Below are 49,814 nucleotides of genomic sequence, written 5' to 3' on the forward strand. Positions count from 1 at the left end.
CACCGAAGTCGAGGCCGTCTACTACCGTCAACACCAGCCAACCCCGGCTGGAGCAGTCAACTGATCGAGTCTCCACCGAACCCGGGGCGGTTCAACCCGTCACTCGTCCGACTTCTGCGGGCGCACCTGGACAACCACGTCCACCCGCACGTCTTCACCACCCCCGAAGGTGCACTCCAGCGCCGCAGCAACTTCAGCAAACGCGCCATGCGCCCCGCCGCAGACGGCAACCTCAACCAGCCCCGCGCAGTCCTGCGCCTCCAACCGGTCAAGCCCGGCCTGACCTTCCACGGACTGCGCCACAGCCACAAGACCTGGATGATCGCCGACACCATCCCCGAGATCGCCCAGTCACTCCGACTCGGCCACATCCTCAAAGACCCCGTCCAACGCACCTACTCCCACGTCGCCCCCGAAGTCACCAGCCGCCTGCTCCAATGCCTGCAGGACCGCTGGGACAAGGCCGTCGTCGAGGTCGGTGACAGCTCCTGGCGCAGGATGGCGTAGCCGATGCGTGGTCTCCTCATCTATCACTTCAACGGCGGCAACCACGCCGACGAGCCGGTCGTCATGCACTCCGAGGCCACCCTCGACGACGTCCTGATCGACATTCTGGCCACCCGTAGCCGCACCCGACCATGTTGTACGCCCAAACCCACCAACGGTCGGCCCGGCTGAGCTGCCCGCCCCTCAATCCATATGGCGCAGGCGAAAGCGACATCCTCCCAGCTCACCATCACGGCAAGCCAACTCAGATGTCACCAATCCGTGCAGCAGACCCCGACGCCCTCGACCAAGCGGCAGTGGACGCCCTCGCCTCCTTACTACGGCAAGCGCCGGATTCAGCATCAGCAGGGCCACCACGCACACCGCTACCACGACGAGACCGTCACCGTGCTCGCCGACCAGATCTCGGACCCGCACGACGCCCTGCGACGCGCCGAGGACGAGGGACTGGGCCACGTGGTCCTCGACGGGAAGGTCTTCTCCGCCGACCGCCTTCGTGAGAAGACCACCAGCGTGAAGAGATCCTCAGTGACCGAGCAACGTTCGTGCGTGTCTTTCGAGCGGTTCGACGAGGTCGAGGAACTCTCCGCCGCCGATGCGACGCGACAGCCGGGCGATGGTGTAGAGCTGCGCGAACCGACCCGCGTCCGTCTCCAGGACGTCGGCGTAGACGTCGTGTACTCGCTGCGCGATCGTGGGCGTCAGGAGGCTGTAGCACAGCAGGGTCGCCGCGTCGGTGCCCGCGGGTCCGCGTCCCCACCATTCCCAGTCGAGCAGGCCGAACCGTGGACGCAGCAGGTTCGCCCAGTGGACATCGCCGTGGACGGTCTCCCATTCGGGCACGGTGGGGTCGACGGCGTCGCCGAAGCGTTGCATGATCCGGTCGGTGATCTTGTCCTGGCTGCTGTTGACGCGTGCGGTCGGTGTCGCCGCGACGGTGTTGGTGGTGCGGCGCAGCTCGGCCCACCACTCGTCGGGCAGTTCGACCGCGGTGCGCAGTGCGTCGGTGGGTGAGCAAGGTTGGCCAGGCATGCGGGTCATGAGTTCGGCGCGTTGCTGTCGCCATTCCTCCCACTCGACCACGTCCAGGACGCGCGGTTTGGCGAGGTCGGCAAGGACGTTCGCGTCAAAGTTGCCCGTCCAGAAGTCGCCGGCGATCCACTGCTTGTCCTCGGACACGACGCGCAGCCAGTACTCGGCGTCGCCCTTGCGGACGGGAGTGCTGATCGACCGGTCGTGCCAGCCGAGCAGCGGGTCCCCGGTCACGACCACGCCGAAGTGTTCGGCAGCGCGGTCGAGGTTGCCGCGCATCCACTGCCGGAACCGCGCGTCGGCTTCGCTGGTGTCGACCGGCACCTCGGGCCCTTTCACTGTTCGGTGACGTACCGCAGGTAGGCGGCCGGGTTGTTCATGTACCGACGCCAGTGGTCGACCAGTGCGAGGTCTTCCCACTTCGTCCGCCGGAACCCGTGGTCGCCCACTTCGATGATGTCGGCGCCCGGCGTGGCGGCCAGGACCGGCGAGTGCGTCGCGCAGATCACCTGCGCCCCCGATTCACCGAGGTCGTACAGGAGGTTGACCAGCCGTAGGCAGGACGTGAACGACAGCGCCGCCTCGGGCTCGTCCATGAGGTAGAAGCCGGGCTCGCGGAACATGGTCGACAGCACGGTGAGGAAACCCTCGCCGTGGCTCATCTCGCTGGTGTCCTCGTCCCAGTAGCCGCGCATCCCGCTGACCGCGTCCATGAACCCGAACGCCGTCTCGGCCCGCAGGAAGTATCCCCGGCGCTTGGTCCGCGGCCCGCTCTTCTGCCGGGCGCCCGCAGCCGTGGTCTCCCAGCGGAGCAGGTCACCCAGCACCGTTCTCGGCCGGTCGTTGACGTACTTGCGACCCGCTCGCCCGCCGCGCGCGTCCAGTCCCCACGCCTCGGCGAACGCCTCGACCAGGGTCGACTTCCCCGAACCGTTCTCCCCGACGAGGAAGGTGATCGGCCGCTCGAAGACCATGCCTTCCTCGGCCATCTGCGCCACGCACGGCACGGTGAGCGGCCACGGTCGTGCATCCGGCGCGCCGGTGGGCAGTAGGTCATCGGGGATGTACGCGCGGCGGGCAAGCATGGCTGTCCTTGATCAGTACTCGGTCGGGACGCATTTTCCCTTGGGCGTGCAGTTGCCCGCAGGGTTGCACGCCGGGCCACAACTCGGCCCGCACTGCGGGTCGCACATGTTCGGCACACGCGGCGACACCGGTCGTTGCGCGAACCGCTCGGCCAACGCCGCGCCCGTTGACGGCCGTTCGGGACCATCGCAGGGTCGGTACACCGGAGCCGGGCATCGGCTGCCGCTACGGCCGTCGAAAAGTCACCGGCAGAATCACCCGGCCGGGTCACCGAGACCTGGAGCACAACGCTGACAACATTTCGTGCGGAGCGACCGCCTGCTCCAGATCTGCTCCAGACCGGCCGTCGCAGTCCACAGTGGACGGAAAAACAAGATCGCCCGCCACCTGCATTACCGCAGGTCAGCGGGCGATTCGTATGCTGTATTCGATTGTGGAGCTGAGGGGACTCGAACCCCTGACCCTCACACTGCCAGTGTGATGCGCTACCAGCTGCGCCACAGCCCCGTGCCTGCACGTTTCCCGGCGGTTGGGGCCGCCGTTCTCGTGTGGCAATACCGTACAACACCGGCCCCTCGGGGACGAAATCGGGGGTGCCCCTACCGCGTCGTGGCTGCTCGACGAGGGTCCGGCCGGGCTACTTGACCAGGTTGGTCAACCAGTTCCGGTCGTCCCAGTCGATGGTCTTGCCGTCCTTCATCACGGTGGGGGTGCCCTTGAAGTTGCCGGTCGCCTTCACCGCGTCGAGCCCGGCCTGCGCGTCCTGCTCGTGCGCACCACCGTCGACGCACTGCTTGAACGCGTCACCGGTGATGCCCAGGTCGGTGCCGAGCTTCACCAGCTCGTCCTTCGTGTGCCCCGGACCGCCCTCCTCGGGCTGCCGGGCGAACAACGCCTCGTGGTACTCCCAGAACTTGCCCTCGTCCGCCGCGCACAAGGCCGCGTTGGCCGAGTCACGGGAGTAGCCCTCCGGCGACGAGTACTTGATCAAGAACGGCAGGGTGTGGTAGCGCACCCGGAGGTTGCCCGACTCGATCTCCTGCTTGACCTGGTCGCCGTAGGCCTTCTTGAAGGCACCGCACGCGGGGCAGAGGAAGTCCTCGTACAGGTCGATGGTGACCTTCGCGTCGTCCTTGCCGACCACGACCGCTCCACCGTCGCGGGCGATCGGCGCGGAGATGCCGGTGACCGCCGGCGGTTCGGCCAACGACGTGTCGTCACCACCCGACCGGCTCAGGATGACGCCGCCGATCACGGCCACCGCGAGCACGGCGACGACCACGACGCCGATGATGACCTTGGTCCGGTCGCTCGACGCACCACGCGCCGAGACCACCGCCTTGGTCGCCCGCTGCTGCTGCTTCTTCTTCCGAGCGTTGCGCTCCGCGCCACCCACCGCACTGCCCTCCCGGTCAAAACCCGCCCGCAGGCTACCGAGGGATGCTGAGTGGAACCTGAGCGCTCACGCGTCCGGTTGACGCGGACGGCCCGCCACGCGCTCGCCGACGGGCACCTCGGGCCCTTCGTCCAGGCACCCGGACTCACCGGCCACGTCGGACGCGACGTGCGTCTCCTCCTCCCGCGGCAGGGTCTCGGGGGCGAAGAGCCAGAACACCATCGCCACCGCGGCCATGGCACCCGTCAGGGTGAACGCCGCCTGGTACGAGAACTGGTCGACCAGCACGCCGGCGAGCAGCGGTCCGACGATGGCGCCGCAGTCGGCGACCATCTGGAACGCGGCCAGCACCGGCCCGCCCTTGGCCTTGGTGCCGATCACGTCGGCCACGACGGCGTTCTGCGGCGGGTTGAGCAGGCCGGCGCCGATGCCCGCGACCAGGGACGCGACCATGAACATCGGCACGCCGACGCTGAACCCGAGCCACACCGTGCCGATCGCGGACACCGCGAGCCCCGCGATCGCCACCGGCTTGCGGCCGATGGTGTCGGACAGCTTGCCGGAGATCATCAGCACGGCGGCGTTGCCCGCGGCGAACACCGACAGCGAGATGCCCGCGATGGCGGGCGTGCTGTGCAGCGCCTCCACCACGAACAGCGGCACCAGCGAGATCCGCACGCCGAACACCGCCCAGCCGTTGGCGAACCCGGAGGCCAGCGCCGCCCGGTACGCCGACAGCCGCACGGCCGCGCGCACCGGCATCGTCACCTGCTCGGTCGAGTTGTCCAACGCGGCGAGCGTGGACCGGCGCAGGTACCACCACACGACGAGCGCGGCCACCACCAACGCCCCCGCGTACGTCACGAACGGCACCTGGATGGAGATCTCCACGAGCGCCGCGCCGACGATCGGGCCGCCGATGTTGCCGAGCAGGAACCCGGTCGCCCACAGCCCGGACGCCCGGCCGCGCATCGGGGCGGGCGTGATGCGGATCAGCAGGCCGACGGCGGCGACGGTGAACATGGTCGAGCCGATGCCCGCGAACGACCGGAACACGATGAGCTGCCAGTACGCGGTGGCGAAGCCGCACGCGCCGGTGCCGACGGCGACGATCAGGATGCCGACGATGTAGACCCACGTCTCGCCGAACCGGTTGACCAGTCGGCCGCTCATGGGCGCGAACAGGAGCCTGACCAGCGCGAACGAGCTGACCACCGCGGACACGGCGAACGTGCCGACGTCGAAGCTCTTGGCGTAGGCGGGCAGGACGGGCGCCACGATGCCGAACCCGAGGGCGATGATGAAGCTCGCCACGACGAGGACCCACACCTCGCCGGGTAGCCGGGGCTTGACCTGCACGTCGGACCCGGTCCCCAGCACTGTGCGCCCCTTCCGTTCTCCGTTAGCTGTGCTAAGGATATGCGGTGCGACAACTAATTACTCAATCGAGCAGTTCGTCGACCCTGCGCGCGTAGGCGGTCACGGGGTAGCAGACGTCGAAGCCGCACGCCTCGACGAACCGCTCCCCCGCACCGCCCTCCGCCACGTGGGACGCCACCAGCATCGCCCCCGCCTCCCGCAGCTCCGCCACCACGCCCTCGACCAACGCCCGGCCCAGCCCTCGCCGCCGACGGGCCGGCCGCACCACGGCGTGCTCGACCAACCCGACCCGGCGCTCGCCGAACCCGGACGCGAACCCGCCGATCCGGTCCTCACCCGCCGGACCACCGTCGTCCACCACCACGAACACGCACCGCGGGTCGTCCAGCCGCTGCCCGAGGTGCCGCAGCAGCCGCGGCCCGTCCACGCCCAGGTCGTCGGCCAGCAGTTCGGCGATGCCGTCGAGGTCCGTGTCGCGCGCCGGCCGCACGAGCGGTGACCGCCGCACCTCGCCCTGGTGCACGACGGCCAGCGACTCCTCCACCGCGTGCCACCCGGTGTCGTCGGCGATGCCCTCGATCTCGGCCACCGTGGTCGGCGACGCGTACAGCACGGCCTCGGCCCGCCCCACGTCGGCGAACGTCTGCTCCAACCGCATCAGCGTGCCCGCGACCTCGGCCGACGACCCGTACAGCGCGCACGCGTGGTTGCCACCGGGCAGCGGGTTGTCGCGGTTCACCACGACCTGGGCCACGCCGACGCGACCCACCTTGCCGTACCGGACGGCGCCGGAGGTCAGCCGGACGGCCTCCACCAGCCCGGCCAGCTCGCGGGCCCGGTACGGGTCGAGCAGCTCGGGGTCGTCGGGGTCGCGCAGCGGGTCAACCACGGTCTCAGCCTTGCACGTCCCGGTCCTTCCACTTCGTCGTGCCGCGCAGCGCCCGCCACGCCGCCTCCAGCGTCATCGCGCCGAACGTGACGTAGGCCAGCGGCGCGAGCACGGCCGCGGCCCGCGGCTGCCCGGTGCGCTTCAGGTAGATCCACTCGGCGGCCGACTGCGCCAGCCACGCCAGCGCCCCGGACCTGGACCCGCGCAACGCCGTCACCACCGGCACGACCCCGTACGCGATGTGCGCGAGCCCGGTCGACCCGAGGGACAGGAACGCGCTGGCCGGCCCCTTCGCGTACAGGGAAGTACCGGCGACCATGCTCTTGCGCATCGACGCCCACGTGTCGCCGAACGTGTCCAGCCCGGACGTGGTCAGCGAGTCCGACCCGTCCACGTACCGGGTCCGACCGCCGGAGTCGCGGACCAGGGTGGCGAAGCCCACGTCGTCCGCGCGCGACCCGGCGATCGCGGCCCAACCGCCCGCCTGCTCGTACCGCGACCGGCGGACCAGGATGCAGTGCCCGACGGCCAACGCCATGCCACGCCGCCCGTCCACCGTGGTCGTCTCGAACAGCAGCTGGTTCACCGGCGGCAGCAGCAGCCACCACCCGACGCTCGGCCCGGTGGCGCGCCCGGCGGTGGAGACCAGGTCGACGTCGTCGCGCCGCGCGCCCGCGAGCAGCCTGCCGACCAGGTCGGGCGCGGCCTCGGTGTCGGCGTCCACGAACAGCAGCCAGTCGGTGCCGGCGTCGGCGGTGCCCACGTGCAGCGCGTGCACCTTGCCCGCCCACCCCGACGGCGGCCCGGAACTGCTCACCAGCCGAACCCGCGGGTCCTCGGAGGCGTGCCGCCGCACGATCTCCGCGGTGCGGTCGGTCGACGCGTCGTCGACCACCACGATCCGCAGGTCCGCGTAGTCCTGTTCGCGCAGGCCGGTGAGGCAGCGGTCGATGGCGCGCTCCTCGTCGCGCGCGGGCACGACGACGGTGACGGGACCGGCGTCGGCCTGCGTCGCGGGCAGTCGCTTGACCTCTTGCCAGACCTTGATCGCCACGGCCGCGCGGGCCACGGTCACCGCCGCGCCGAGGACACCCCATTTCCCCATGGGTCCACAGTGGCACAACACTGGGTGCCGTGGAGTTGCCGAACCTGCCGATCCGCCCGCTGCTCGGCGAGATCGCGGGCACGTTGACCGCGCACGGCTCGGCGGTGCTGGTCGCGCCGCCCGGCACGGGCAAGACGACGTTGGTGCCGCTGGCGTTGGACGGTCGCGTGGTCGTGGCCGAACCCCGTCGCCTGGCCGCCCGTGCCGCCGCCGCGCGGATGGCGAGCCTGCTCGGCGAACCGGTCGGCCAGACCGTGGGCTACTCGGTGCGCGGCGACCGCAGGACGTCCCGGAACACCCGCATCGAGGTGGTCACCTCGGGCCTGCTGGTGCGGCGGTTGCAGCACGACCCGGAGCTCGCGGGCGTCGGCACGGTGCTGCTGGACGAGTGCCACGAACGGCACCTGGACGCGGACCTGCTGCTGGCGTTGCTGCTGGACGCCCGCGCGGGCCTGCGGCCGGACCTGCGGCTGCTGGCCACGTCCGCGACCGTGGCGGCCGACCGGTTGGCGCAGCTCCTGGGTGACGCGCCGGTGATCCGGGTGCGGGCGCGGACGTTCCCGCTGGACGTCGAGCACGTCCCGCCGGCGCGCGATGAACGGGTCGAGGCCACCGTCGCCCGGGCCGTCCGCCGGGCGTTGTCCGAGGTGGACGGCGACGTGCTGGCGTTCCTGCCGGGTGTGGCGGAGATCCGCCGGTGCGCGGCGCTGATCGGCGACGACGTGGACGTGCTGCCGCTGCACGGCCGCCTCGCCACCACCGCGCAGGACGACGCGTTGCGCCCCGGCGCCCGGCGACGGGTCGTGCTGGCCACCGCGATCGCCGAGTCCAGCCTGACCGTGCCGGGCGTGCGGGCGGTGGTGGACTCCGGGTTGTCCCGGGTGCCGCGGGTCGACCACCGACGGGGGCTGTCCGGCCTGGCCACGGTCCGGGTCAGCGCGGCGGTGGCCGACCAGCGGGCGGGCCGCGCCGGGCGTGAGGCGCCGGGCCGGGTCTACCGGTGCTGGCCCGCGCACGAGCACAGCACGTTGCCGCGTTACCCGGAGCCGGAGATCCGCACCGCCGACCTGACCCGGCTGGCGTTGGAGCTGGCCTGCTGGGGCGTGCCGGACGGCGAGGGCCTCGACTGGTGGGACGCGCCGCCGCAGGGCGCCCTGGACGCCGGCCGTTCGGTGCTGCGCGCGCTCGGCGCGTTGGACTCGAACGGCGCCACGGACCGGGGCCGCCGGATGGCCGACCTCGGCCTGCACCCCCGGCTGGCGCGGGCGTTGCTGGACGGCGCGGCGGCCGTGGGCGCGCGCAGGGCCGCCGAGGTGGTGGCGCTGCTGGACGACGACCGGGCGAACCCCGGGGTCGAGCTGTCGACCCGTGACGCGGACCCGCGCGAGGTCCGCCGCCTGGCCGCGATGGTCGAAGGCGCCGGCAAGGGCTCGGGCGACCCGGCACTGGTCGTCGCCCTGGCCCACCCGGAACGGTTGGCGCGCAGGCGTTCCCCCGGTTCGCCGGTGTACCTGATGGCCGGTGGCACGGCGGTGGAGCTGCCGCCGGGCAGCGGGTTGGCCGACTCCGAGTGGCTCGCCGTGGCCGTCGCCGACCGCGAGGCGGGCCGCGCGCACGGTCGCATCCGGTTGGCCGCACGCGCCGACGAAGAGCTCGCCGTGACGGCCGCGTCGTCCCTGCTGTCGTGGGAGGACGACGTGCGGTGGGACGGTGACGTGGTGGCGAACCGGCTGCGCAAGCTGGGCGCGATCACGTTGTCCAGCAAGCCGTTGCACGACCGCGAGGCGATCCGGCGGGCGTTGCTCGAAGGCCTGCGCACGGAGGGCTCGGGGCTGTTGCGGTGGGACGCCGACGGGTTGCGCACGCGGGAGCGGATGGCGTTCCTGCACCGCGTGGTCGGCGACCCGTGGCCGTCGGTGGACGACGAGGCGTTGCTGGCCGTGGTGGACGTGGGCGACGCGCGGCGCAAGGCGGACCTGGCCCGCATCAGCGGCGAGCAGGTCGTGCGCCGACTCCTGCCCTGGCCCGCCGCCGCGCGGTTCGACGACCTCGCCCCGGACCGGCTGGAAGTGCCTTCGGGTTCACGCATCCGGGTCGACTACTCGGGGCACGACCCGGTGCTGCCGGTGAAGGTGCAGGAGGTGTTCGGCTGGACCGAGACGCCCCGGCTGGCCGACGGACGCGTGCCGATCGTGCTGCACCTGCTCTCACCCGCGGGTCGGCCGACCGCGGTGACCGGCGACCTCGCGTCGTTCTGGCGGACGGGCTACCCGCGGGTCAGGTCGGAACTGCGGGGCCGCTACCCCAAGCACCGCTGGCCGGAGGACCCGATGACCGCCCACCCCGCCCGCCGCTGACTACTTGACGGAACGCGTCAAGTACTTGACGATGGTCGTCAAGGAGGTGGTCGCGTTGCTCGAAGAGCAGATCGCCACGATCATCCGCACCCGGCTGCTCGACCCGCTGGAGATCCTCTTCGACGACGTCGGCGACCTGCCGTCGCGCGTCGACGCGGTGGCCGGGCAGCTGGCCGCGGCCATGCGGGGCGACGACGACTCGGCGGCCGTGCACGCCATCGCGCGGCTCGTCGGCGCGCTGTACCCCGGTGACGCGCCGTTCGACCCGCCCGCCGACTGGTGGCGCACGCCGCTCGGCCAGGTCGTGGCGCGGCGGATGGGTCACCCGGCGGCGCAGGCGGTGTCGTACTCGGTGGCCGGCGCGATGCTCGGCGTCACCAAGCAGGGCGTCCACGACCTCGTGCGGCGCGGGAAGTTGGAGCGGAACTCGGACGGCGGCGGCGTGACCGTCGCCTCGGTGAGAGCGAGGTTGGGCGCATGAGAGTGCTGGCACTGCACGGCGCGGGCGGTTCACCGTCCGACTGGGACCCGATCGTCGCGGCACTGGACGGCGTGCACGACCTCGTCCCACTGCCACTGGAAGGCCCGTGGGACTGGGAATCGGTCCTGGACCGGATCGAACCACACGCCACCGACAACCCCGCCGTGCTGGGGATGTCCATGGGCGGCATGGTCGCCGCGCTCTGGGGCCGACGCCACCCGGAGTGCCCGGCTCTGATCAACATCGACGGCCACGGCGTGCCGACCCAACCACAGCGCTACCTGGACCCGACAGCCGTCGCCGACAAGATCACCGCGCTCCGCGAACAGTTCCGCGGCTACGGACAACCCGACTTGCAGCAGGCCCTGGAAGACCTCGACTGCTTCGACGTCTTCCGCGACCTCCGCTGCCCCATGCTGCTGGCACTGGCCACCAAGCCGGTACCGGGCCACCCCCTGTTCGAGGCGTACCAACAAGGCCTGGCCCGCGACGTCGCCACCCTGCCACCGAACATCGAGGTGGTCCACGTCGACGCCACCCACTCCGTCGTCGCCGACGACCCAACCCTGGTCGCCACCCTGATCAAGACCTACCTCAACGACCGCTGACCCGCCGCCACTGTCGCACCGAACGCGACCACCGCGCTGGGGGTCCGGGGGCGAAGCCCTCCGGGCGGGGCCCGGGGGTTGCACCCCCGGAAAAAATCCGGAGCGAGACGGTCCGCGCGTTCCGCGGACACGTCTCGCCCGAGTGGAGGTGCCGGGAATCGAACCCGGGTCCTCTGCCGCTTCATCAAGGCTTCTCCGTGCGCAGTCCGCTAAATCTCTACTCGGCCCCGGTGATCACGCGGACAAGTCACCGTGATGAGCCCAGCCACTGTGGGTGTCCCCACCGTTCCCCGTGGCCGGGAACGGAGGTGAGCCTCCTAGCTGATGCCGGCGACCGGAGCGGAGGCGCCCCCGGGCCGACAGCGTCGCTCCTAGCCTCAGGCGGCGAGGGCGAACGCGCGCTGGTCGTTAGACTCGGCGCTTATTGGTTTGCGATGACGCTTACGGTGGTCTCTCGCCTGCACCGGCACGCTTCCCTTGAATCAACGCACAAAGTCGAAACCGTTCACCCCCGTGTCGTGGGTCTTTCGAGCCAACCCGCACAGCATAACGCCCCGCGCACCCGAGGTCATTCCCGTTAGGTTGGTAGGGCTGTCCCCACCCCTCGCTGACCGGCGTACCTGATGGTTCGGGCCACACGACCGGGCGATGCTGGTCGGGTACATCGGGCGTGAAGGTGGGGAACATGGTGACGCGCGTCAACCCGGGCATCGGCCGGATCAGCGGGTACTTCCTGCTGAACCTGGTCACCGGGCTCTTCTGGTTCGTCCTGCTCGTGACCCTGGGCGCGGTGAGCATCGGCACGGCCGTGGTCTGGGTGGGCGTGCCGCTGGGCGTGCTCACCCTGGTCCTGGCCCGCGGCGCGGCGACGGCCGAACGGGCGTGGCTGAGGGCGGCCCTGGGTGTCGACATCCCCCGCCCGTACCGACCGCTGCCCGAGGGCGCCACCGCCCGCGCGAAGGCCATCGCGAAGGACCCGGCGACGTGGCGCGACGTCTCCTACTGGCTGGTCATGCTGCCGCTGGGCGCGGTCGAGTTCTCGCTGACCGTGGCGCTGTGGTCGGCCGTCGCGGGCACCGTGTTCCTGCCGCTCTACCTGCACTGGCTCCCGGTGACCTGGGAAGTCACGTTCAGCGAGGGGAACGTGTGGCTGATCGACTCGTTCGTCAAGGCGCTGCCGGTGAGCGTGCTGGGCCTGCTGCTCGGCGTCATCGCGTACCGGCTGCTCAAGGCCCTCGGCCAGGCCCACGTGGTGCTCGCCCAGGCCATGCTCGGCCCGTCGCGCTACGGCGTGCTGTCCGCCAAGGCGGAGCAGCTGTCCGCCAGCCGGGCCCGCGGCGTGGAGGCGGCCGAGGCGGAGCGCCGGCGCATCGAACGGGACCTGCACGACGGCGCGCAGCAGCGGCTGGTGGCGGTGGCCATGGGCCTGGGCCGGGCGCGCAGCAAGATGGAGACCGACCCGGACGGCGCCCGCGAGCTGATCGCCGAGGCGCACGCCGACGCCAAGCTCGCCATCTCCGAACTGCGCGACCTGGCCCGCGGCATCTACCCGTCGGTGCTGGGCGACCGCGGCCTGGACGCGGCCCTGTCGTCGCTGGCCGCCCGCTCCCCCATCCCGGTCGAGGTGGAGGTGGACGTCGATCCGCGCCCGCCGACGGCGGTGGAGAGCACCGCGTACTTCACCGTCGCCGAGACGCTGACGAACATCGCCAAGCACTCCGGCGCGACCAGGGCGCACGTGCGGGTGTCCCGCACCGAGAACTCCGTGGTCGTGGAGGTCACCGACGACGGCCGCGGCGGCGCGGAGGTGCGCCCGGGTGGTGGCCTCGCGGGCCTCGCGGACCGGGCTGCGACGATTGACGGCGTGATCGTCGTGGTGAGCCCGATCGGCGGGCCGACCGTGATCCGGACGGAGCTGCCGTGCGCGTGGTGATCGCGGAGGACTCGGTCCTCCTGCGAGTGGGTGTCGAGCGCCTGCTGGCCGACGAGGGCATCGAGACGGTCGCGGCGGTGGAGGACGGGGACGCCCTGCTCGCCGCGATCGAGGAGCACCGCCCCGACCTGGCCCTGGTGGACGTGCGGATGCCGCCGACGTTCACCGACGAGGGCCTCCGTGCCGCGATCGAGGCGCGCAAGCGCATCCCGAACCTGCCGGTGCTGGTGCTCTCGCAGTACGTCGAGGAGCGGTACGCGGTGGAGCTGCTCGCCGGTGGCGCGAACGGCGTCGGCTACCTGCTCAAGGAGCGGGTGGCCGACGTGTCGGAGTTCGTGGCCGCGGTGCGGCGGGTCGCCGACGGCGGCACGAGCATCGACCACGAGGTCATCACGCAGCTGATGGTCCGGTCCAAGCGCAACCCGGTCGACTCGCTCACCCAGCGTGAACGGGAGGTGCTCGGCCTGATGGCGGAGGGCCTGTCGAACGCCGCCATCGCGGCCTCGCTGGTCGTGTCCGACGGCGCGGTGGAGAAGCACGTCGGCAACATCTTCGCCAAGCTCGGCCTGGAGCCGAGCACCAACGAGCACCGCCGCGTCCGCGCCGTGCTCGCCTACCTCAACCTGGGCTGATGCCGAGCAGCCTGGCGCCGTTGTCGTGCAGCACGGCCCGCAGGAACGGCTCGCCGAGGCGGTCGTCGGCCGCCGCCCAGCTCTCGATCGCGTCCAGCTGCACCGAGTAGTCGTACGGGATGTTCGGGAAGTCCGAGCCGAGCACCACCCGGTCGGACACGTCCACCAGCCGGGCCGCCCAGTCCCGCGGCAGCGCCGCCTGCGCCTCGGTGAACGGCACGCCCACCATCGTGGTGTCCAGGTGCACCCCGGCGTACCGGTCGACCAGGTCCAGCGCGCCGAGGTAGTCCGGCATCCCGGCGTGCGCCAGCACCGCCACCAGCGACGGGTGCCGGCGCAGCACGTCCTCGAACACGTCCAGCCCGGTGTGCGCGCCCGGCACCGGCCCGTGCCCGCAGTGCACGACCACGGGCACCCGTGCCTCGGCCAACAGGCCCCACGCGCCGTCCAGCGCACGCGGGTCGTAGCCGCCGACCTGCACGTGCGCCTTGAAGCACCGCGCGCCCGCCGCCAACGCCCGGGACACGTACGCCTCGACGCCCGGCTCGGGGTACAGCGTCGCGGTCGGCACGGCGCCGTCCACCCGCGAGCCGAAGTCCAGCGCCCAGTCGGTCAGCCACTCGCCCATGCCCGGCTTGTGCGGGTACACCAGGGGCGCGAACGCGACCACGCCGAACGACCGCAGCGCGGCCAGCCGCTCGGCCTCGGGCAGCCGGTACCGGATCGACCAGTCGACGCCGTAGTGCCGCGACGCCTCGTCGAAGAACGCCCAGACCTTGTCCAGCACGCGCTGCGGCATGAAGTGCACGTGCACGTCGACCAGACCGGGGAGCGACAGGGTCAGTACCGCCCCTTCAACGCGCGGCCGTGCGCCTTCTGGATCTCCCGCTGCGCGTCCCGCTTGGCCAGGTCCTGCCGCTTGTCGTAGGACTTCTTGCCGCGCGCCAGGGCGAGCTCGATCTTGACGTACCCGTCCTTGAAGTACATCGACAGCGGGATCAGCGACAGACCGCTCTCCTTGGTCTTGCCGATCAGCCGCTCGATCTCGCTCTTGTGCAGCAGCAGCTTGCGCTTGCGCCGCACCTCGTGGTTGGTCCAGGTGCCCGCCACGTACTCGGGGATGTGCAGCGCGTGCAGCCAGATCTCGCCGTCGTCCACCTGGCCGAAGGCGTCCACAAGGGACGCCCGGCCCATGCGCAGGCTCTTCACCTCGGTGCCGACGAGCACGACACCCGCTTCGTAGGTGTCGAGGATGGTGTAGTCGTGCCGAGCCTTGCGGTTCGACGCGATCACCTTCTGACCGCGTTCCTTGACCATGACCGAAACCTTACGTGAGCGCGCCAGCGGTTATGGGCTGCCGGAACGCTACAGGCGGACGTAGAGGCGCAGCGTGACGTAGCCGGTCAACGCCGAGATCACGATCGCCACACCCAGCAGGATCGGCGAGATGACCAGGATGTCCAGCATGCCGACCTGCGGCAGGATGCCCGAGCTGAACAGGTCGCCGAACACCCGGTCGAGCGCGACGGCCTTGAACGCGACCAGGCACAGCACACCCGCGATGGCGCCGATGATGCCCGCCACCACCGCCTCGATGAGGAACGGCAACTGGGTGTACCAGCGGGTCGCGCCCACCAGTCGCATGATGCCGACCTCCGTGCGTCTGGTGAACGCGGAGACCTGGATGGTGTTCGAGATCAGCAGCAGCGCGGCCAGCGCCTGGAACGCCGCCAGGCCGAGCGCGCCGTCCCTGGCTCCGTTGAGGACGTCGAACAGCCTGGCCAGGAACTCGCCCTGGTCGTTCACCGCCTTCACGCCCGCCTTGCCGGTGAACGCCTGCACGATCACGTCGGCGCGTTCGGGGTCCTCCAGGCTCACCCGGAACGTGGCCGGGATCGCCTCCGGGCGGGCCAGCTTCACCAGCTCCGGCTGCGACTCGAAGATCCGCTTGAACCGCTCGAAGCCCTTCTCGCGGTTCTCGTAGACGACCGTCTTGACCCCGGACGTGGTCTCCAGCTGGCTGCGCAGGCCGGCGCACGGCTGCTGCGCGCAGTCCTTGTCGTTGGCGCTGACGTCGTTGGTCAGCAGGACCGCGACTTCCAGTTTGCCCTGGTAGTTGTCCTGCATCTTGTCGACCATGCGGACGACGAGCAGGCCGAGGCCGAGCAGGAAGAGCGAGATCGCGGTCGTGAGGATCATCGCGATGGTCATCGTGACGTTCCGGCGCAGGCCGGTGACGACCTCGCTGAACACGAAGCTGGTACGCATCGGGGGGAACGTTCCTCAGGGTCGGGGGATGAGGGGGTCCGGCGGCTTCGGGCTCAGCGGCCCACGCCGTAAACACCCCGGGCGTCGTCGCGGATGATCCGGCCGTTGTCCAGCTCGACCACGCGACGGCGCATGGAGTCGACGATGGAGTGGTCGTGGGTGGCCATCACCACCGTCGTGCCGGTGCGGTTGATCCGCTCCAGCAGCAACATGATGTCCTGGCTCGTGTCCGGGTCCAGGTTCCCGGTCGGCTCGTCGGCCAGCAGCACCAGCGGCCGGTTGACGAACGCGCGGGCGATCGCCACCCGCTGCTGCTCACCACCGGACAGCTCGTGCGGCATCCGGTCCGCCTTGCCGTCGAGGCCGACCAGCTGCAGCACCTCGGGCACCACCTTGACGATGGTGTTGCGCGGCTTGCCGATGACCTCCAGCGCGAACGCGACGTTCTCCGCCACGGTCTTGTTGGTCAGCAGGCGGAAGTCCTGGAACACGCAGCCGATGGACTGGCGCAGGCGGGGGACCCTGCGCCGGGACATCTTGGCCACGTCGAAGTTCGACACGTACACGCGGCCCTTGCTGGGCACTTCCTCCCGCAGCAGGAGCCGCAGGAACGTGGACTTCCCGGAACCGGAAGGCCCGATGAGGAACACGAACTCGCCCTTGTCCATCTCGACCGAAACGTTGTCGAGGGCGGGACGCGCTGAGCTCTTGTAGACCTTGGACACGTGTTCGAGGCGAATCACGAGGCGCGAGTGTACTCGTGGCCTGGGTAAAGCCTCCGTCTCACCCGGCTCCTCCCAGCCAGTCGGCCACTTGACCGATCAGGACTGGTGCTGCTTGCGCCAGCGGATGCCCGCTTCCAGGAAGTCGTCGATCTCGCCGTCGAGCACCGCGGACGGGTTGCCGACCTCGTGCTCGGTGCGCAGGTCCTTGACCATCTGGTAGGGGTGCAGCACGTACGAGCGCATCTGGTTGCCCCAGCTGGAGCCGGTGTCCTTGAGGGCGTCCATCTTCGCCTGGTCCTCCTGCCGCTGCCGCTCCAGCAGCTTCGCCTGCATCACGGCCATCGCGGTGGCCTTGTTCTGCAGCTGCGAGCGCTCGTTCTGGCAGGAGACGACGATGCCGGTCGGGATGTGCGTGAGGCGCACCGCCGAGTCGGTCGTGTTGACGCCCTGGCCACCGGGGCCGGACGAGCGGTAGACGTCGACCCGCAGGTCCTTCTCGTCGATGTCGACGTGGTCGGTCTGCTCGACCACGGGCACCACCTCGACGCCCGCGAACGACGTCTGCCGGCGGCCCTGGTTGTCGAACGGCGAGATGCGCACGAGGCGGTGCGTGCCCTGCTCGACGCTGAGCGTGCCGTAGGCGTACGGGGCCGTGACGCGGAACGTGGCGGACTTGATGCCCGCCTCCTCGGCGTAGGACGTGTCGAACACGTCGACGCCGTAGCCGTGCCGCTCGGCCCAGCGCGAGTACATCCGCAGCAGCATCTCGGCGAAGTCGGCCGCGTCGATGCCGCCCGCCTCGGCGCGGATGGTGACCAGCGCGTTGCGCCCGTCGTACTCGCCGGACAGCAGCGTGCGGACCTCCAGGGAGGAGATCTCCTCGCGCAGCTTCGCGCGCTCGGTGTCGGCCTCGGCGAGGCTGCCCGCGTCGCCCTCGTCCTCGGCCAGCTCGTACATGATCGACAGGTCGTCCAGGCGGTCGCGCAGGTTCGTGATGCGACGCAGCTCGCCCTGCTTGTGGGACAGCTGGCTGGTGACCTTCTGCGCCTGCTCCTGGTCGTCCCAGAGGTCCGGCCGGGCCGCCGCCTGCTCCAGCTCGTCGACCTGGGCGCGCAGCGCATCGAGGTCCATCACCGCCTCGATGCTCGAAAGCGTGGCGGAGAGGTCCTTGATGTCTGCTTCGACGTCGGGATTCACGTCCCAAGATTACGCCGGCACCGGTCGCCGAGTGCGACCGGTGGGCGCGCCTCAGGCCGTGGGGATGGCGTCGAGCAGCTTGAGCACGGCCTTGGCGTGGGCCAGGCCGAACTCGGCGACCGCCTTGGCGTAGGCGTCCTCGGCGGTCTTGACCGCCGTCTTGGCGGCCTCCTGCTCGGCGCCGTAACTGGCCCGAGCGGCGTCCACGAGCCCCTGCCGCTGCTTGGCGGTCAGCGAGCCCGCGTGCACCAGCCGCAGGATGAGCGGGCTGCGGAGGTGGTCCGGTCCCGGCTCGGAGAGCAGCCAGTTCTTGAACGCCTTCTTGCCCGCCGCGGTCAGCACGTACTGCTGGCTGGAGCGCGGGCCCTGCTTGCCGAGGCGAAGCAGGCCCGCGTCCGCCAACGCGGGCAGCTCGCGGTAGACCTGGCTGCGGGTGACGCTGAAGAACGCGCCGAAGCGCTCTCCGGCCTCAGCCACGAGCTGGCCACCGGTCTTGGGTCCGTCGTGCAGCAGCCCCAGCAGGGCCGCCGCCGTAGCATTCAGGTCCGACACCCCACCAACGGTGCCACGCTCACCGGCCGCTGTCCACAATGGTCAGCCGTTCTGTCCACTGTGGCTGATCACGGGCTAGTGGAGTTGGGCCAAGCGGAGCAACGCAAAGCATCGCTGCGTAACCGCCCGCTGATCAACGCCACGCGTTCGGCCGCTTGACCGCGCCTGTCCACGCGGAGTGGAAATCCATTGAGGCGCAAGGGAAACCGCACTTCTGCGTTCACTCGAACGGCAGCGCCGGGTCACGCGGCGCTGCCGGCCCACCCCCGGGGCTTCCCGGCGGATAGCACAACCCGGTGATGTCCGGCTCTCGACGTGGCAAATACGTCGGGTGGTGGGACCATTACGGCGGGTGTTCGTTCGACTGTGCTCGTTCGACTGGGAGGTCAACTGTGGGCATCAAATGGACGACGGGGACGAAGGTAGTCCGCAACGCCCGCGCCTGGGCGTCCGGCACGATCCCGGAGCAGGCGGGCAAGGACGAGTGCATGGTGTGCGGCAAGCAGATCCGCAGGCACCGCACGGTCAGCGGCGAAGGCCGGGTCTGCTCGCTCACCTGCGCCCAGTACTGGGCCGAGAACATGACCTGAGTGCCGTGGGAAGGCGAAAGGCCCCCGGAGTCGGAACTCCGGGGGCCTTTCACGTGGTAGCGGGGACAGGATTTGAACCTGCGACCTCTGGGTTATGAGCCCAGCGAGCTACCGAGCTGCTCCACCCCGCGCTGTAAGGACAACTATACACGCCCCCGGAACCACTTTTCACCACCCCCCTCTAACCCCCATATCCCCAGGTCCCACCTTCACAACCGAGAGTCCCCACCTGCACAGCCCGCAGTGCCCACCCTCGCCAACCAGCGGCCCCTCGTGGCAACCTGCGCGGTCCGCACCCCCGCGACCAGCAGGGGGTCCAGGGGCAACGCCCCCGGTCGGGGGTGCAGGGGGCGAAGCCCTCCTGCCCGGGGGCCCGGGGGTCGGACCCCCGGTGTAAATGCGAAAAAGCCTTGTCCACGTTATCCGTGAACAAGGCTTTCCCACTTTGTAGCGGGGACAGGATTTGAACCTGCGACCTCTGGGTTATGAGCCCAGCGAGCTACCGAGCTGCTCCACCCCGCGCTGCATTTAGAACTCTACGCCGGGGTTACCGGGATATGCAAATCGGGTGGCCCGGAACGTGTCCGAGGCCACCCGATTCACCGATCAGTGCAGGTCAGCTCGTCGGTGTCGGCGACGGTTGGACCGACGACGGCGACTGCGTCGACGCCGCGCTGGCCGTGTCGAACCTCTTCGTCGCCTCGTCCAGCGCCTTGTAGGCGTTGCCGAGCTCGGCGAAGTCACCGCTGGACTGGGCCGACCGGATGCGGGACAGCGCCGACTGGATGTCCCGCACGGCCTGCTGGAGCTCCGTGCCGCCCTGCTGCCCGTTGCCCGGTGTCGTGGGCGTCGTGGACGGTGTGGAGGTGGGCGGCTGGCCGTTGTTGTCCGGCGGCACCTGGGCGGAGGAGCCGGACAGCACCTTCTCCATCGCCTCGCTCAACGTCGGCGCGTAGCCCACCTTGTCGCCGAAGCTCACGAGCACCTTGAACAGCTGCGGGAACTGGGTGTTCTGACTGGCCCGTTCGATGTAGATGGGCTCCACGTAGAGCAGGCCGCCACCCACCGGAAGGGTGAGCAGGTTGCCGTAGACGACCTTCGTCTGCCGCTGCGTGAGCAGGTTCAGCTCACTGCTGACCTCGCCGTTGGTGAGGAACGTGGTCTGGATCTGCTGCGGACCCTTGGCCTCGTTGTCCAACGTCAGCACGCTGATCTTGCCGTAGTTGTCCGGGTCGGACCGCACGGTCACGTACGACGCCATGAACTCGCGGTTGAGCCGCACCAGCGCGCTCGTCAGCTGGAAGCTGACCTTGCTCGAATCACCGGTCGGGTCACCGGCCAGCACGTAGAACGGCGGCTGCCGGTCGCGCTGCTGCTGCACGCCCTGCTGCTGGGCCTCGACGGTGGTGGCGTTGTCGATGGTCGGGTCGGACGGCACGTCCCAGAACGAGACGCCGGAGTAGAAGTCACGCGGGTTGTCCACGTGGTACTCCGACAGCATCTCCCGCTGCACCTTGAACAGGTCCTCGGGGTAGCGCAGGTGCTCCTTCAGCGACTGCGACATCTCGCTGTTGGCCTTCACCGTGCCCGGGAAGACACCCATCCACGCCTTCAGGACCGGGTCCTTCGTGTCCATCTCGTAGAGCGTCACCGAGCCGTCGTAGGCGTCCACAGTGGCCTTGACGGAGTTGCGGATGTAGCTGATCTCCCGGTTCGGCTGCTGCGCGACACCCGGCAGCGAGTCGTTGGTGGCGTCGCCCAGCGGCGTCCGCCGGGCGTACGGGTAGTCGTCGAGCGTGGTGTAGCCGTCCACGATCCACGTGATGCGGCCGTCCACCACGGCGGGGTACGGGTCGCCGTCCACGGTCAGCCACGGCGCCACGGCCTCGACGCGCTCGCGCGGGTGGCGGTTGAAGATGATCCGGGAGTCGTCGCCGATGGCCGAGTTGAACAGGATGTTCCGCTCGCCGTAGGCGGCGGCGAAGACCATCTTGTTGAACAGGCCGCCGATGCGGACGCCGCCCTTGCCGCTGTAGGTGTACGACGAGCCGTCGGTGTCGTACTCGCCGGGCGCGCCCTCGCCCCGGCCGCCGACGATGGCGTAGTCGCCCGGGAGGCCCAGCTCACCGAAGTAGGTGCGCGGCTGCTCCACCCCGAACGGACCGGCCTGGACCTTGCCGTCCTGGCCGACCTGCGCCACCTCGAACACCGGGTAGCCGCCGTTGCCGCCCTCGTCCGCGGGCGAGTTCACCTTGCTGGCCTCGGCGAACACCATGCCGTTGCCGTGGGTGTAGATGAGGTGCTGGTTGATCCAGTCGCGCTGGCCCTGCGGGATGCCCGCGGTGTTCAGCTCGCGGACCGCGACGATGTAGTCCTGGAGCTCCTGGTCCTTTTTGTACCGGTCGACGTCGAGCTTCTCCGGGAACGCGTAGAACGGCCGGAGCTGCTGGAACTGGGTGAACGTCTTGGAGATGACGGCCGGGTCGAGCAGTCGGACGTTGCCGACCGTGGCCTGGTCGTTCTTCAGCTCGTCCAGCGAGACGTTCTGCTTGCCCGCGTACGGCTTGCTCTCCACCTTGTCGTCGGTCAACCCGTAGGCCTGCCGGGTGGCGGTGATGTTGCGGCCGATGGGTTCGGCTTCCTTCTCGATGGCGTTCGGGCGCACCGAGAACTGCTCCAGCACGGCGGGCCACGCGGCGCCGACCAGGATGGAGGACAGCACCAGCAGCACGGTCGCGATCGCCGGCAGCTGGAGGTTGCGCAACACCGCGCCCGCGAAGAACGCGATCGCGCAGAAGACCGCGATGAACAGCAGGATCAGCTTGGCGGGCAGCACCGCGTTGAGGTCGGTGTAGCTGGCGCCGTCGAACTTGGTGTGGTCGGAGAACAGCAGCATGTACCGGTCGAAGAAGTACGCGACCGCCTTGAGCAGGATGAACACGCCCGCCACGATCGCCAGGTGGGTGCGCGCGGGCCCGGAGAGCTGACCGCCGCGACCCGCGAGCCGGATGCCGCCGTACAGGTAGTGCGCCACGACCGCGGCGACGAACGCGACCGCCGTGCCGATGAACAGCCACGACAGGACCCAGGTGTAGAACGGCAGCTCGAAGGCGTAGAAGCCGATGTCGTGGCCGAACTCGGGGTCGGTCACGCCGAACGAGGTCGCGTTGAAGAACAGCTGGACGATCTGCCAGTCGCCCTGGGCCGAGGTGCCCGCGATGACCCCGACGAGCACCGGCAGGCCGATGGCGAACAGCTTCAGCCGCCTGCTGACGACGACCCGGTAGCGCGCGACCGGGTCGTCCGGCCCGGACACCGGCACGAAGACCGGCCGGGAGCGGTAGGCGAGGATCAGGTTGATCGCGACGAGACCGCCCACCAGCAGACCCACGGCGAAGAACAACCCGAACCGGGTCGTGAGCACCGTGCCGTAGACGCTGCGGAAGCCGACCTCACCGAACCAGAGCCAGTTGACGTAGGTGCCGAGCAGCCTTGAGCCGGTGATCAGACCGACCAGGACCACCGCACCGACGATGAGCAGAATCCGGCTGCGACGGGACAGCCTGGGCAGTCCGACCGGGGGCCGTGTGGCCACGGGGCACGCTCCTGGATCGCGGTAGTGGCGTTCGTACGTTCTGTCCAACTCTACGGAGGCCGCCGAGGGTTCCCCGTTCGGTCTTGCCTTTACCCAGATGGGACCATGGCGCACGTGTCAGCCAGTGAAACGCCACCCGTGGTGCTGCCCGCCGTCGCCCGCGAGGTCGAGGAGTTCGTGTCCACCGCCGGGTGGAACCAGCCGACCCAGTTGTTCGCGCTGGTCCCGACCGCCGAGCTGCTGGCGCAGCAGCCGGAGCTGGCGGGCCAGCTCGACCCCGAGGCGTCGCCGTTGACGCCGATCGCGCAGGAGTCGCTGCCCGACGACGAGCTGGACCGGGCGCTGGCCGGCATCGTCTGGCCCGACGTCGTGCACGGGTGCGCGTTGGCGCAGGAGATCGTGGTGCTCCCGCCGGACGCCGAGGCCGAGCTGACGCAGCAGGAGCTGGACGACGAGCAGGCGCGCAGGTTCGCCGCCGAGCACCCGCAGCGCCGCGAGGCGAGGCTGGTGGCGGCCGTGCTGCGGGACGGCTCGGCGGCGTGCGTGCTGCGACTGCGGGGCAACGTCGAGGTGCCCGAGGAGGTCGTGGCCCACCCCGAACTGGCCCCGAACCTCACGCGTGCGCTGCTGGAGACCCTCCGGCCCTAACATTGGCCGCTGCTCCGCAGACGGCGGGCGAGGTCGCCTGGAAGTCGATCGCTCGCGCCTGATTTTCCGACGATCGAAAAGCGTGATCGCCGGAAAATGAGTCGCGAACGATCGACGCGACCTCGCGTGGTGGTCCGGTCGCGGACCAACTAGCAAGTCGGCGCGTCGCCGCCCTTGCTGAGCGATTCGAGCGACTGGACGGCGTCGGTCAGCTTCTCGACCTTGACCAGGCGCAGGCCCTCCGGGGCGTGCTGCTTGGCCTCTTCGCAGTTGCCCGCGGGCACGAGGAACACGGCGGCGCCGCCCTCGCGGGCGGCGACCATCTTGAAGCCGATGCCGCCGATGCGGCCGACCTCGCCCTTGTCGTTGATCTCGCCGGTGCCCGCGACGGACTGGCCGCCGTTGAGCTCGCCGGGCGTGAGCTTGTCCACGATCGACAACGCGAACAGCAGGCCCGCGGACGGGCCGCCGACGTCGGTCAGGCTGATCTTGATGTCGAACGGCACGTCGGCGCGGTCCAGCGGCAGCACGCCGAGGAAGCCGGACTCACGGCCCTCGGTCCGGCCGAGGGTGACGGTCGCGGTCTTGCGCTCGGACTCGCGCTGGAAGGTCAGCGTGATCCGGTCGTCCGGCTTCGTGCCCTCCAACGCCGAGCGCACGTCGTCGGCGGTGGCGATCTGCTTGCCGTTGACCTCCAGCAGCCGGTCGTTGGGCTGGAGCACGGTGTCCGCCGCGGTGTCCTTGGTGATCTCGGCGGCGACGACCTTCATCGGGTAGTCGAGGTAGCGCAGCGCGGCGACCTCGGCGCTGGACTGCGAGTCCTGGAACGCCTTCACGTTCTGGTCGCGGACCTGCTGCTCGGACTCGCCGGGCCGGAAGAACTCCTCGCGCGGCGCGAGCGCGTGCCGGCCGCTGATCCACAGGCCGAGCGCGCCGAACAGCGACACGTCGTCCATGAGCGACACGGTGGTCATGGTGAGCGTGCCGCCGGTCGGGAACGTCTCCTGCCCGTCCACCGACACCACGTCACCCCCGTTGACCTGGCCCAGCGTGTCGTAGGTCGGCCCGGGCCCCAGGGCGACGTAGGGCACGCGGGCGAACCCGCCGAGCAGACCCAGCGCCAGCACGACCGCGAGGCTGACCACGAGGGTCCACGTCCGCCGGGTCAGGCCGCGCCGCGGCGCGTGCGGTGGGGTTGGTGCCTGGTCCACGACGGTGTCGGTGCCTTCGGTCACGCCCGACAGGGTACGACCACGGTGTCACGCTGCCGGCGAACCGGTCCCACGTGGGGCTCGCGTGCCGCGTACCGTGGACCCATGAGTGACCTGCCCTTCGGGTTCGGCCCGCAGGACCCCGACGACCGCAACCGGAAACCCGGAGACCAAGGGGACAACCCCTTCGACTTCAACCAGCTCGGCGCCATGCTGAGCCAGCTCGGTGCGATGTTCAGCAACGCGGGCACGACGTCCGGGCCGGTCAACTACGACCTCGCGAAGCAGATCGCGCTCCAGCAGCTCACCGGCAAGGGCGGCACGACCACCGGGTTCGGCCCGGACCAGAACACCGCCGTGGCCGACGCCGTGCACCTGGCCGAGATGTGGCTCGACCCGGCGACCGCGCTGCCCGCGGGCGCCCGCACGTCACAGGGCTGGACCGCGCGCGACTGGGTGGAGCGCACGTTGCCGACGTGGCAGCGGCTGTGCGACCCGGTGGCGCAGCGCGTGTCCGGGGCGTGGGTCGACGCGATGCCCGCCGAGGCCAAGGAGGCCGCCGGCCCGCTGCTGTCGATGCTCGGGCAGATGGGCGGCATGGCGTTCGGCTCGCAGCTCGGTGGCGCGTTGGCGCAGCTCGGCGCGGAGGTGCTGACGTCGACCGACGTCGGCTTGCCGCTGGGGCCGGAGGGCACGGCCGCGTTGCTGCCGGAGAACATCGAGAAGTTCACCGAGGGCCTGGAGCGGCCCGCCAGCGAGGTGCTGGTGTTCCTGGCCGCCCGTGAGGCGGCGCACCAGCGGCTGTTCAGCCACGTGCCGTGGCTGCGGCAGCGGCTGCTGGACACGGTGGAGGAGTTCGCCCGCGGCATCACCGTGGACACCTCGGCGCTGGAGCAGCTGGCCGGGCAGATCGACCCGGCGAACCCGGCGAGCATCGAAGAGGCGATGAAGTCGGGGATGCTCGAACCCCAGACCACACCCGAGCAGAAGGCCGCGCTGACCCGCTTGGAGACGCTGCTGGCCCTGGTCGAGGGCTGGGTGGACGTGGTGGTGAACGAGGCGGTGGGCGAGCGGTTGCCCGGTGCCGAGGCGTTGCGGGAGACGTTGCGCCGGCGGCGCGCGTCCGGTGGTCCGGCGGAGCAGACGTTCGCCACGCTGGTGGGCCTGGAGCTGCGGCCCCGGCGGCACCGGTCGGCGGCGGCGCTGTGGAAGCTGCTCACCGACCAGCACGGCATCGAGCAGCGCGACAGCGTCTGGGAGCACCCCGACCTGGTGCCCACGGCGGAGGACCTGGACGACCCGATGGAGTTCGCCGAGCGGTTCGGCCAGACGCGCAAGGCGCTGGAGGACCCGATGGCCGAGCTGGAGCGCACCCTGCGCGACAAGGACGCCCAGGACAAGGACGCGCAGGACAAGGACGCGCAGGACAAGGACGCGCAGGACAAGAGCGAGCAGGACAAGGACGTGCAGGACAAGGCCGACGGCCCGGACCAGCGCGACGAACCGGGCAAGGGCGACTCCTAGCGAACCCCTCTCAGTCCTCCTCGGTGATGCCCAGACCCGCGGCCGCCGAGAGGCCTTCCAGGTACCCGATGGCCCGCTCGGCCTTCGGGTACCTGTGCACGAGCAGCCAGAAGTCCTTGCCGTGCCCGGGCACCTCCAGGTGCGCCAGCTCGTGCACCAGCACGTAGTCGAGCACCCACGCGGGCACGTCGCGCAGTCGTTCGCTGATCCGGATCGTGCCCTCGCTCGGCGTGCACGACGCCCACCTCGTGCGCATCGGCGGCACCCACCGCACGCTGCTCGGCTGCACGCCGTCCAGGTACCGCTCCGCCAGCTCCTCGCACCGCGCCAGCAGCGCGGAGTCGGACGTGCGCGTGGGTGAGCGCCGGCGGGTCTCGCTGCGCTGGAGGCGGCTCAGCATCTCCGCCACCCAGTGCTTCTCCTCGCTCTTGCTCATGCGAGCCGGCAGCAGGACCACGACCGTGTCCCCCTCGCGGTACGCGCTCACCATGCGACGGCGCCGGGCGCTGCGCCGCACCTCCACCTGCGGTTCGGGCATGGCGTTCACGGTAAGGCCAGGGACCGACAATCCGCGGCCGCCAAGCGGCGGTCTGTGGAGGGACGGACCAGCAGGTTCCACCGAAAGGCGGCTGGACACGATCGACGCGGCGTGCAGCGGAGGCGGGTTCCCGGAGGTAGCGTTCAGCGCAACCCCCGAGTGTGGCGCAGATCGCTCCGCACTCTCGAAGCGAGGAGGAAGCCGTGGCCGAGACCTACAACGGCTACTGCGTCAAGTGCCGTGAGAAGCGCGACTTCACGGGCGAGGTGCACGAGAGCAACAACCGCAGGATGGCCAAGGGCAAGTGCCCCGTCTGCGGAACCACGGTGACCCGCATCCTCGGCAAGGCGAAGGTCTGATCGCGGACGGGTGGCCGGGCCCTCGTGGCGCCCGGCCTCCCGTCAAGGCCCTCGGCGGCCTCTGTGGATAACCGGCAAGCCTGTGGACAGGCATTTTGCCGTGCCGCCCGGTGCGGGCAGGCTGCCGGTGTGGATCTTCCCAACCGCCCCAGGGTCCTGCCCGGCCTGCCGCTGCTGCGCCGTCGTCACGACGTGGTGCAGATCGGCACCGATCCGCGGCACGCCATGCTGGTCGAGGACGTGCCCGAGCCGATGGCGTCCGTCCTGCTCGGCCTCGACGGCCGGGACACCCTCGCCGAACTGCGCGAACAGCTCTCCGGTCACGGTCCGCAGGCGGCCGAGTTCGCGGGCGTCCTGCACGGCCTGGCGAGTGCCGGGCTGGTCGAGGAGTCCGTGCCCGTGCCGCACCCCCGGCTGGCCGCCGAGGTGACCGGGTGGGCGTTGCGCACCCGCCGTTGCGCCGTCCGACTGCCCACCGCCCGTGCCGCGCGTTCCGTGGTCGTGCACGGCGAGGGGCGGCTCGCGGTGACCGTCGCGGCGCTCCTGGCCGCCTCCGGCGTGGCACACGTTCGAGTGGTCGCGCGAGGACGTGTCGGGCCCGAGGACACCGGATCGGGCTACGTCGAATCGGACGTCGGCCGGCCGCGCGCCGAGGCGGCGCAGGACGCCGTGCGGCGGGCGTGCGGGACCGTGCGGCCGGTGGGGCGCGGTGCCGACCTGGTGGTGCTGGCCGACGTGCTGGTGCCCGCGCCGGAACTGCTGCACCAGCTGGTCGCCGACGGCACACCGCACCTGGCCGTACGGGTCCGGGAGGGGTTGGGCGTGGTGGGGCCGCTGGTCGTGCCGGGTCGCAGCAGTTGCCTGAGGTGCGCCGACCGGCACGAGGCCGACGCGGACCCGGCGTGGCCGATGATCGCCGCGCAGCTGGTCGACCGGGCCCAGCACGCCGACCTGGCGACCGTGACGGCGACGGCCGGCGTGGCGGTCGGGCAGGCGCTGCTGGCCCTCGACCACGCCGAGCCGACCGGGACCAGGCCTCCCACCTGGGACGCGACGCTGGAGGTCGACGCGTTCGCCGGGTTGGTCGAGCACCGGATCGCGCCGTTGCACCCGCGTTGCGAGTGCCGCACCGCGACGTGATCCGCCCTCAGGTGGGGCTGTGTAGGTTTTGTAAGAGGGGGGTGGCAGGGGCGGTGACCACTGCGACCACGTGACGGGCGGGAGGAGAATCACCGGGTGAGCGAGATCCCGCGCAAGGCCGTGCAGCGCACCGCCAAGCTGGCCAGCCTCCCGCTCGGAGTGGCCGGCCGGGTGGTCGGCGGCTGGGGCAAGCGCTTGGCAGGCCGCAGCTCCGAAGAGGTCAGCGCCGAGGTGTCGGCGAAGACGGCGGAGCAGGTGTTCGCGGTGCTCGGGCAGCTCAAGGGCGGCGCGATGAAGTTCGGCCAGGCCCTGAGCGTGTTCGAGGCGGCGGTGCCGGACGAGCTGGCCGAGCCGTACCGCGAGGCCCTGACCAAGCTGCAGACGGCCGCGCCGCCGATGCCCGCGCGCACCGTGCACCGCGTGCTGGCCGAGCAGCTCGGCGCGGGGTGGGCGAAGCGGTTCACGTCGTTCGACGACTCACCCGCCGCGTCGGCGAGCATCGGTCAGGTGCACCGGGCGGTGTGGCACGACGGCCGCGACGTGGCGGTGAAGGTGCAGTACCCCGGCGCGGACGAGGCGTTGCAGAGCGACCTGAAGCAGCTGCTGCGGTTCAGCCGGGTGTTGCAGGCGATCATGCCGGGCACCGAGGTCAAGCCGCTGCTGGAGGAGCTGCGGGACCGGTACCTGGAGGAGTTGGACTACCGGACCGAGGCGGGCAACCAGCGGATCTTCGCCAAGGCGTTCGACGGCGACGAGCGGGTGCTGGTGCCGCGGGTGGTGGCCAGCGCGCCGAAGGTGATGGTCACCGAGTGGACCGACGGCACGCCGCTGTCGAAGATCATCCGTGAGGGCGGGCGCGAGGAGCGCGACCAGGCCGGGCAGCTGCTGTCGGAGTTCCACTTCTCCGCGCCGAGCCGGTCGGGGTTGCTGCACGCCGACCCGCACCCCGGCAACTTCATGCTCGGCGCGGACGGCCGGTTGCGCGTGCTCGACTTCGGCGCCGTCGCCCGGCTGCCCGACGGGTTGCCCAAGACGCTCGGCCTGATGACCAGGCTGGCGCTGGACGGCCGGTCGGCGGACCTGGTGGAGCTGCTGCGGTCGGAGCGGTTCATCCGGCCGGGGACCGAGCTGCACGCCGAGGACGTGCTCAACTACCTGGGACCGTTCGTGGAGCCGCTGCGGACGGAGACGTTCCACTTCACCCGCCGGTGGTTGCAGCAGCAGGCAGAGCGCGTCGGCGACCTCCGCAGCCCGGATTCGCAAACGGGAAGGTCGTTGAACCTGCCGCCGCAGTACCTGCTTATCCACAGGGTCACGCTCGGCGCGACGGGCATCCTCTGCCAGCTGGACGCGAACGTGCAGGCCAGGGCCATCGTGGCACGGTGGCAGCCAGGCTTCGACGACTGAGTTGTCCACAGGCAGTCTACTTATCCACAGATCACACACACCCCGTGGACCGGTCCCCGGAACCGCCGGAAGATCGACCCCATGGACCAAGTGATCAAGGCAGCGGACCTGAGAGCGGCCGGCGTCCCCGGCTACGTCATCGACCTCAAGTGCCGCCCCGGCGGGCCGTGGCAGCGCATCCTGCCGGGCGTGCTGCTGCTCAGTCCCGGCACGCCGACCCGCGACCAACGCCTGCGGGCGGCCCTGGCCTACGCGGGCCCGCGCGCGGTCGTCACCGGCGTCGACGCCCTGCACGCCCACGGCCTGCCCGCCCTGCCACCCCCGCGTCGCGTGCACCTGCTGCAACCGGCCACCACCCGCCGCTCCTGCGTGGACCACGTGTTCTTGGAACGCACCACGCGACCACCCGACGTGGTGGTGCAAGCCGGCCTGCCACTGGCGGAACCGACCAGAGCCGTCCTCGACGCCGCCCGCCACGAGCCTGATGCCCTGCGCCAACACCACCTGCTGGCCACCGCCGTCCGCTCGGGCCTGTGCACTATCGCCGGCCTCACGGCGGAACTGAACGCGGGAGCCAAACGCGGCACGGCGACCCCGCGCACCGCCCTGAAACTCCTCACCGCCCTCCTCCACTGACACCGACCCACCGCTGCCCATCACGGCCGCACCACTGCACGGCCGCACCACTGCCGCCTCACCCGCCACCACCCACAGCCGCACCACCGCCACCGACCCACGGCCCGACCGACCGAACGGCTCACCCGCCACTCAGCACGGCCCGCACCCACCAGTGCCCGCCACAGGCCGCACCACTGCCGGCTCACCCATCACCCACCCACGGGCCACACCCACTGCCCTCTACCCGCCGCTCACCCACAGCCGCACTCACCGCCGCGTACCGACGACTCACCCGCCGCTGCGCACCGACGACCGCAGCCACCGCAGCCACCGCAGCCACCGCCAGCGAACCCCCGCCAACCGACCTCCCGCCCACCACCACCAGCCCGCACCACCGGAGGCCAGACGCAAAGCCACCCACCCAAACCCGCACCACCCACCCACCCACACGGCCTGACCGACCCAACGGATCACCCACCACTCAGCACAGGCCGCACCCACCGCTGCCCACCAGGGGCCGCACCACTGCCGGCTCACCTACAGCCGCACCCACCGCCGGCTCACCCGCCACTCACCGACAGCCACACCCACCGCAGCGCACCGACGACTCACCCGCCGCCGACCGACGGCCACAGCCGTCGCCACCGAACCCCCGCCGACCGGCCGCCCGCCCACCACTACTAGCCCGCACCACCGGAGGCCTGGCACGACTCCAGCCCACTCGCACCAGCCAGCCCACTCACACCCAGCCCACTCACATCCAGCCCACTCACGCCCAGCCCGCCCACGCCCAGCCCGCTGGCCGGTCCGGCGGCGGTGGTGCGGTCTCAGCCGGACCAGTAGTCGGAGGGCAGCTTGCCCTCGATGTCCCTGACGTGCGCCCGCGCGCAGACGTGGCACAACCACTGGTCGACGCCACGTTCGCGCTCCCTCACCCAGGCCAGGAGCTGGGCGGGGTCGGTGACGGATGATCGCGTCCGTCCACAGCGGGCGCACGCGTCGGTCACGGCTTGTGGCCCAGGTACACCGTGTCGGCGGTCAGCAGGAACACGTCGTCGCGCAACCCGAGGAAGGAGGGGTCCTGTGGGTCGAGCAGCTGCCTGACGGTGCGGCGGTCAGCCGGGTGCAGCAGGTCGCCGACGACCTCGTCGTACCACTTCAGCTGGTTCACCGCCCAGTCGCGCACCGCCTGCTTGGGCGGTGCCGGGTGGTCGATGAGGTAGCTGAACGCGGTCACGTCCACCAGACCTCCTTCGGCGAGCACGAGGTTCCACCCGCCGGGCATGCGAACGGAGCCCGTGGTGTTCTCGCGCATCCGCACGAACCACTGGGCACGCGCTGCGGACAGCCGTTCCTGCAGGCCCGGGTCGCCGACGCCCAGGTCGTACGGGAGGAACTTGCCGCTCAACCCGCCTTCGGCGAGCGCCAACCACCCGCCGGGTGCGACGGCCTCGATCAACCGCACCACGGCCGCACGCTGGTCAGGGAGGTGATGCACGACGTTGGACGCCCACACCAGCTGGGCGGGCCCGGCGATCTCCACCGGCCGTTCGGTCGCGAGGTCGGCGAGGACCGGCCGGACGCGCACGGTCGCCGTGGTCGTGTCCGTCTCGTAGGCGGCGGCCGAGCGGGCGGCGTTCGTCGCGGCGTCCAGCAGCTCGGGCACGGCATCGACCAGCACGACGGTGCCGCCACCGCGCGCGGACAGGGCCTCGACCAGCGCCACGCTCATCCCGCCCGCACCGCACCCGACGTCGAGCACGGTCGGCTGGTCGGGCAGCGCGCGGACGAGTCTGCGGGCGACCACCCGCCGCGACTCCGCGTCCAGCTCGTCGGCCTGCCGCAGCGAGTTCAGCCGGGACGACCAGTCGATCCCGTCGTGGGTATGGGCATGGTGGTGAGAGTGAGCGGCCACACGTCGACGGTACCCAGGGCGCGCCGAACCCTCCGATCGAAATACCCCCGACCTCGCCCAGCGGTGCACGGCGGGGGCGGGCCGCGCTGGTCCGGACACGGCGCGGCCCGCCCTCCCCGTCACGGAACGGGGAGGGCGGGCCGTTGCCTGCATCAGAGCGCGCGGGCCTTCAGGACCGCCCGGCGCTGGGCCCAACCGGCCAGCCGACGCCACCTGCGGGCGACGACGAGCCGGTGGGCCAGCCGATGCTGTCGCGCGAATATCTCCGCGTCATGCATTCGTGATCGGGCAAGATTTTCTTCGAGCAGCATGGGGTTCCCCTTGGGATTCACTTCGATGAGCATCGCTTCGTCTGTGGTGGATCGGTACGTGGTCACGCGGCGGCCTCCTGGTCGTTAGCCCCCCGGACAACGGTCGCGGCGGGCGCCGCGGGAACAACTGGTGCTGCGTCCTTGCGGGGGCGTCCACGGGGACGCTTCCGCGCGATCACGGCTCCGCGCTCGAAGATCTCGCCGCCCCAGACCCCCCAGGGCTCGTGGCGAGCAAGCGCACCGGCCAAGCACTCCGCGATGACGGGGCAGGTGGCGCAGAACCTCTTCGCCTCCTCCAGCTCCGCCGGCGCGTCGGCGAACCACAGGTCGGGGTTGTTGGTACGGCAAGGAAGTTCCAAGCCGGCGTCGGGCGCGGTGTCGATCAAGGTGGCGACACCCGCCCCGGAGAGCTCCGGCTCGGTGGACAACGTCCCGTTTATGGGGACGGTCGCGGTCAACATCAGGTGGACTCCTGTCAAGGGTGTTGCATGGGGGTTGGTCGTGCGAAACGTGTTGCCGGTGGAGCGGTGGTGCGGGTCGAAAACGGGTTTGAACAGCACGAAGGCCGCGGATCCGGTTACGGGTCCGCGGCCTTCGTGAGCTGAGTGGCCTGACTTAGTGCGTCAGGTACTTCGCTCGTGCGCGGACGGCGCAACGTTCTGAGTCGGGACAACGGTCGACGCGTGCGGCGTCGGCACCTGGATCAGCTGAACTCGCTCGGCACCCCACTTGAGGGCGCGGCGATCGCGGGCAGACTTCTCCCCCGCGACGTGAGCAGCGCTCGCAGCCAAGATCACCCCGGACATCAGGTAACCGGGCGTCTCGAAGCACGTGGGAGTGTTCACGACCGGTCACCTCCTCGGGTGGCTCGACTGACTGCTTGCTTGCTCTTGAATCCCCAGCGGGCGCTTCGCGCCCGGCCTCAGCAGGTTATGACTCCGCGCACGACGCGTGCAACCGGTTTTTCCAAATACCTGTCGATTGAGTGAAGATTCTGCGTTTGCCCTGCACAGAGCGCCAGGGCACGACCACTCGGACGGACGCTACCGCTCGCCGGCGGGTCGCGGGGGTCGACCGCGCGGATCAACGCAAGGTCAACCGCGGTTCAACGGCGGTCCACCGAGGAGGTTCAACGGCCGCCGCGCACGAGGGCCAGCACGTCGTCGCCGAAGCGGTCGAGCTTGGCCGCGCCGATGCCCGAGATGGACACCAGCCCGGCGACGTCCTCGGGCCGCTGCTCGGCGATCGCGACCAGCGTCGCGTCGGTGAACACCACGTACGCGGGAACCTTGAGCTCGCGCGCCCGGTCCGCCCGCCACGCCCGCAGCTTCGCCAGCAGCTCCTCGTCCAGGTCCGACGGGCACGAGGCGCACCGGCTGAGCTTGATCGCCCGCGAGTCGACCAGCGCCGACCCGCACACCCGGCACTGCGGCTTGGGCCGCTTCTGCAGCGGCTCGCGCTTGGCCGTGCGCGACGCCGGGTGGTCGTCGGGCACGAGCCCGTAGAGGAACCGGCTGCGCCGCCGGTAACGACGCCCGCCGGCGGCCCGCGCCAGCGCCCACGACATCCACAGGTGCTCACGGGCGCGCGTCACGCCCACGTACAGCAGCCGGCGCTCTTCCTCGATCGCCGCGTCGTCGCCGTCGGCGTGCTGGATCGGCAACGTGCCCTCGACCAGCCCGACCAGGAACACCGCGTCCCACTCCAGGCCCTTGGCCGCGTGCAGGGACGCGAGCGTGACGCCCTCGACCGTCGGCGGGTGCTGCGCCTCGGCCCGCAGCTCCAGTTCGGCGACGAACTTCGGCAGGTCCGCCGCGTCCACGGTGGTGACCAGCTCCTCGGCCAGCTCGACCAGCGCGAGCAGCGACTCCCACTTCTCCCGCGCCGTCCCGCCGGCGGGCGGCTCGTCGGTCAGGCCGATGCCGGCCAGCACCTCGCGCACCACCTTCGGCAGCTCGCCGGTCGGCTGGTGCACCGCCGCCGACCGCAGCGCCACCATCGCCTGCCGCACCTCGGCGCGGTGGAAGAACCGCTCGCCGCCGCGCACCTGGTAGGGCACGCCCACCTCGGCCAACGCCTGTTCGAAGACCTCCGACTGGGCGTTGACCCGGTAGAGGATCGCGATCTCGCTGGCGGGCACGCCGTCGTCGTCCAGCAGCGCCTTCACCCGCCGCGCGACGGCCGCGGCCTCCAGCGTCTCGTCGTCGAACTCGGTGAACGTCGGCTCCGGCCCCTCGGGGCGCTGCCCGATCAGCCGCAGCCGTGAGCCCGCGGGCCGGCCGCGCGCCCACTTGATCACCTCGTTGGCCAGGTGCACCACCTGCGGCGTCGACCGGTAGTCGCGTTCCAGCCGCACCACGACGGCCTCGGGGAACCGGCGCGGGAAGTCCAGCAGCGGACGCGGCGAGGCGCCCGCGAACGAGTAGATGGTCTGGTTCGCGTCACCGACCACGGTCAGGTCGTCGCGCTCGCCCAGCCACGCGTCGAGCACGCGCTGCTGGAGCGGCGTGACGTCCTGGTACTCGTCCACCACGAAGCACCGGTACCGGTCGCGGAACTCCTCGGCGACCTCGCCGTGCTCCTCCAGCGCCGCCGCCGTGTGCAGCAGGAGGTCGTCGAAGTCGAGCAGTTGCGCCTGGTTCTTCAGCTCCTCGTAGGTCCGGTAGACCTGCGCGACCTGCTCGGCGGGCGCGGGCGTGTCGCGGCTCGTGCGTCCCGCCGCGGCCGGGTAGTCGTCGGGCGCGACCAGCGACGCCTTGGCCCACTCGATCTCGCCGGCGAGGTCCCGCAGCGAGTCGGACTCGGTGGACAGCCCCGTCCGGTTGGCGGCCTGGGCGACCAGCCGCAGCTTGTTGCGGTCGATCAGCTGCCACTGCTCGCCGCCGACCACCCGCGGCCAGAAGTAGCGCAGCTGCCGCAGCGCGGCGGCGTGGAACGTGCGGGCCTGCGCCCCGTGCACGCCCAGCGCGCGCAACCGGGTCCGCATCTCGCCCGCGGCACGTGCGGTGAACGTGACGGCGAGGACTTGACCAGCGGATACGTGCCCGCGTTGGACCAGGTGGGCGATGCGGTGGGTGATGGTGCGCGTCTTGCCGGTGCCCGCACCCGCGAGCACGCAGACCGGGCCGCGGGGTGCGTCCACGGCGGCACGCTGTTCCGGGTCCAGTCCCTCCAGCAGCCGGTCCATGCGCTGCATCCTCGCAGAGCACAGCGAGTACTCCCGTCATGGGGCGACGCGGCGCGCCGTATCCTGGTGGGCATGGCTGGTAAGCAGGACAAGGCGGCTGCCAAGGCGGCCTCCAAGGAAGCGGCGAAGGCTCGGCGCGCGGCATCGAAGGCGAAGCGCAGCCAGATCTTCGAGGCGTTCAAGATGCAGCGCCGCGAGGACAAGGCGCTCGTGCCGTTGATGCTGGCGTGCGTGCTCGGCGCGACGGCCGCGGCGTTCCTGATCGGCCTCATCTGGGACATGCAGTGGGTGCTGCTGCCCATGGGCATCGCGGTGGGCGCGCTGCTCGCGGTCATCGTGTTCGGCCGCCGGGTGCAGAAGTCCGTGTACGCGAAGGCCGACGGCCAGCCGGGTGCCGCGGCGTGGGCGCTGGACAACCTGCGCGGCAAGTGGCGGGTCACCCAGGCCGTCGCGGGCACGACCAGCGGTGACATGGTGCACCGGGTGCTCGGCCGGCCGGGCGTGGTGCTCGTCGCCGAGGGCGCGCCGCACCGGGTCAAGAACCTGCTCGCGCAGGAGAAGAAGCGGGTGGCGCGGGTGATCGGCGAGACGCCGATCTACGACGTCGTCGTGGGCACCGAGGACGGGCAGGTCCCGCTGCGCAGGCTGCAGAGCCACCTGATGAAGTTGCCGCGCAACATCTCGACCGCGCAGGTCGACACGATCGACAACCGACTGGCCGCACTGGCCAGCCGCGGCGCGGCGCTGCCGAAGGGCCCGATGCCCCAGGGCGCCAAGATGCGCAACGTGCAGCGCGCCATGCGTCGCCGCTGAGGTGCCACCGCATCGTCGCTGACGGTCGTTTTCGCAGCTCAGGCCCGTTCCGAAGATCTTCGGAGCGGGCCTGTGGCGTGGACCGGCCTGGTCTAGCGGGCGTTGACGACGATGGTGCCCGCGGCCTTGTCGTGCAGGCCCCTGCCGTCGGCGTCCCACACCAGGGCCGGGATGACGGGGAAGATCAGCACGGTCCGCAGCGCGGCCCGGGGCAGGCCGACGGTCTGCGCGCCGTCCATCCGCACGACCCGCAGCCCGAACAGGGCGTGACCAGGGGTGAAGCCGAAGAAGCCGACCGCGATGACGGTGATGGAGAACCAGGCCAGCAGGCTCCAGTTCCGCGGCAGGTCGGGCATGGTGAACAGGCCCGCCACGCCACCCGAGAGGGCGAAGTCGACCAGGATGGCGATCGCGCGGCGGCCTGTGGACGCGACCGAGCCGACACCGGACTGGGGCAGGCCGAGTCGTTCGCCACGCCACCGCTGCCCGGTACCGTCACCGGAGTCGGCGCCGGGCTCCAGCGCCGAGCGGGGTCCTGACAGCCACGAACCGGTCCACTTGCTCACCCCACCAGAGTAAGGCCGTGCTCAGCGGGTGAGGAGGCGCGGTCGGGTTGCCCGACCCGGGCCGCCCGTTAACACTGGCGAAACACGTGGGTGACGGCTGGGCAACACCACGGTCTTAGTTTCGCCACGATGGCAGGCCGCACCACGCAGCGGCGTACAACCACGCCCCCACCGCAGCAGAGGAGTCGACGAGGGTGTTCAAGAATCCCGACGAGGTCCTGAAGTACATTTCGGACGAGGGCGTGAAGTTCGTCGACGTCCGCTTCAGCGACCTGCCCGGCGTGATGCAGCACTTCACGCTCCCCGCCGCCGCGTTCGACGCCGACGCCATCGCCGAGGGCCTCGCGTTCGACGGTTCGTCGGTCCGCGGCTTCCAGTCGATCCACGAGTCGGACATGCTGCTGCTGCCCGACCTGTACACCGCGCGCCTCGACCCGTTCCGGATCGAGAAGACGCTGATCGTCAACTTCTTCGTGCACGACCCGTTCACGCGTGAGGCCTACAGCCGCGACCCGCGCAACATCGCGCGCAAGGCCGAGCAGTACATCACCGAGTCGGGCATCGCGGACACCGCGTACTTCGGCGCCGAGGCGGAGTTCTACATCTTCGACTCGATCCGCTTCGACACCACCGCGAACGCGTCCTTCCACGAGATCGACTCGATCTCCGGCGCCTGGAACACGGGCCGTGAGGAAGAGGGCGGCAACCGCGGCTACAAGGTCAAGTACAAGGGCGGCTACTTCCCGGTCACGCCCACCGACCACTACGCGGACCTGCGCGACAAGATGGTGCTCAACATGGAGGCCAACGGCTTCTCCGTGGAGCGCGCGCACCACGAGGTCGGCACCGCCGGGCAGTCCGAGATCAACTACAAGTTCAACACGCTGCTGCACGCCGCGGACGACTTGATGCTGTTCAAGTACATCATCAAGAACACCGCCTGGCAGGCCGGCAAGACCGTGACGTTCATGCCGAAGCCGCTGTTCGGCGACAACGGCTCGGGCATGCACACGCACCAGTCGCTGTGGAAGGACGGCCAGCCGCTGTTCCACGACGAGTCCGGCTACGCGGGCCTGTCGGACACGGCGCGCCACTACATCGGCGGCATCCTGCACCACGCGCCGTCGCTGCTGGCGTTCACCAACCCGACGGTGAACTCCTACCACCGCCTGGTGCCGGGCTACGAGGCCCCGGTGTCGCTGGTCTACTCCCAGCGCAACCGATCGGCGTGCGTGCGCATCCCGATCACCGGCAACAACCCGAAGGCCAAGCGCATCGAGTTCCGCTGCCCCGACTCGTCGGGCAACCCGTACCTGGCGTTCTCGGCCATGGTGATGGCCGGCCTGGACGGCGTGAAGAACAAGATCGAGCCGCCGGCCCCGATCGACAAGGACCTCTACGAGCTGCCGCCCGAGGAGGCTCGCGACGTCAAGCAGGTGCCGGCGTCCCTGGACGCGGTGCTGGACAGCCTCGAAGCGGACCACGAGTTCCTGCTGGAGGGCGGCGTCTTCACGCCGGACGTCATCGACACCTGGATCTCGTTCAAGCGGGAGCAGGAGATCGACCCGCTGCGCCTGCGCCCGAACCCCTACGAGTTCGCGCTCTACTACGACGTGTGATCGACGTGGGGCTCTGACCAGCGATTCGATGGTCTGACGTCCCATCCGATGCCTCCACAGGCCGAAGGCCGGGTGACTGCTCCAGTCACCCGGCCTTCGGCTTTGGCACGGCCGTAGGTGGACCTGTCGGGGTTGTCCGAGGGCGAGCTGAGGCAGGGTGCACCAAGCCGGACACCGTCGGAGACTTGCTGTGCGACTACTGGGATCGATCGTGCATGAACACCTCTTCCCTCGTCGTGAACAACGGCGGCAGGGTGGTGCGGTGCTGCTGAGCGCGACGGGAGTCCGGGTCGGCACGCACGGCGGCTTCCACGCGCTCGTAAGCCTCACGGGAGTCGTACTCCCACACGGCCACCACCCGGTCGTCGTCGGTCTCCCAGCGGCCGACGAGGCGGGCACCGTGCCGCAGTTGCACGGGCAGCAGCCAGTCGCGGAAGAACTCGTGGAACGCGGGCAGGTTCTCGCGGACAGCCGTGTAGATCCGCATCCGGTAGATCACCCCACCACTGATACCCGACGCGGCTCGATCACGGTCCGGAGCGGAGTCCTAGGTCCTCGTCAGCCTGCGCAGCACGACCAAGCCCTCCGGGGTCCCCGGCCACAGCTCGGCCACCACCTCGGGACCCGAGGCGCGGATCACCGAACGCAGCACCCAGCCGGCCACGATCGCGTCGTCGGCATACCCCAGCACGGGGATGAAGTCGGGCACCAGGTCGAACGGCAGGGCCAGGTAGGCGAGAAGCAGCCACAGCCGCACCCGTGCCGAACGGGGCACGCGGTCGTCACGGGAGAGGCGGGCGACCAGGCGCAGCACGTCCGGCAGCAGGCGCACGGCCAGGGACAGGGCGGCGCCGCGCGGCCGGATCACGAGCAGCGCGAGGATCAGCAGGAGCCACAGGCCCAGCAGACCGAGCAGCCCCAGGACGACACCCGGGAGGACGTCCACCTACTTGGGGATCGGGATACCGGTCACGGTGACCGCACCGCCGGTCGGCGCGAGCTGGCCGATGATCCCGGCGAACGTCAGCGAGAACGTGCCGCTGTCGGCACCGGCCCTGCGGTCCAGCTCCAGGAACCCGTTGATGCTGGAGTTCTTCGCGATCGACACCGGCCACCTGCTGGTCGACACCGACGCGCCGTAGTCGCGCTTCGTGTCGTCCACCGCCGAGACGGACGCCACCGGCAGGTCCATCTTCGCGGTGCTGGCGTTTATGGCGGTGACGAACACCTTGAGGCGGCCACCCAGGTTCTCCACCTTGGTGACCTCCACCGTGAGCAGCCCGCGCGCCTGCTTCCACGACCCGGTCAGGACCTTGGCGTCCGCACCGGGCGGGGTCTCGGCGGACTCCGGGGACGGCTCCGACGACCCGGGGGAGGGTTCCGTGCCCACCGCGCCGTCCAGGCCGATGGTGTCGTCCGACGTCGTCGTCTGCGAGGTGGGTACCGTCGAAGAGGTTTCGCGCAGGGTGACGCTCAAGGCGCCGACGCCGACAGTGCCGGCGGTGACCGCCTGGATCACCCCGAGCAGCACCAGCACTCCGAGCACGACCAAGCTGATCTTCAGAACCGCGCTGCTCTTCTTGCGGTGGGTCTCGTCGTCCATGACGTCCTTCGTCCGGGCGCACGCGTGCGAACGTGAATCTCCCCCAGGAGTGCGGATAGTCTCGACATAAGGAACACCAATAGTCAATGCGCACGGCCCCCAGTTCGACGGTGCGTAGCCCCCGATCACCACACCGTCGATACAGGTAGGGCTGCCCGTCCCCCTTTCGAGGAGGACGGCTAGGGTCGCGCCGTGTCTGATGACGTCGCAACCCCCGCCCAGGTGCTGTCCACCAACATCTTCGACTCCGCCGCCGAGGCGATCGAGGCGATCGGCGCCGCCGACGTGCTCGGCCTCGGTGTCCGGGTGTCGAACCGCCTCGTCCAGGACGAGGAGTCCGACGACACGCTCGTCGAGGAGTGGATCGTCGAACTGCTCACCACGGTGCCCACCGTCGACGAGGAGTGAGGCAGCGGAGGGCCCTCGCCCACGAGCAAGGGGCGAGGGCCCTCCCACCACCGGGTAACGCAGGTCACACCGTCAGCACGACCTTGCCCCGCACGTGCTTGCCCTCCAGCAGCCGGTGCGCGTCGGCGGCCTGCGCCAGCGGGAACGTCTGCTGCACCTCGACCTTCAGCTCACCGGCACCTGCGTACCGGGCCAGCCACTCCAGGTCGGCCCGCACGGGCTTGGCGTAGGCGTACCGCCCGCCGAGCTCCAGCACGTTGGTATCCACAATGGACACGATCCGGGCCGGGTCGCGCACCAGCGCGGGCGAGTCGTTGAGCGCCGCGCCGCCGACGCAGTCGAACGCCACGTCGACCAGCCCGTCGCCGCCGACCAGCTCGGCCACGTTGTCCACCAGCGCGTCGCCGTAGGCCACCGGCTCCGCGCCGAGCGACCGCAGGAAGTCGTGGTTGCGCGGCGACGCCGTGCCGATGACCCGTGCCGCGCCGAGGATCCGCGCCACCTGGACGGCGAGGTGCCCGACACCGCCGGCGGCGGCGTGCACGAGCACCGTGTCACCCTCGGACACCTCGACCTTGCGCAGCGCCTGCAACGCCGTCAGCCCGGTCAACGCGAGCCCGCCCGCCTCCTCGAACGACAACGACGCGGGTTTGTGCGCCAACCCGCGCTCGGTGGCCGCGATCAGCTCCGCGTACGTCCCGTGCTGCACGTGGTCCTTGCGCTGGTAGCCGAACACCTCGTCGCCGACGGCGAACCCGTCCACCGCGGGCCCCACGGCCCGCACCACCCCGGCCACGTCCCAGCCGGGGACCAGCGGGAAGTGGTGCGGCATCGTCCCCGCCACGTACCCCATGCGCACCAGCCGGTCGACCGGGTTCACCCCGGCGGCACGCACCTCGACCAGCACCTGGTCCAGGGCGATCGGCGGGTCCGGCAGCTCCCGCACCACGAGGACTTCGGCATCTCCGAATTCGTTCTGCGCGATCGCTTTCACGAACCCCAGTGTTCAGGAACCGTAGAAGATGCGCTCGATCACGGCCCGCGCGCGACGCGTCGTGCGCCGGTAGGAGTCCAGGAACCCGCCGGGGTCGCCCGCGTGCCCCATCGCCGACGCCACCGCGGCCAGGTCGCGCCCGGCCGTGGGCAGCTGGTCACCGGCCTTGCCCTTCACCAGCACGACGGCGTTGCGCGCCTTGGTCGCCATCACCCACGAGTCCATCAGCGCCGACGAGTCGTCCGACGACACCAGCCCGGCCTCGGTGGCGGCACGCAGCCCGCGCACGGTCGAGGGCGTGCGCAGGCCCGGCACCTCGAACGCGTGCTGCAACTGCAGCAGCTGCACGGTCCACTCCACGTCGGCGAGCCCACCGCGACCGAGCTTGGTGTGGGTGGACGGGTCGGCGCCGCGCGGCAGCCGTTCGGCTTCGACGCGGGCCTTGATGCGCCGGATCTCCCGCACCGCGCCGGCGTCCAACCCGCGCGCCGGGTACCGGACCGGGTCGGTCATCTCGATGAACCGCCTGCCCAGCTCCGCGTCACCCGCGATGACCCGGGCCCGCAGCAGCGCCTGCGCCTCCCAGAGCTCGGCCCACTGCGCGTAGTACGCCCGGTAGGAGTCGAGCGTGCGCACCAGCGGCCCCTGCCTGCCCTCCGGCCGCAGGTCGGTGTCCACCTGCAACGGCGGGTCCTGGCTGGGCGCGCTGAGCAGCCGCCGCACCTGCTCCACCACCGACGACGCGTACCGGGCCGCGTCCGGGTCGCTCACGCCCTCGGCGGGCTCGCACACGAACATCACGTCGGCGTCCGAGCCGTACCCCAGCTCACGCCCGCCGAGCCGACCCATGCCGATGACCGCGATCGACGCCTGCCGCTCACCGGCCGACCGCACCACCGCGTCCAACGCAGCCTGCAACACCGCCACCCACACCTCGGACAGCGACACGCACACCGTGCGCAGCGGCACCAGCCCCAGCAGGTCCGCCGACGCCACCCGCAGCAGCTCCTGGCGGCGCAGCGACCGGGCGGCGGTGACCGCGCGGTCCAGGTCGCTGTACCGGGACACGGCGCTGCGCAGCGGGTTGCCGATGGCCATCGGGTCGCGGCCGACCAGCGCCTCGGTGTCGGCCAGCAGCGGCAGCACCTCCGGCGCGCGCACCAGCAGGTCGGGCACGAGCTTCGACGTGCCCAGCAACGCGGCCAACCGGTCGACGACCGTGCCCTCGTCCCGCAGCAGCCGCAGGTACCAGGGCGTCTCGGCCAACGCCTCGGACACCTTCCGGTACGCCAGGAGCCCGCGATCCGGGTCCGGGGTGGTGGCGAACAGGTCCAGCAGCACCGGCAGCAACGCGGTCTGTATCCGCGCCCGCCGCGACACCCCCCTGGTCAGCGCCTCGATGTGCTTCAACGCGCCGTCCGGTGCGGCGTACCCCAACGCCGCCAACCGCGCCGCCGCCTGCGACGTGGTCAACCGCAGCGCCTCGGTGGGCACGTTCGCGACGGCCTGGAGCAGCGGCCGGTAGAACAGCTTCTCGTGCAGCCTGCGCACCTGGTTCGCGCGCTTGCGGAACTCGGCGAGCAGCACCTGGCTCTCCGACAGCCCGCCCTCGCCCTGCAACCCCGACGCGCGCGCCAGCCACCGCAGCGCCGCCACGTCGTCGTCGGCCGGGAACAGGTGGGTGCGCAACATCCGCTGCAACTGCAACCGGTGCTCCAGCGTGCGCAGGAACCGGTAGGCGCGGCCGAAGTCGGCGGCGTCCGTGCGGCCCACGTACCCGCCGCGCCCCAACGCGGCCAACGCCTGGGTCGTCGTGGAGTTGCGCAGCTCCTCGTCACCGCGCCCGTGCAAGAGTTGCAGCAGCTGCACGGCGAACTCGACGTCCCGCAGCCCACCACGGCCCAGCTTGAGCTCCCGGTCGGTCAGCCCCGCGGGCACGTGGTCCTCGACGCGGCGGCGCATGGCCTGCACGTCGGGCACGAAGTTCTCCCGTTCCGCGGCCGTCCACACCAGGGGGCGCACCACGTCCATGTACCGCTGCCCCAGCTCCTCGTCACCGGCGACCGGCCGGGCCTTGAGCAGCGCCTGGAACTCCCACGTCCGCGCCCACCGCTGGTAGTAGGTGGCGTGGCCGTCCAGCGTGCGCACCAGCGCGCCCGCCTTCCCCTCCGGCCGCAGCGCCGCGTCCACCTCGAAGCACGCCTGGCCCGCGACCTGCATCACCGCGCTCGCCAACCGGGTCGCCACCGCCAGGTCGCCCTCGCCGACGAACACCACGTCCACGTCGCTGACGTAGTTGAGCTCCCGCGCGCCGCACTTGCCCATCGCGATCACCGCGAGCCTGCACTCGTCCGACCGGGGCACCTGCCGCGCGGCGACGTCCAGCGCGGCCCGCAACGCGGCCACCGCCAGGTCCGACAGCAGGCTGGCCACGTCGTCGTAGTTCACGTACCGCTGCTCGGGCTCGACCACGTGCGCCAGGTCCGCGGCGGCGACCCGGCACAGCAGCGCCCGGTACTCCAGCCGCAACGCCCGCACCGCGTCCGGGCCGGTCAGCCCGTCGACCGCGGCGACCAGCGCCGGCGCGAACGACCCGGCGTCCACCGGCTCGGCGTCGACCAGGCCGTGCCAGCGGTCCGGGTTGGCGATCAGGAAGTCCGACAGCGCGGTGGACGAGCCGAGCACCGCCAGCAGCCGCCCGCGCAACGCCTCGCCGTCCCGCAACGCCTGGTCCAGCTCGGGCCACCGGTCGCCGAGCGCGACGCGCAGCCGGTCGATCCCGCGCAGCGCCAGGTCCGGGTCCGGGCTGCGGGACAACGCCACCAGCACCGGCTCGTTGCCCTCGCTCGGCCGGCGTCCCTCCCACCAGCCGGCGGCACGCAGGTGCTCACCGCTGTGCGACTCGGTGAGGCCGAACCGCGCGGGGGACGTGGGGAGGCGAGCTGGATCGGTCATCGTCGAACACCGTAGTCGGCCCGTGGGGCGGGAGCGGGGTTCAGCCCGCCACGATCAAGTAGATGCCGAACAACACTACGGTCACGCACGCCAGCAGGCAGGCCACGGCCGCGACCGTCGGCAACGCCGCCGACGCCTGCCGCTCCTGCGCCGCCTCGCGCGCCGACCACGCGCGCAGCCCGCCGGAGAACAGCAGCACCAGCCCCAGGACCACCGCGAGGCTCACCCCGAACACGGCGCCCAACGCCGCCCAGTCGATCTTCACACCGCCACCTTGTGCGTCTCGGCCTGCGCCGCGATCTCGTCCACCACGTGCTCGGGCCGCACCGGCTCACGGCGCGACAGCAGCCAGATCACCAGCGACACCCCGATGCCGACCACCGCCACGGCCACCACGCCGGCCGTGCCCAGCGACGCGATCTTGCCCGCGAGGGCGCCGACCAGCCCCGCCGCCGGCAGCGTGAGCCCCCACGCCGCCGCCATCCGACCCGCCACGCCCCACCGCACGCCGTCGAGCTGGCGCCCCAGGCCCGAGCCCATGATGCCGCCGGACGCGACGTGCGTGGTGGACAGCGCGAACCCCAGGTGCGACGACGCCATGATCACGGTCGCCGCGCTGGTCTGAGCGGCGAAGCCCTGCGGCGCCTCGATCGTGGTCAGGCCCGAGCCCAGGGTCTTGGTGATCCGCCAACCGCCCAGGTAGGTGCCCAGCGCGATCGCGATCGCCGCGCTCAGGATCACCCACAGCGGTGGTTCCGCGCCGGGCGCGAGCGTCCCGGCGGTGATGAGGGTGAGGGTGATGATGCCCATCGTCTTCTGCGCGTCGTTCGTGCCGTGCGCCAACGACATCAGCGCGGCCGACGCGATCTGGCCCGCCTTGAAACCCCGGTCCGTCACGGACTTGCGCGCGCGTTTCGTCAGCCGGTAGGTCAGGTAGGTGGCCAGCATCGCCACGATGCCCGCCACCAGCGGCGCGGCGATCGCGGGCGCCACGACCTTGTCCACGACCTTCGCGAAGTGCACCGCGTCCGCGCCCGCCGCGATCCAGGTCGCGCCGATGAGACCGCCGAACAGGGCGTGCGACGAGCTCGACGGCAGGCCGACGTACCAGGTCACGAGGTTCCACATGATCGCGCCGATCAACCCGCCGAAGACGATCGCGGGCGTGATCCGGGCGTCGTCCACGATGCCGCCGGAGATGGTCTTGGCGACCTCGACCGACAGCAACGCCCCCACGAGGTTCAACACCGCGGAGAACGCGACGGCCGTGCGCGGCCGCAGCGCGCCGGTGGCGATGGAGGTCGCCATCGAGTTCGCGGTGTCGTGGAAGCCGTTGGTGAAGTCGAAGACCAACGCCGTGATGACCACGATGATGACGAGGAGCGAGGCATCCACGCTGATTCCTCCGGCTGAACCGACACAGTCGTAGGTGAACGCTACCGGTCCGCTCGATGAACACTCGCATCAGCGGAGGTTCGTCACACCAACGGCAGGCTCCGGTGGATCGTCAGCTCACCCGACGCGAGGCGCACGAATCGTTCGGCGAACGGCTGCCACACCTCCCGGATGTCCTCGTGCCCCCGGGCGAGCCGATCCGGGTCGAGCACACCGGCCACACCGTCGGGGTACCCGGCGGCCCACTGGAGAACCACCTCCGGGGTGGTCTCGATGTGGAACTGCACGCCGTAGGCGCGGTCACCGACGCGGAACGCCTGGTTGGCGCACTTCGGGGAGGACGCGAGCAGCAACGCGGTCGGCGGCAGCAGCGCCACCTCGTCGTGGTGGAACTGGAGCACGTCCGGCGTCCACGGCAGCTCGCCGAACAGCGGGTCACCGCTCGCCGCGTCCCGCTTGGCCACCAGGCCCATCCCGATCTCGGGGCCCTTCGGGTTGCGCCGCACCTGCCCGCCGGTCGCCGCGGCCAGCAGCTGGGCGCCGAGGCAGATCGCCAGCAGGGGCACCCTCTTGGCCACCGCGTGCGACAGCAGCTTGCGCACGTCGGCCAGCCACGGGTGCTCCGCGTCGTCCAGCGGGCCCATCGCGCCGCCCAGGCACACCACGCCCTGGTAGCCGTCGAGCGAGTCCGGCACCGGCTGCTCGTAGGGCTTGACCAGGTCCAGCACCGCCCCGGCGGCGGTCATCCACTCGCCGAGGCGGCCGGGCGGGTCGTCGTGGCCGGGTTGCAGCACGAGAATGCGCGTCACCCGGCCGAGGGTAGTTCAGCAGTCACACGAGATGCGGTGCAGGCCGGCGCCGCCACCCGCGACCGCACCACCCCCGACCGCGTCGCCCTCCACCGCGTCGCCCTCCACCGCGTCGCCCTCCACCGCGTCGCCCTCCACCGCGTCGCCCTCCACCGGGTAGCCCGACGCGTGCCAGGTCGTGATGCCGCCGGCGAGCCGCTTCACCTTGAACCCGAGCCGCGACAGCTTGAGCGCGCCCTTGGTGGCGGCGTTGCACTCGAAGCTCTCGCAGTAGCAGACGTAGACGAGGTCGCGGTCCCAGCCGGCGGTCGTCGTCTCGTCCACGTCCCAGTGCGGGAGGTTGACCGCGCCCGGGATGCGCAGACGGGCGAACGCCTCGGGGCTGCGCGTCTCGACCAACCGGAAGCCCTCGGTCGTGCCTGCCTCCAGGTCGCGGACCACGTCGTCCGGGTCGGCTTCGAAGGCCAGCTCCGCGGCGAAGAACGCGGCGGCAGCAGCAGGCTCGGCGGCGGGGAAGCGGAGCGTGTTGGTCATGGGTAGATCGTTGCTGACCAGCGTGTTCTTCCCCCATGGAGAACTCCAGGCGTTGCCGGGGTCCGGCTTACGATTCCACGGTGGAACTGGACGATCTGGATTGGAAGTTGTTGGACCTGCTCCAGCGCGACGGTCGGATGACGTTCACCGAGCTGGCCAAGCGCGTCTCCCTGTCCGCACCCGCCACCACCGAGCGCGTGCGACGGCTGGAGCAGGCCGGGATCGTCACCGGGTACGTCGCGGTGGTCGACCCGCAGCGGCTCGGGTTGCCGATCGAGGCGATCGTGCGGGTCCGGGTGCGCAGCCTGGACACGCCCCGGTTCCGGGAACGGGTGGTGACCATGGCGCAGGTGCGCGACGCCGACCACGTGACCGGCGACGACTGCTGGTTGCTGCGCGTGGTGTGCCGGTCGATGGTCGAGCTGGAGGAGTTCGTGGAGCAGGCCCAGCGGTACGGCGACACCACCACCTCGCTGGTGTTCTCCTCCCACGCGCGCAACCGGCCCGTGACACGGGAAGTCCTCGGCGGTATCGTTTCTCGATAACATCGATAAACGATATGCGGGGGCCATGTCATGTCGAGGGGGAATCCGTTAGAGCCGTTGACCGGCGTGGTCGGCGCGGCGTTGGCGGTGGGTCTGGGCGCGTTCGGGCTCGCCACCGCGGTGCGACTGACCGTCGGGCTGTTCGACCCGGTCTGCTTCACCGCGAAGTACTGGCCGCACGACACCGAGGGCGTCGACCTGGCCGCCGGCGTGCGGGTCGACCAGGTCGACCGGGTCACGTTGTGCGTCGACGACCCGGCACCGTGGCAGCACGCGCTGAGCTTCCTGGCCGAAGGCACCACACCGCTCGCCCAGATCGCGGCGTTGCTTCTGTTGTTGAAGCTGCTGCGTGACGCCGCGCGCCACGGCATCCACACGGTCGGCACGGCGACCGGCGTGCACCGGCTCGGGCACTACCTGCTGTGGGTGCTGCCCGCGGCGGCGATGGTCGAGTCGGTCGCACGGACGACGCTCGTGCACGCCGCCGTCACCTTCGACGCGGGCTTCCTGTCCTTCATAGGTGACTGGGAAGCACCCTGGTGGGCGGTCATCACCGGCCTCGCGCTGCTGTCGCTGGCGAAGATCATGTGGACGAGTGCGGAGATGCGCGCCGACCTCGAAGGAACCGTGTGAGCGCGCTCCGCAACCCGTTGCAGCCGTTCACCGGGTTCATCCGACTCATGTGGTCGGCGACGACCGTCGTGTCGGCGGTCGCGGTGCTGCTGGTCGCGTTCGCCTCCTACGGGACGTCCCTGTGCTTCACCTCGGAGCTGGGCACCGAGCTGATGGGCACGAAGCTGCGCGGCGACGTCGCCCACTTCAGTGCGGAGTCGTTGCGGGTCTGCGTCAACCGGCCCGGCGGCTGGGACCGGGTGCTCGGCCTGGCCGACCTGGTGCTGCCGATGATCAGCTACGCCTCCCTGCTCTTCCTGCTCATGCGCCTGCTCGAACGCGGCGCCGTCGAGGGCGTCCACACGGTCGTGACCGCGGACCGGTTGCGCCGCCTCGGGTGGTTCACGCTCGTCGCCGTGCCTGTCGCGACCCTCGGCGAAGCCGCCGCCCAGGTCCGGCTGCTGTCGCACGTCCTGCCGGACGCCGACCTCTCGTTACTGACGAGCGAGTGGGACGTCCCGTGGTGGGCGGTGGCCACCGGGCTGGGCATGCTGTCCCTTGCGAAGATCATGCGGACGAGTGCGGCGATGCGTGAGGACCTCGAAGGAACCGTGTGACCATCCAGGTGCACCTCGATCGGCTGCTGGCCGAGCGCGGGATGACGTTGACCGAGCTGGCGGACCGCGTGGGCGTGACCGTGGTCAACCTGTCGGTTCTCAAGAACGGGCGGGCCAGGGCCATCCGGTTCAGCACGCTCACCGCCCTGTGCGACGCGTTGGACTGCCAGCCGGGTGACCTGCTCAGCCACCGGCCGGGGTGAACACGAACTCCGCCGAGTCGACCACCGGCCGGAACCCGATCCGCTGGTAGATCGAGTTCGACGTCGGGTTGGCGAGGTCGGTGTAGAGCACGACGTGCTCGGCGCCGTTCTGCTGCGCCCACGAGGCGCAGGCCGCGGTGACCGCCGCGCCGTAACCGTGCCTGCGGTGCTCCGGCGGGGTGTAGACCGGGCCGATGCGCGACATGCCGGACGCCGGGGCGTTCGCCGCCGCCCATGCCACCGGCATGTCACCGTGGTGCCAGACCAGGTGGCCGTTCCCGGCGGCCAGGCTGACGCGCGTCATCCGCTCCGCGCGTTCGGCGCTGCCCTCGTCGTGGACCTGCGAGGTCGCTTCGACGCTGAAGTCCAAGCGCCAGCGGCTCAGCAACGGGATGTCGTCCTCCGTCGCCAGTCGCGCGGCGCCGGGGACGTCGGGTGGGATCAGGTCACCGAGCTGGTACAGGCGCAGCGCCATGTGCTCCCGGGCGTTGCACCCCGTGCGGGCGGCCCACGCGATGACGAACGGCTCGACCGACTCGCGAGGACCGTTGACGCCGGGGAGTTCCACCTCACCCGCCAACGCGTCCGCGACGGCCTCCACCCACCGCGGTCCGACACCGCTGAGCGTCAAGGGCCACGGCGGGGTGCGCAGGGCCGCGGCGACCAGGACACCGTCCTCGGAAACAGTGACCAGCAACGGCGGCTCGTCGTCCGGGTCGGGGTGGTGCAGCCAACGGTCGACCGCCGCGATCGGGATGGTGTGGAAGACGGGGTCGGCGTTGTAGAAGTCGCCCGTCAGCGCCCAGAACTCGGCTAAGTCGTCATGTCTCGTCACCTCGACCACGAAACGACCGTAACGCAAAAAGCCTTCAGGGGCACCCGTATCCACGGATGCCCCTGAAGGCTGAAGAATTGTTCGGCGGCGTCCTACTCTCCCACACCCTCACGAG

Annotated in this window: 53 protein-coding genes, 3 tRNA genes and 1 other RNA gene; 21 read left to right on the top strand and 36 right to left on the bottom strand. The window is 70.9% G+C overall.

Translation table 11 applies throughout. The features are described 5' to 3' along the window. The first annotated feature begins 207 nt into the window (after nucleotides 1–207). A complete protein-coding gene (locus AB0K14_RS38990; RefSeq protein WP_364340373.1) occupies nucleotides 208–507 on the top strand; it encodes a hypothetical protein in 300 nt (99 codons plus the stop codon). Nucleotides 508–510: 3 nt separating this feature from the next. Continuing rightward, entirely contained in the window at nucleotides 511–678 is a 168-nt protein-coding gene (locus AB0K14_RS38995; RefSeq protein WP_360461740.1) for a hypothetical protein, read from the top strand. Between the two features lie 354 nt (nucleotides 679–1,032). Here the strand turns inward: AB0K14_RS38995 and AB0K14_RS39000 are convergent, their stop codons facing one another. The 7 genes from AB0K14_RS39000 to AB0K14_RS39030 all read right to left on the bottom strand — a co-directional run bounded on the left by AB0K14_RS39000 (nucleotide 1,033) and on the right by AB0K14_RS39030 (nucleotide 7,395). Further along, complete coding sequence (locus tag AB0K14_RS39000) at nucleotides 1,033–1,863, bottom strand: aminoglycoside phosphotransferase (RefSeq protein WP_360461745.1); 831 nt, start codon at nucleotides 1,861–1,863, stop codon at nucleotides 1,033–1,035. A gap of 11 nt (nucleotides 1,864–1,874) precedes the next feature. Continuing rightward, nucleotides 1,875–2,624 carry an AAA family ATPase gene (locus tag AB0K14_RS39005; RefSeq protein WP_360461737.1) on the bottom strand — a complete coding sequence of 250 codons (750 nt, stop codon included), beginning with the start codon at nucleotides 2,622–2,624 and terminating at the stop codon, nucleotides 1,875–1,877. Nucleotides 2,625–3,059: 435 nt separating this feature from the next. After that, nucleotides 3,060–3,132: transfer RNA gene (locus AB0K14_RS39010), tRNA-Ala, on the bottom strand. A 130-nt stretch (nucleotides 3,133–3,262) separates the two neighbouring features. Next, nucleotides 3,263–4,021 carry a thioredoxin domain-containing protein gene (locus AB0K14_RS39015; protein ID WP_360461734.1) on the bottom strand — a complete coding sequence of 253 codons (759 nt, stop codon included), beginning with the start codon at nucleotides 4,019–4,021 and terminating at the stop codon, nucleotides 3,263–3,265. A gap of 66 nt (nucleotides 4,022–4,087) precedes the next feature. Beyond that, nucleotides 4,088–5,401, bottom strand: coding sequence for an MFS transporter (locus tag AB0K14_RS39020; RefSeq protein ID WP_360461731.1), 1,314 nt, complete (start codon nucleotides 5,399–5,401; stop codon nucleotides 4,088–4,090). Nucleotides 5,402–5,462: 61 nt separating this feature from the next. Then, nucleotides 5,463–6,290, bottom strand: a complete 828-nt coding sequence (locus AB0K14_RS39025) for a GNAT family N-acetyltransferase (protein ID WP_360461728.1) — start codon at nucleotides 6,288–6,290, stop codon at nucleotides 5,463–5,465. A gap of 4 nt (nucleotides 6,291–6,294) precedes the next feature. Further along, the gene (locus AB0K14_RS39030) at nucleotides 6,295–7,395 is read right to left on the bottom strand and encodes a glycosyltransferase (protein ID WP_360461725.1); all 1,101 of its coding nucleotides are present in this window, start codon (nucleotides 7,393–7,395) and stop codon (nucleotides 6,295–6,297) included. Nucleotides 7,396–7,424: 29 nt separating this feature from the next. Here AB0K14_RS39030 and hrpB point away from each other — a divergent pair, with 29 nt between their 5' ends. Genes hrpB through AB0K14_RS39045 form a run of 3 tightly spaced genes read left to right on the top strand, consistent with a single transcriptional unit; the run spans nucleotide 7,425 to nucleotide 10,841 of the window. Continuing rightward, a complete protein-coding gene (gene hrpB / locus AB0K14_RS39035) occupies nucleotides 7,425–9,752 on the top strand; it encodes an ATP-dependent helicase HrpB (protein ID WP_360461722.1) in 2,328 nt (775 codons plus the stop codon). Between the two features lie 31 nt (nucleotides 9,753–9,783). Then, on the top strand, nucleotides 9,784–10,233 hold the full coding sequence (locus AB0K14_RS39040) for a hypothetical protein (RefSeq protein WP_364340379.1): 450 nt from the start codon (nucleotides 9,784–9,786) through the stop codon (nucleotides 10,231–10,233). Then, on the top strand, nucleotides 10,230–10,841 hold the full coding sequence (locus AB0K14_RS39045) for a hypothetical protein (RefSeq protein ID WP_360461717.1): 612 nt from the start codon (nucleotides 10,230–10,232) through the stop codon (nucleotides 10,839–10,841). The genes AB0K14_RS39040 and AB0K14_RS39045 overlap by 4 nt, the downstream gene beginning before the upstream one ends. A gap of 140 nt (nucleotides 10,842–10,981) precedes the next feature. Here the strand turns inward: AB0K14_RS39045 and ssrA are convergent. Then, nucleotides 10,982–11,354, bottom strand: a transfer-messenger RNA (tmRNA) gene (gene ssrA, locus AB0K14_RS39050). A gap of 172 nt (nucleotides 11,355–11,526) precedes the next feature. Between ssrA and AB0K14_RS39055 the strand changes: the two genes are divergently transcribed. Together AB0K14_RS39055 and AB0K14_RS39060 are read left to right on the top strand one after the other, a co-directional pair. Further along, nucleotides 11,527–12,774, top strand: a complete 1,248-nt coding sequence (locus AB0K14_RS39055; protein WP_360461714.1) for a sensor histidine kinase — start codon at nucleotides 11,527–11,529, stop codon at nucleotides 12,772–12,774. Further along, nucleotides 12,762–13,406, top strand: a complete 645-nt coding sequence (locus tag AB0K14_RS39060; protein ID WP_360461711.1) for a response regulator transcription factor — start codon at nucleotides 12,762–12,764, stop codon at nucleotides 13,404–13,406. Before AB0K14_RS39055 ends, AB0K14_RS39060 begins: the two co-directional genes overlap by 13 nt. Here the strand turns inward: AB0K14_RS39060 and AB0K14_RS39065 are convergent. From AB0K14_RS39065 to AB0K14_RS39090, 6 genes are all read right to left on the bottom strand, one after another. Then, nucleotides 13,393–14,250: an amidohydrolase family protein gene (locus AB0K14_RS39065; RefSeq protein ID WP_360461742.1), complete on the bottom strand. Its 858-nt coding sequence runs from the start codon at nucleotides 14,248–14,250 to the stop codon at nucleotides 13,393–13,395. The two genes, AB0K14_RS39060 and AB0K14_RS39065, sit on opposite strands and share 14 nt — an antisense overlap. Next, nucleotides 14,247–14,723 (bottom strand): SsrA-binding protein SmpB, encoded by a 477-nt coding sequence (gene smpB / locus AB0K14_RS39070; protein WP_360461708.1) that lies wholly within the window; start codon nucleotides 14,721–14,723, stop codon nucleotides 14,247–14,249. Before smpB ends, AB0K14_RS39065 begins: the two co-directional genes overlap by 4 nt. Nucleotides 14,724–14,771: 48 nt before the next feature. Then, nucleotides 14,772–15,674, bottom strand: a complete 903-nt coding sequence (gene ftsX, locus AB0K14_RS39075; RefSeq protein ID WP_360461705.1) for a permease-like cell division protein FtsX — start codon at nucleotides 15,672–15,674, stop codon at nucleotides 14,772–14,774. Between the two features lie 53 nt (nucleotides 15,675–15,727). Next, nucleotides 15,728–16,417, bottom strand: coding sequence for a cell division ATP-binding protein FtsE (gene ftsE, locus AB0K14_RS39080; protein ID WP_123743906.1), 690 nt, complete (start codon nucleotides 16,415–16,417; stop codon nucleotides 15,728–15,730). A 78-nt stretch (nucleotides 16,418–16,495) separates the two neighbouring features. After that, complete coding sequence (prfB, locus tag AB0K14_RS39085) at nucleotides 16,496–17,596, bottom strand: peptide chain release factor 2 (RefSeq protein WP_360461702.1); 1,101 nt, start codon at nucleotides 17,594–17,596, stop codon at nucleotides 16,496–16,498. A 51-nt stretch (nucleotides 17,597–17,647) separates the two neighbouring features. Next, entirely contained in the window at nucleotides 17,648–18,148 is a 501-nt protein-coding gene (locus tag AB0K14_RS39090; protein WP_360461699.1) for a helix-turn-helix transcriptional regulator, read from the bottom strand. 392 nt (nucleotides 18,149–18,540) lie between these two features. Here AB0K14_RS39090 and AB0K14_RS39095 point away from each other — a divergent pair, with 392 nt between their 5' ends. Continuing rightward, nucleotides 18,541–18,738: a hypothetical protein gene (locus AB0K14_RS39095; protein ID WP_053717392.1), complete on the top strand. Its 198-nt coding sequence runs from the start codon at nucleotides 18,541–18,543 to the stop codon at nucleotides 18,736–18,738. Between the two features lie 54 nt (nucleotides 18,739–18,792). Here AB0K14_RS39095 and AB0K14_RS39100 read toward each other — a convergent pair. From AB0K14_RS39100 to AB0K14_RS39110, 3 genes are all read right to left on the bottom strand, one after another. Further along, nucleotides 18,793–18,869, bottom strand: a tRNA-Met gene (locus tag AB0K14_RS39100). Nucleotides 18,870–19,186: 317 nt separating this feature from the next. Further along, a tRNA-Met gene (locus tag AB0K14_RS39105) sits at nucleotides 19,187–19,260 on the bottom strand. 94 nt (nucleotides 19,261–19,354) lie between these two features. Further along, nucleotides 19,355–22,333, bottom strand: a complete 2,979-nt coding sequence (locus AB0K14_RS39110; RefSeq protein WP_360461696.1) for a UPF0182 family protein — start codon at nucleotides 22,331–22,333, stop codon at nucleotides 19,355–19,357. A gap of 105 nt (nucleotides 22,334–22,438) precedes the next feature. On the opposite strand from AB0K14_RS39110, the gene AB0K14_RS39115 reads away from it, so the two are divergent. Further along, entirely contained in the window at nucleotides 22,439–22,981 is a 543-nt protein-coding gene (locus AB0K14_RS39115) for a PPA1309 family protein (RefSeq protein WP_360461693.1), read from the top strand. Nucleotides 22,982–23,130: 149 nt separating this feature from the next. Here AB0K14_RS39115 and AB0K14_RS39120 read toward each other — a convergent pair whose 3' ends face one another. Continuing rightward, nucleotides 23,131–24,216 (bottom strand): PDZ domain-containing protein, encoded by a 1,086-nt coding sequence (locus tag AB0K14_RS39120; RefSeq protein ID WP_360461689.1) that lies wholly within the window; start codon nucleotides 24,214–24,216, stop codon nucleotides 23,131–23,133. Nucleotides 24,217–24,297: 81 nt separating this feature from the next. Between AB0K14_RS39120 and AB0K14_RS39125 the strand changes: the two genes are divergently transcribed. Then, complete coding sequence (locus AB0K14_RS39125; RefSeq protein ID WP_360461686.1) at nucleotides 24,298–25,716, top strand: zinc-dependent metalloprotease; 1,419 nt, start codon at nucleotides 24,298–24,300, stop codon at nucleotides 25,714–25,716. A gap of 10 nt (nucleotides 25,717–25,726) precedes the next feature. On the opposite strand, the gene AB0K14_RS39130 is transcribed toward AB0K14_RS39125, so the two are convergent. After that, nucleotides 25,727–26,254, bottom strand: a complete 528-nt coding sequence (locus AB0K14_RS39130) for a M48 family metallopeptidase (protein WP_360461684.1) — start codon at nucleotides 26,252–26,254, stop codon at nucleotides 25,727–25,729. 203 nt (nucleotides 26,255–26,457) lie between these two features. On the opposite strand from AB0K14_RS39130, the gene AB0K14_RS39135 reads away from it, so the two are divergent. From AB0K14_RS39135 to AB0K14_RS39150, 4 genes are all read left to right on the top strand, one after another. Beyond that, nucleotides 26,458–26,613: a DUF5679 domain-containing protein gene (locus AB0K14_RS39135; RefSeq protein WP_015098458.1), complete on the top strand. Its 156-nt coding sequence runs from the start codon at nucleotides 26,458–26,460 to the stop codon at nucleotides 26,611–26,613. Between the two features lie 129 nt (nucleotides 26,614–26,742). Then, the gene (locus tag AB0K14_RS39140; protein ID WP_360461679.1) at nucleotides 26,743–27,753 is read left to right on the top strand and encodes a thiamine biosynthesis protein ThiF; all 1,011 of its coding nucleotides are present in this window, start codon (nucleotides 26,743–26,745) and stop codon (nucleotides 27,751–27,753) included. A 96-nt stretch (nucleotides 27,754–27,849) separates the two neighbouring features. Further along, complete coding sequence (locus AB0K14_RS39145; RefSeq protein ID WP_360461677.1) at nucleotides 27,850–29,160, top strand: AarF/ABC1/UbiB kinase family protein; 1,311 nt, start codon at nucleotides 27,850–27,852, stop codon at nucleotides 29,158–29,160. 81 nt (nucleotides 29,161–29,241) lie between these two features. Next, nucleotides 29,242–29,796, top strand: coding sequence for a hypothetical protein (locus tag AB0K14_RS39150; protein WP_360461674.1), 555 nt, complete (start codon nucleotides 29,242–29,244; stop codon nucleotides 29,794–29,796). Between the two features lie 270 nt (nucleotides 29,797–30,066). On the opposite strand, the gene AB0K14_RS39155 is transcribed toward AB0K14_RS39150, so the two are convergent. From AB0K14_RS39155 to AB0K14_RS39180, 6 genes are all read right to left on the bottom strand, one after another. Further along, nucleotides 30,067–30,195, bottom strand: a complete 129-nt coding sequence (locus AB0K14_RS39155) for a hypothetical protein (protein ID WP_360461671.1) — start codon at nucleotides 30,193–30,195, stop codon at nucleotides 30,067–30,069. Between the two features lie 410 nt (nucleotides 30,196–30,605). Continuing rightward, the gene (locus AB0K14_RS39160; RefSeq protein WP_360461668.1) at nucleotides 30,606–30,785 is read right to left on the bottom strand and encodes a hypothetical protein; all 180 of its coding nucleotides are present in this window, start codon (nucleotides 30,783–30,785) and stop codon (nucleotides 30,606–30,608) included. Next, complete coding sequence (locus AB0K14_RS39165; protein ID WP_360461665.1) at nucleotides 30,782–31,693, bottom strand: class I SAM-dependent methyltransferase; 912 nt, start codon at nucleotides 31,691–31,693, stop codon at nucleotides 30,782–30,784. The genes AB0K14_RS39160 and AB0K14_RS39165 overlap by 4 nt, the downstream gene beginning before the upstream one ends. Nucleotides 31,694–31,845: 152 nt before the next feature. Next, entirely contained in the window at nucleotides 31,846–32,070 is a 225-nt protein-coding gene (locus AB0K14_RS39170; protein WP_360461662.1) for a hypothetical protein, read from the bottom strand. Beyond that, complete coding sequence (locus AB0K14_RS39175; RefSeq protein WP_360461659.1) at nucleotides 32,067–32,465, bottom strand: WhiB family transcriptional regulator; 399 nt, start codon at nucleotides 32,463–32,465, stop codon at nucleotides 32,067–32,069. The genes AB0K14_RS39170 and AB0K14_RS39175 overlap by 4 nt, the downstream gene beginning before the upstream one ends. A gap of 668 nt (nucleotides 32,466–33,133) precedes the next feature. Then, nucleotides 33,134–35,191 carry an ATP-dependent DNA helicase UvrD2 gene (locus AB0K14_RS39180; RefSeq protein WP_360461656.1) on the bottom strand — a complete coding sequence of 686 codons (2,058 nt, stop codon included), beginning with the start codon at nucleotides 35,189–35,191 and terminating at the stop codon, nucleotides 33,134–33,136. Nucleotides 35,192–35,263: 72 nt separating this feature from the next. On the opposite strand from AB0K14_RS39180, the gene AB0K14_RS39185 reads away from it, so the two are divergent. Beyond that, nucleotides 35,264–36,004 (top strand): DUF4191 domain-containing protein, encoded by a 741-nt coding sequence (locus tag AB0K14_RS39185; protein WP_360461653.1) that lies wholly within the window; start codon nucleotides 35,264–35,266, stop codon nucleotides 36,002–36,004. Nucleotides 36,005–36,096: 92 nt separating this feature from the next. Here AB0K14_RS39185 and AB0K14_RS39190 read toward each other — a convergent pair whose 3' ends face one another. Beyond that, nucleotides 36,097–36,570 carry an RDD family protein gene (locus tag AB0K14_RS39190; RefSeq protein WP_360461651.1) on the bottom strand — a complete coding sequence of 158 codons (474 nt, stop codon included), beginning with the start codon at nucleotides 36,568–36,570 and terminating at the stop codon, nucleotides 36,097–36,099. Between the two features lie 194 nt (nucleotides 36,571–36,764). Here AB0K14_RS39190 and glnA point away from each other — a divergent pair, with 194 nt between their 5' ends. Then, nucleotides 36,765–38,189, top strand: coding sequence for a type I glutamate--ammonia ligase (gene glnA, locus AB0K14_RS39195; RefSeq protein WP_360461648.1), 1,425 nt, complete (start codon nucleotides 36,765–36,767; stop codon nucleotides 38,187–38,189). A gap of 196 nt (nucleotides 38,190–38,385) precedes the next feature. Here the strand turns inward: glnA and AB0K14_RS39200 are convergent, their stop codons facing one another. From AB0K14_RS39200 to AB0K14_RS39210, 3 genes are read right to left on the bottom strand one after another with little or no spacing between them, the layout of a single operon-like run. Beyond that, a complete protein-coding gene (locus AB0K14_RS39200; protein ID WP_360461645.1) occupies nucleotides 38,386–38,688 on the bottom strand; it encodes an NIPSNAP family protein in 303 nt (100 codons plus the stop codon). Nucleotides 38,689–38,736: 48 nt separating this feature from the next. Continuing rightward, nucleotides 38,737–39,135: a YkvA family protein gene (locus tag AB0K14_RS39205; protein ID WP_360461642.1), complete on the bottom strand. Its 399-nt coding sequence runs from the start codon at nucleotides 39,133–39,135 to the stop codon at nucleotides 38,737–38,739. Next, a complete protein-coding gene (locus AB0K14_RS39210; protein WP_360461639.1) occupies nucleotides 39,136–39,792 on the bottom strand; it encodes a hypothetical protein in 657 nt (218 codons plus the stop codon). 192 nt (nucleotides 39,793–39,984) lie between these two features. Here AB0K14_RS39210 and AB0K14_RS39215 point away from each other — a divergent pair, with 192 nt between their 5' ends. Then, the gene (locus AB0K14_RS39215) at nucleotides 39,985–40,200 is read left to right on the top strand and encodes a hypothetical protein (protein ID WP_053717413.1); all 216 of its coding nucleotides are present in this window, start codon (nucleotides 39,985–39,987) and stop codon (nucleotides 40,198–40,200) included. Between the two features lie 64 nt (nucleotides 40,201–40,264). Here AB0K14_RS39215 and AB0K14_RS39220 read toward each other — a convergent pair whose 3' ends face one another. The 6 genes from AB0K14_RS39220 to AB0K14_RS39245 form a co-directional block, all read right to left on the bottom strand. Beyond that, entirely contained in the window at nucleotides 40,265–41,194 is a 930-nt protein-coding gene (locus AB0K14_RS39220; protein WP_360461636.1) for an NADP-dependent oxidoreductase, read from the bottom strand. A 12-nt stretch (nucleotides 41,195–41,206) separates the two neighbouring features. Further along, a complete protein-coding gene (locus tag AB0K14_RS39225) occupies nucleotides 41,207–44,149 on the bottom strand; it encodes a bifunctional [glutamine synthetase] adenylyltransferase/[glutamine synthetase]-adenylyl-L-tyrosine phosphorylase (RefSeq protein WP_360461633.1) in 2,943 nt (980 codons plus the stop codon). A 40-nt stretch (nucleotides 44,150–44,189) separates the two neighbouring features. Then, the gene (locus AB0K14_RS39230; protein ID WP_360461630.1) at nucleotides 44,190–44,414 is read right to left on the bottom strand and encodes a hypothetical protein; all 225 of its coding nucleotides are present in this window, start codon (nucleotides 44,412–44,414) and stop codon (nucleotides 44,190–44,192) included. Continuing rightward, a complete protein-coding gene (locus tag AB0K14_RS39235) occupies nucleotides 44,411–45,544 on the bottom strand; it encodes an inorganic phosphate transporter (protein WP_360461627.1) in 1,134 nt (377 codons plus the stop codon). The genes AB0K14_RS39230 and AB0K14_RS39235 overlap by 4 nt, the downstream gene beginning before the upstream one ends. 83 nt (nucleotides 45,545–45,627) lie before the next feature. Continuing rightward, a complete protein-coding gene (locus AB0K14_RS39240) occupies nucleotides 45,628–46,353 on the bottom strand; it encodes a type 1 glutamine amidotransferase (RefSeq protein WP_360461625.1) in 726 nt (241 codons plus the stop codon). Nucleotides 46,354–46,368: 15 nt separating this feature from the next. After that, complete coding sequence (locus tag AB0K14_RS39245) at nucleotides 46,369–46,887, bottom strand: rhodanese-like domain-containing protein (protein WP_360461622.1); 519 nt, start codon at nucleotides 46,885–46,887, stop codon at nucleotides 46,369–46,371. Nucleotides 46,888–46,967: 80 nt separating this feature from the next. Here AB0K14_RS39245 and AB0K14_RS39250 point away from each other — a divergent pair, with 80 nt between their 5' ends. From AB0K14_RS39250 to AB0K14_RS39265, 4 genes are read left to right on the top strand one after another with little or no spacing between them, the layout of a single operon-like run. Beyond that, complete coding sequence (locus AB0K14_RS39250; RefSeq protein WP_360461619.1) at nucleotides 46,968–47,432, top strand: Lrp/AsnC family transcriptional regulator; 465 nt, start codon at nucleotides 46,968–46,970, stop codon at nucleotides 47,430–47,432. Nucleotides 47,433–47,489: 57 nt separating this feature from the next. Beyond that, nucleotides 47,490–48,065 (top strand): hypothetical protein, encoded by a 576-nt coding sequence (locus AB0K14_RS39255; protein ID WP_360461616.1) that lies wholly within the window; start codon nucleotides 47,490–47,492, stop codon nucleotides 48,063–48,065. Next, nucleotides 48,062–48,661 (top strand): hypothetical protein, encoded by a 600-nt coding sequence (locus AB0K14_RS39260; RefSeq protein WP_360461613.1) that lies wholly within the window; start codon nucleotides 48,062–48,064, stop codon nucleotides 48,659–48,661. The genes AB0K14_RS39255 and AB0K14_RS39260 overlap by 4 nt, the downstream gene beginning before the upstream one ends. Then, a complete protein-coding gene (locus AB0K14_RS39265; protein ID WP_360461611.1) occupies nucleotides 48,658–48,864 on the top strand; it encodes a helix-turn-helix transcriptional regulator in 207 nt (68 codons plus the stop codon). The genes AB0K14_RS39260 and AB0K14_RS39265 overlap by 4 nt, the downstream gene beginning before the upstream one ends. Here the strand turns inward: AB0K14_RS39265 and AB0K14_RS39270 are convergent. Next, on the bottom strand, nucleotides 48,845–49,708 hold the full coding sequence (locus tag AB0K14_RS39270) for a GNAT family N-acetyltransferase (protein ID WP_360461608.1): 864 nt from the start codon (nucleotides 49,706–49,708) through the stop codon (nucleotides 48,845–48,847). The two genes, AB0K14_RS39265 and AB0K14_RS39270, sit on opposite strands and share 20 nt — an antisense overlap. Nucleotides 49,709–49,814: the final 106 nt, after the last annotated feature.

Origin of the sequence: Actinosynnema sp. NPDC050801, from assembly GCF_040673975.1 — a bacterium.
In the GTDB taxonomy this organism is placed as follows: domain Bacteria; phylum Actinomycetota; class Actinomycetes; order Mycobacteriales; family Pseudonocardiaceae; genus Actinosynnema.

Excerpts from the sequence above, each read along its gene's own strand:
- smpB (WP_360461708.1), bottom strand. The coding sequence starts at position 14,723 with ATGGTCAAGGAACGCGGTCAGAAGGTGATCGCGTCGAACCGCAAGGCT.
- AB0K14_RS39175 (WP_360461659.1), bottom strand. The coding sequence starts at position 32,465 with ATGTTGACCGCGACCGTCCCCATAAACGGGACGTTGTCCACCGAGCCG.
- AB0K14_RS39030 (WP_360461725.1), bottom strand. The coding sequence starts at position 7,395 with ATGGGGAAATGGGGTGTCCTCGGCGCGGCGGTGACCGTGGCCCGCGCG.
- AB0K14_RS39180 (WP_360461656.1), bottom strand. The coding sequence starts at position 35,191 with ATGGACCGGCTGCTGGAGGGACTGGACCCGGAACAGCGTGCCGCCGTG.
- AB0K14_RS39245 (WP_360461622.1), bottom strand. The coding sequence starts at position 46,887 with ATGACCAACACGCTCCGCTTCCCCGCCGCCGAGCCTGCTGCTGCCGCC.
- AB0K14_RS39040 (WP_364340379.1), top strand. The coding sequence starts at position 9,784 with ATGGTCGTCAAGGAGGTGGTCGCGTTGCTCGAAGAGCAGATCGCCACG.
- AB0K14_RS39005 (WP_360461737.1), bottom strand. The coding sequence starts at position 2,624 with ATGCTTGCCCGCCGCGCGTACATCCCCGATGACCTACTGCCCACCGGC.
- AB0K14_RS39210 (WP_360461639.1), bottom strand. The coding sequence starts at position 39,792 with ATGGACGACGAGACCCACCGCAAGAAGAGCAGCGCGGTTCTGAAGATC.
- AB0K14_RS39150 (WP_360461674.1), top strand. The coding sequence starts at position 29,242 with ATGGACCAAGTGATCAAGGCAGCGGACCTGAGAGCGGCCGGCGTCCCC.
- AB0K14_RS39055 (WP_360461714.1), top strand. The coding sequence starts at position 11,527 with ATGGTGACGCGCGTCAACCCGGGCATCGGCCGGATCAGCGGGTACTTC.
- AB0K14_RS39125 (WP_360461686.1), top strand. The coding sequence starts at position 24,298 with ATGAGTGACCTGCCCTTCGGGTTCGGCCCGCAGGACCCCGACGACCGC.
- AB0K14_RS39225 (WP_360461633.1), bottom strand. The coding sequence starts at position 44,149 with ATGACCGATCCAGCTCGCCTCCCCACGTCCCCCGCGCGGTTCGGCCTC.
- AB0K14_RS38995 (WP_360461740.1), top strand. The coding sequence starts at position 511 with ATGCGTGGTCTCCTCATCTATCACTTCAACGGCGGCAACCACGCCGAC.
- AB0K14_RS39130 (WP_360461684.1), bottom strand. The coding sequence starts at position 26,254 with ATGCCCGAACCGCAGGTGGAGGTGCGGCGCAGCGCCCGGCGCCGTCGC.
- ftsX (WP_360461705.1), bottom strand. The coding sequence starts at position 15,674 with ATGCGTACCAGCTTCGTGTTCAGCGAGGTCGTCACCGGCCTGCGCCGG.
- AB0K14_RS39045 (WP_360461717.1), top strand. The coding sequence starts at position 10,230 with ATGAGAGTGCTGGCACTGCACGGCGCGGGCGGTTCACCGTCCGACTGG.
- AB0K14_RS39115 (WP_360461693.1), top strand. The coding sequence starts at position 22,439 with ATGGCGCACGTGTCAGCCAGTGAAACGCCACCCGTGGTGCTGCCCGCC.
- AB0K14_RS38990 (WP_364340373.1), top strand. The coding sequence starts at position 208 with ATGCGCCCCGCCGCAGACGGCAACCTCAACCAGCCCCGCGCAGTCCTG.
- AB0K14_RS39185 (WP_360461653.1), top strand. The coding sequence starts at position 35,264 with ATGGCTGGTAAGCAGGACAAGGCGGCTGCCAAGGCGGCCTCCAAGGAA.